This is a genomic window from Verrucomicrobium sp. BvORR034 (genome assembly GCF_000739635.1).
Lineage (GTDB): Bacteria > Verrucomicrobiota > Verrucomicrobiia > Verrucomicrobiales > Verrucomicrobiaceae > Verrucomicrobium.
The window spans coordinates 1-54,747 of sequence record NZ_BATQ01000127.1 but is presented as its reverse complement, the minus strand read 5'-3'; the positions used below and the strand labels follow the sequence as shown (position 1 = coordinate 54,747).

At 59.6% G+C, this 54,747-nt stretch carries 61 protein-coding genes and 1 tRNA gene; 24 read left to right on the top strand and 38 right to left on the bottom strand.

The annotated features are described in order from the left end of the window. Window positions 1–216: PEP-CTERM sorting domain-containing protein (locus tag BV034_RS35105; protein ID WP_265593291.1), on the top strand; the 216-nt coding region annotated here is incomplete at its 5' end. Here the strand turns inward: BV034_RS35105 and BV034_RS21320 are convergent. Continuing rightward, complete coding sequence (locus tag BV034_RS21320; RefSeq protein WP_050029002.1) at window positions 200–1,369, bottom strand: class I SAM-dependent rRNA methyltransferase; 1,170 nt, start codon at window positions 1,367–1,369, stop codon at window positions 200–202. The genes BV034_RS35105 and BV034_RS21320 overlap by 17 nt on opposite strands. Window positions 1,370–1,649: 280 nt before the next feature. Between BV034_RS21320 and BV034_RS21315 the strand changes: the two genes are divergently transcribed. From BV034_RS21315 to BV034_RS21295, 5 genes are all read left to right on the top strand, one after another. Further along, window positions 1,650–2,594: a hypothetical protein gene (locus tag BV034_RS21315; protein WP_265593290.1), complete on the top strand. Its 945-nt coding sequence runs from the start codon at window positions 1,650–1,652 to the stop codon at window positions 2,592–2,594. A 107-nt stretch (window positions 2,595–2,701) separates the two neighbouring features. Continuing rightward, window positions 2,702–3,376, top strand: coding sequence for a cysteine hydrolase (locus BV034_RS21310; protein WP_050029000.1), 675 nt, complete (start codon window positions 2,702–2,704; stop codon window positions 3,374–3,376). A gap of 66 nt (window positions 3,377–3,442) precedes the next feature. Continuing rightward, complete coding sequence (locus tag BV034_RS21305; protein WP_050028999.1) at window positions 3,443–5,041, top strand: hypothetical protein; 1,599 nt, start codon at window positions 3,443–3,445, stop codon at window positions 5,039–5,041. A gap of 360 nt (window positions 5,042–5,401) precedes the next feature. Then, entirely contained in the window at window positions 5,402–5,779 is a 378-nt protein-coding gene (locus tag BV034_RS21300; protein ID WP_265593289.1) for a cupin domain-containing protein, read from the top strand. A 471-nt stretch (window positions 5,780–6,250) separates the two neighbouring features. Further along, window positions 6,251–6,709 carry an RNA-binding protein gene (locus tag BV034_RS21295; RefSeq protein WP_050028998.1) on the top strand — a complete coding sequence of 153 codons (459 nt, stop codon included), beginning with the start codon at window positions 6,251–6,253 and terminating at the stop codon, window positions 6,707–6,709. 91 nt (window positions 6,710–6,800) lie between these two features. Here the strand turns inward: BV034_RS21295 and BV034_RS21290 are convergent, their stop codons facing one another. Next, complete coding sequence (locus BV034_RS21290; protein ID WP_050028997.1) at window positions 6,801–7,661, bottom strand: IclR family transcriptional regulator; 861 nt, start codon at window positions 7,659–7,661, stop codon at window positions 6,801–6,803. A 105-nt stretch (window positions 7,662–7,766) separates the two neighbouring features. On the opposite strand from BV034_RS21290, the gene BV034_RS21285 reads away from it, so the two are divergent. Next, a complete protein-coding gene (locus BV034_RS21285; RefSeq protein WP_050029005.1) occupies window positions 7,767–10,067 on the top strand; it encodes an FAD-dependent oxidoreductase in 2,301 nt (766 codons plus the stop codon). Between the two features lie 23 nt (window positions 10,068–10,090). Here BV034_RS21285 and BV034_RS21280 read toward each other — a convergent pair whose 3' ends face one another. After that, window positions 10,091–10,690 (bottom strand): DUF1080 domain-containing protein, encoded by a 600-nt coding sequence (locus tag BV034_RS21280; RefSeq protein WP_050028996.1) that lies wholly within the window; start codon window positions 10,688–10,690, stop codon window positions 10,091–10,093. A gap of 54 nt (window positions 10,691–10,744) precedes the next feature. Further along, window positions 10,745–12,598, bottom strand: a complete 1,854-nt coding sequence (glsA, locus tag BV034_RS21275) for a glutaminase A (protein WP_050028995.1) — start codon at window positions 12,596–12,598, stop codon at window positions 10,745–10,747. A gap of 212 nt (window positions 12,599–12,810) precedes the next feature. On the opposite strand from glsA, the gene BV034_RS21270 reads away from it, so the two are divergent. Continuing rightward, entirely contained in the window at window positions 12,811–13,635 is an 825-nt protein-coding gene (locus tag BV034_RS21270) for an ATP-binding cassette domain-containing protein (RefSeq protein ID WP_050028994.1), read from the top strand. Window positions 13,636–13,687: 52 nt separating this feature from the next. On the opposite strand, the gene BV034_RS21265 is transcribed toward BV034_RS21270, so the two are convergent. The 3 genes from BV034_RS21265 to BV034_RS21255 all read right to left on the bottom strand — a co-directional run bounded on the left by BV034_RS21265 (window position 13,688) and on the right by BV034_RS21255 (window position 17,021). Next, window positions 13,688–13,891, bottom strand: a complete 204-nt coding sequence (locus BV034_RS21265) for a hypothetical protein (protein WP_050028993.1) — start codon at window positions 13,889–13,891, stop codon at window positions 13,688–13,690. A 179-nt stretch (window positions 13,892–14,070) separates the two neighbouring features. Beyond that, window positions 14,071–15,069, bottom strand: a complete 999-nt coding sequence (locus BV034_RS21260) for a choice-of-anchor A family protein (protein ID WP_050028992.1) — start codon at window positions 15,067–15,069, stop codon at window positions 14,071–14,073. A 335-nt stretch (window positions 15,070–15,404) separates the two neighbouring features. Further along, a complete protein-coding gene (locus BV034_RS21255; RefSeq protein WP_050028991.1) occupies window positions 15,405–17,021 on the bottom strand; it encodes an MFS transporter in 1,617 nt (538 codons plus the stop codon). A 148-nt stretch (window positions 17,022–17,169) separates the two neighbouring features. Between BV034_RS21255 and BV034_RS21250 the strand changes: the two genes are divergently transcribed. The 7 genes from BV034_RS21250 (at window position 17,170) to BV034_RS21220 (ending at window position 26,774) form a co-directional block, all read left to right on the top strand. After that, the gene (locus BV034_RS21250; protein WP_265593288.1) at window positions 17,170–18,555 is read left to right on the top strand and encodes an FAD-linked oxidase C-terminal domain-containing protein; all 1,386 of its coding nucleotides are present in this window, start codon (window positions 17,170–17,172) and stop codon (window positions 18,553–18,555) included. A gap of 3 nt (window positions 18,556–18,558) precedes the next feature. Beyond that, window positions 18,559–19,926: a (Fe-S)-binding protein gene (locus BV034_RS21245; protein ID WP_050028990.1), complete on the top strand. Its 1,368-nt coding sequence runs from the start codon at window positions 18,559–18,561 to the stop codon at window positions 19,924–19,926. 379 nt (window positions 19,927–20,305) lie between these two features. After that, window positions 20,306–21,382, top strand: a complete 1,077-nt coding sequence (locus BV034_RS21240; protein ID WP_265593287.1) for a hypothetical protein — start codon at window positions 20,306–20,308, stop codon at window positions 21,380–21,382. A gap of 94 nt (window positions 21,383–21,476) precedes the next feature. Next, a complete protein-coding gene (locus BV034_RS21235; protein ID WP_050028988.1) occupies window positions 21,477–22,721 on the top strand; it encodes a DUF1343 domain-containing protein in 1,245 nt (414 codons plus the stop codon). A 131-nt stretch (window positions 22,722–22,852) separates the two neighbouring features. Beyond that, on the top strand, window positions 22,853–23,389 hold the full coding sequence (rsfS, locus tag BV034_RS21230) for a ribosome silencing factor (RefSeq protein ID WP_050028987.1): 537 nt from the start codon (window positions 22,853–22,855) through the stop codon (window positions 23,387–23,389). Between the two features lie 5 nt (window positions 23,390–23,394). Then, window positions 23,395–24,651, top strand: a complete 1,257-nt coding sequence (locus BV034_RS21225) for a competence/damage-inducible protein A (protein ID WP_050028986.1) — start codon at window positions 23,395–23,397, stop codon at window positions 24,649–24,651. A 134-nt stretch (window positions 24,652–24,785) separates the two neighbouring features. Next, window positions 24,786–26,774 (top strand): fibronectin type III domain-containing protein, encoded by a 1,989-nt coding sequence (locus tag BV034_RS21220; RefSeq protein WP_265593286.1) that lies wholly within the window; start codon window positions 24,786–24,788, stop codon window positions 26,772–26,774. Between the two features lie 21 nt (window positions 26,775–26,795). Here BV034_RS21220 and BV034_RS21215 read toward each other — a convergent pair whose 3' ends face one another. Next, complete coding sequence (locus BV034_RS21215; RefSeq protein ID WP_265593285.1) at window positions 26,796–27,977, bottom strand: prolyl oligopeptidase family serine peptidase; 1,182 nt, start codon at window positions 27,975–27,977, stop codon at window positions 26,796–26,798. 88 nt (window positions 27,978–28,065) lie between these two features. Between BV034_RS21215 and BV034_RS21210 the strand changes: the two genes are divergently transcribed. The 3 genes from BV034_RS21210 to BV034_RS21205 all read left to right on the top strand — a co-directional run bounded on the left by BV034_RS21210 (window position 28,066) and on the right by BV034_RS21205 (window position 29,588). Then, complete coding sequence (locus BV034_RS21210) at window positions 28,066–28,734, top strand: hypothetical protein (protein ID WP_050028984.1); 669 nt, start codon at window positions 28,066–28,068, stop codon at window positions 28,732–28,734. A 100-nt stretch (window positions 28,735–28,834) separates the two neighbouring features. After that, window positions 28,835–29,056, top strand: a complete 222-nt coding sequence (locus BV034_RS36305; protein ID WP_265593284.1) for a hypothetical protein — start codon at window positions 28,835–28,837, stop codon at window positions 29,054–29,056. 76 nt (window positions 29,057–29,132) lie between these two features. Further along, window positions 29,133–29,588 carry a hypothetical protein gene (locus BV034_RS21205; protein ID WP_050028983.1) on the top strand — a complete coding sequence of 152 codons (456 nt, stop codon included), beginning with the start codon at window positions 29,133–29,135 and terminating at the stop codon, window positions 29,586–29,588. 275 nt (window positions 29,589–29,863) lie between these two features. Here BV034_RS21205 and BV034_RS21200 read toward each other — a convergent pair whose 3' ends face one another. The 3 genes from BV034_RS21200 to BV034_RS21190 all read right to left on the bottom strand — a co-directional run bounded on the left by BV034_RS21200 (window position 29,864) and on the right by BV034_RS21190 (window position 31,141). Beyond that, the gene (locus BV034_RS21200; protein ID WP_050028982.1) at window positions 29,864–30,268 is read right to left on the bottom strand and encodes a hypothetical protein; all 405 of its coding nucleotides are present in this window, start codon (window positions 30,266–30,268) and stop codon (window positions 29,864–29,866) included. Window positions 30,269–30,357: 89 nt separating this feature from the next. Continuing rightward, a complete protein-coding gene (locus BV034_RS21195; RefSeq protein ID WP_265593283.1) occupies window positions 30,358–30,978 on the bottom strand; it encodes a hypothetical protein in 621 nt (206 codons plus the stop codon). A 96-nt stretch (window positions 30,979–31,074) separates the two neighbouring features. Next, a tRNA-OTHER gene (locus tag BV034_RS21190) sits at window positions 31,075–31,141 on the bottom strand. A 68-nt stretch (window positions 31,142–31,209) separates the two neighbouring features. Here BV034_RS21190 and BV034_RS21185 point away from each other — a divergent pair. Next, entirely contained in the window at window positions 31,210–32,514 is a 1,305-nt protein-coding gene (locus tag BV034_RS21185; RefSeq protein WP_050028980.1) for a site-specific integrase, read from the top strand. Between the two features lie 38 nt (window positions 32,515–32,552). Here BV034_RS21185 and BV034_RS21180 read toward each other — a convergent pair whose 3' ends face one another. The 7 genes from BV034_RS21180 to BV034_RS21150 form a co-directional block, all read right to left on the bottom strand. Further along, window positions 32,553–32,897 carry a hypothetical protein gene (locus BV034_RS21180; protein ID WP_050028979.1) on the bottom strand — a complete coding sequence of 115 codons (345 nt, stop codon included), beginning with the start codon at window positions 32,895–32,897 and terminating at the stop codon, window positions 32,553–32,555. A 107-nt stretch (window positions 32,898–33,004) separates the two neighbouring features. Continuing rightward, entirely contained in the window at window positions 33,005–33,562 is a 558-nt protein-coding gene (locus tag BV034_RS21175; protein ID WP_265593282.1) for a hypothetical protein, read from the bottom strand. 36 nt (window positions 33,563–33,598) lie between these two features. Beyond that, window positions 33,599–33,832 carry a hypothetical protein gene (locus BV034_RS21170; RefSeq protein WP_050028977.1) on the bottom strand — a complete coding sequence of 78 codons (234 nt, stop codon included), beginning with the start codon at window positions 33,830–33,832 and terminating at the stop codon, window positions 33,599–33,601. Continuing rightward, window positions 33,829–34,122, bottom strand: a complete 294-nt coding sequence (locus tag BV034_RS21165) for a hypothetical protein (protein WP_265593281.1) — start codon at window positions 34,120–34,122, stop codon at window positions 33,829–33,831. The genes BV034_RS21170 and BV034_RS21165 overlap by 4 nt, the downstream gene beginning before the upstream one ends. After that, entirely contained in the window at window positions 34,109–35,530 is a 1,422-nt protein-coding gene (locus BV034_RS21160) for a hypothetical protein (RefSeq protein WP_050028975.1), read from the bottom strand. The genes BV034_RS21165 and BV034_RS21160 overlap by 14 nt, the downstream gene beginning before the upstream one ends. Next, window positions 35,530–35,820, bottom strand: coding sequence for a hypothetical protein (locus tag BV034_RS21155; RefSeq protein WP_050028974.1), 291 nt, complete (start codon window positions 35,818–35,820; stop codon window positions 35,530–35,532). The genes BV034_RS21160 and BV034_RS21155 overlap by 1 nt, the downstream gene beginning before the upstream one ends. Before the next feature lie 21 nt (window positions 35,821–35,841). Further along, window positions 35,842–36,030 (bottom strand): hypothetical protein, encoded by a 189-nt coding sequence (locus tag BV034_RS21150; RefSeq protein ID WP_050028973.1) that lies wholly within the window; start codon window positions 36,028–36,030, stop codon window positions 35,842–35,844. Between the two features lie 78 nt (window positions 36,031–36,108). Between BV034_RS21150 and BV034_RS21145 the strand changes: the two genes are divergently transcribed. The 5 genes from BV034_RS21145 to BV034_RS21120 all read left to right on the top strand — a co-directional run bounded on the left by BV034_RS21145 (window position 36,109) and on the right by BV034_RS21120 (window position 42,095). Then, a complete protein-coding gene (locus tag BV034_RS21145; protein ID WP_050028972.1) occupies window positions 36,109–36,531 on the top strand; it encodes a hypothetical protein in 423 nt (140 codons plus the stop codon). 282 nt (window positions 36,532–36,813) lie between these two features. Beyond that, window positions 36,814–37,383, top strand: coding sequence for a hypothetical protein (locus BV034_RS21140; RefSeq protein ID WP_265593280.1), 570 nt, complete (start codon window positions 36,814–36,816; stop codon window positions 37,381–37,383). After that, a complete protein-coding gene (locus BV034_RS21135) occupies window positions 37,289–39,151 on the top strand; it encodes a phage terminase large subunit family protein (RefSeq protein WP_265593279.1) in 1,863 nt (620 codons plus the stop codon). The genes BV034_RS21140 and BV034_RS21135 overlap by 95 nt, the downstream gene beginning before the upstream one ends. A 45-nt stretch (window positions 39,152–39,196) precedes the next feature. Beyond that, window positions 39,197–39,907 carry an SOS response-associated peptidase gene (locus BV034_RS21130; protein ID WP_050028969.1) on the top strand — a complete coding sequence of 237 codons (711 nt, stop codon included), beginning with the start codon at window positions 39,197–39,199 and terminating at the stop codon, window positions 39,905–39,907. Window positions 39,908–40,340: 433 nt separating this feature from the next. Further along, entirely contained in the window at window positions 40,341–42,095 is a 1,755-nt protein-coding gene (locus BV034_RS21120) for a hypothetical protein (RefSeq protein WP_265593278.1), read from the top strand. A gap of 154 nt (window positions 42,096–42,249) precedes the next feature. Here the strand turns inward: BV034_RS21120 and BV034_RS21115 are convergent, their stop codons facing one another. From BV034_RS21115 to BV034_RS36300, 20 genes are all read right to left on the bottom strand, one after another. Beyond that, entirely contained in the window at window positions 42,250–42,735 is a 486-nt protein-coding gene (locus tag BV034_RS21115) for a hypothetical protein (RefSeq protein ID WP_050028966.1), read from the bottom strand. A 29-nt stretch (window positions 42,736–42,764) separates the two neighbouring features. Beyond that, the gene (locus BV034_RS21110) at window positions 42,765–43,040 is read right to left on the bottom strand and encodes a hypothetical protein (protein WP_050028965.1); all 276 of its coding nucleotides are present in this window, start codon (window positions 43,038–43,040) and stop codon (window positions 42,765–42,767) included. A gap of 86 nt (window positions 43,041–43,126) precedes the next feature. Then, window positions 43,127–44,323, bottom strand: coding sequence for a DNA polymerase III subunit beta (locus tag BV034_RS21105; RefSeq protein WP_050028964.1), 1,197 nt, complete (start codon window positions 44,321–44,323; stop codon window positions 43,127–43,129). 351 nt (window positions 44,324–44,674) lie between these two features. Next, window positions 44,675–45,649, bottom strand: coding sequence for a hypothetical protein (locus BV034_RS21100; RefSeq protein WP_265593277.1), 975 nt, complete (start codon window positions 45,647–45,649; stop codon window positions 44,675–44,677). Between the two features lie 190 nt (window positions 45,650–45,839). Further along, window positions 45,840–46,103: a hypothetical protein gene (locus BV034_RS21095; RefSeq protein WP_050028962.1), complete on the bottom strand. Its 264-nt coding sequence runs from the start codon at window positions 46,101–46,103 to the stop codon at window positions 45,840–45,842. 12 nt (window positions 46,104–46,115) lie between these two features. Continuing rightward, a complete protein-coding gene (locus BV034_RS21090; protein WP_050028961.1) occupies window positions 46,116–46,814 on the bottom strand; it encodes a hypothetical protein in 699 nt (232 codons plus the stop codon). Further along, window positions 46,811–47,170, bottom strand: a complete 360-nt coding sequence (locus BV034_RS21085; RefSeq protein ID WP_050028960.1) for a hypothetical protein — start codon at window positions 47,168–47,170, stop codon at window positions 46,811–46,813. The genes BV034_RS21090 and BV034_RS21085 overlap by 4 nt, the downstream gene beginning before the upstream one ends. Then, on the bottom strand, window positions 47,167–47,652 hold the full coding sequence (locus tag BV034_RS21080; protein WP_050028959.1) for a hypothetical protein: 486 nt from the start codon (window positions 47,650–47,652) through the stop codon (window positions 47,167–47,169). Before BV034_RS21080 ends, BV034_RS21085 begins: the two co-directional genes overlap by 4 nt. Window positions 47,653–47,673: 21 nt before the next feature. Then, window positions 47,674–48,285 (bottom strand): hypothetical protein, encoded by a 612-nt coding sequence (locus tag BV034_RS21075; protein ID WP_050028958.1) that lies wholly within the window; start codon window positions 48,283–48,285, stop codon window positions 47,674–47,676. Window positions 48,286–48,308: 23 nt separating this feature from the next. Beyond that, window positions 48,309–48,629 (bottom strand): hypothetical protein, encoded by a 321-nt coding sequence (locus tag BV034_RS21070; protein WP_265593276.1) that lies wholly within the window; start codon window positions 48,627–48,629, stop codon window positions 48,309–48,311. Beyond that, window positions 48,626–50,326 carry a ParB/RepB/Spo0J family partition protein gene (locus BV034_RS21065; RefSeq protein WP_050028956.1) on the bottom strand — a complete coding sequence of 567 codons (1,701 nt, stop codon included), beginning with the start codon at window positions 50,324–50,326 and terminating at the stop codon, window positions 48,626–48,628. Before BV034_RS21065 ends, BV034_RS21070 begins: the two co-directional genes overlap by 4 nt. 82 nt (window positions 50,327–50,408) lie before the next feature. Then, window positions 50,409–51,284: an N-6 DNA methylase gene (locus tag BV034_RS21060; RefSeq protein ID WP_050028955.1), complete on the bottom strand. Its 876-nt coding sequence runs from the start codon at window positions 51,282–51,284 to the stop codon at window positions 50,409–50,411. Window positions 51,285–51,404: 120 nt separating this feature from the next. Continuing rightward, window positions 51,405–51,944 carry a hypothetical protein gene (locus BV034_RS21055; RefSeq protein ID WP_050028954.1) on the bottom strand — a complete coding sequence of 180 codons (540 nt, stop codon included), beginning with the start codon at window positions 51,942–51,944 and terminating at the stop codon, window positions 51,405–51,407. A 188-nt stretch (window positions 51,945–52,132) separates the two neighbouring features. Beyond that, the gene (locus BV034_RS21050) at window positions 52,133–52,342 is read right to left on the bottom strand and encodes a hypothetical protein (RefSeq protein ID WP_050028953.1); all 210 of its coding nucleotides are present in this window, start codon (window positions 52,340–52,342) and stop codon (window positions 52,133–52,135) included. Between the two features lie 12 nt (window positions 52,343–52,354). Beyond that, on the bottom strand, window positions 52,355–52,621 hold the full coding sequence (locus tag BV034_RS21045) for a hypothetical protein (protein ID WP_050028952.1): 267 nt from the start codon (window positions 52,619–52,621) through the stop codon (window positions 52,355–52,357). Between the two features lie 31 nt (window positions 52,622–52,652). Further along, on the bottom strand, window positions 52,653–53,234 hold the full coding sequence (locus BV034_RS21040) for a hypothetical protein (protein ID WP_265593275.1): 582 nt from the start codon (window positions 53,232–53,234) through the stop codon (window positions 52,653–52,655). A 127-nt stretch (window positions 53,235–53,361) separates the two neighbouring features. Next, window positions 53,362–53,643 carry a hypothetical protein gene (locus BV034_RS21035; protein WP_050028950.1) on the bottom strand — a complete coding sequence of 94 codons (282 nt, stop codon included), beginning with the start codon at window positions 53,641–53,643 and terminating at the stop codon, window positions 53,362–53,364. Then, the gene (locus BV034_RS21030) at window positions 53,640–53,981 is read right to left on the bottom strand and encodes a hypothetical protein (RefSeq protein ID WP_050028949.1); all 342 of its coding nucleotides are present in this window, start codon (window positions 53,979–53,981) and stop codon (window positions 53,640–53,642) included. Before BV034_RS21030 ends, BV034_RS21035 begins: the two co-directional genes overlap by 4 nt. 106 nt (window positions 53,982–54,087) lie before the next feature. Beyond that, window positions 54,088–54,318, bottom strand: coding sequence for a hypothetical protein (locus tag BV034_RS21025; RefSeq protein WP_050028948.1), 231 nt, complete (start codon window positions 54,316–54,318; stop codon window positions 54,088–54,090). Window positions 54,319–54,427: 109 nt separating this feature from the next. Next, window positions 54,428–54,562, bottom strand: coding sequence for a hypothetical protein (locus tag BV034_RS36300; protein ID WP_265593274.1), 135 nt, complete (start codon window positions 54,560–54,562; stop codon window positions 54,428–54,430). Window positions 54,563–54,747: the final 185 nt, after the last annotated feature.

Here is a 54,747-nt window from a genome sequence, read left to right as displayed (position 1 = left end):
ATTGGCGGCACGGGAACGTCGTCTGCCGTCGATATCGCGATCGACAATCTGAGGTTTGACCAAGTGCCGGAGCCGTCGCGGGCGATGCTTCTGACGGCGGCCTTGATGATGAGCGTGATGCGCCGTCGAAAACGTGAGCGCGCCGGGGTGTGTTGTTTGCTACAATCCAACCCACCCCGCTGCGCCGTTCCAGAGGAGACTACCAGCCCCCCATAACCTCGAGGGTGTAGCCCCGGAGATACTCCGTTTCCGGAATGCCGGTGATGATGGGGTGGTCAGCGCGCTGGCTGTGCACATCCAGCAGACGCAGGGAGCGCTTGGCATCCACCGCTGCGGCATTGATCATGGCGCGGAAGTCGCCCGCTCCGACGTGGTGGGAGCAGCTGAAGGTGGAGAGGATGCCGCCGGGCTCCAACATCTGGAGGGCGCGAAGGTGGATCTCCTTGTAGCCACGCAGGGCATCATGGAGGGACTGCTTCGTCTTGGTAAAGCTCGGCGGATCCAGGATAATGAGATCGTAGGTGTTGCCGTTCTTTTCTGCCGTCTTGAGGAAGTCGAACACGTTCTCCGTGCGCGCCCCAAGAGCGACGCCAGCGGAGCGGGCGTTCTGCAGCGCCATGTTGACGGCGCTCTCGCTAATGTCCACGGCGACCACTTCAGAGGCGCCAGCGACGGCACAAGCCTGGGCAAAGCCGCCCTGGTTCGTGAAGCAGTCCAGGACGCGGCGTCCCTTGGCATAGCGGGCCACCTTTGTGTAGTTGTCGAGCTGATCGAGATAAAGGCCCGTTTTCTGACCTTCGTAAAGGTCCACCTGGAAGTGGAGCTTGCCCGTCTTGATGGAGAAAGGCTTGGGTGCCTGGCCGTGAAGAAGCGTCTTCTCCAGTTCCAGACCTTCCGCCTTGCGCACTGGGGCGTCGTTGCGGGCGATGATGCTCTTGGGCTTGAGGAGCTCCTTGAGCGCGTTCGCGATGAGGTCCTGGCGCATGGACATCGCCATGGTGAGGGTCTGCATCACCAAGTGATCGCCGTAGCGGTCCACGATCACGCCTGGCAGGCCGTCGGATTCGCTCCACACCAAACGGCAGAGCTCCTGGTCGATCGGGAGGGTTTTGCGGAAGGCAAGTGCGCGCTCGATGCGGCGCACGAAGAAGTCCTCGTCCAAGTCCTGGCGGCGGAAGGAAAAGCGCCGGGCTACAATCTGTGACTTGGGGTTGTAGATAGCGCTGCCCAGGGACCGTCCTTTGACGTCTCTGAGGGTGACCACATCCCCTGGTGCGGGATTTCCGATGGTTCCTTTGACATCACTAGCATAGACCCACTCGTGCCCGTGAAAGAGGCGGGAGCGGGGTTGGACGGTAAGAGCTGACATCCCCCATGGTGCAGGGGAACTGGCAATTGTCCAATGGTGATCGCAATCAGGTGGCATTTGTCCCGTGGGGTCCGGCAACGGGGGGAGGGCGGGGTGTTGCAAGTGTCGCTGACTGCAACAGGGAATGGTGTGTGGATTTGGGTTCAAGTTTATTCCATAAGTTTGTTACGTATTCAGGATGAGTGGGTTGAGTCTTGTGGAGCTGGGTTGGCATCCCCAGTGCTCAAACATGGCTCGCAGTCGTCCGCCAGTTGCGGACCTGCCAACAACAACACTCCCTATGAAAGCATCGACTCCCGTTTGTCTTCGTGCCCTGCTTGCGACCGCGTCGCTCGGGGCCTGTCTGGGGCTCTCCGCTCCTGCCATGGCTGGCGAACCGTCTGCCAAGGCACCCGTGGCAGCCATCACTCCTGCTCCCGAGGAGCCTTGGGTGCATGCCCTGTTCCAGCTCGACATCTCCGACCACTACATCACGCCTCGCGGCCTGAATGTGGAGAATGAGGGCGTCATCTTCCAGCCCCTGTTTCTGGTGTTCTGGAACCTTTACTCCGACAAGGATGCAGGGTTCCTCACGGATGTGACGCTGACCACCGGGGTGTGGAGTTCCATCCACACGCATGAGTCTGGAGCCGACCCAGGCTATTGGAATGAGTTCGATCCCATTCTGGGTCTGACCTTCAAGTTCGCTGGCGGGTTCACTTTGGACACCACCTTCACCTCCTTCGAGAGCATGGTGGATTCCTACCCGACCTCCACGCACTTCGAAGCCAAGCTGTCCTTCGATGACTCCAAGTACCTGGGCAAGTTTGCCCTGAATCCCTGGATCGCCTTCTGGCAGGAGCTGGATGAGAAAGCCACGGTCGTCTTTGACACCAGCACCTCTGATAGTTCCTTCTACTTCACGATCGGGATCAAGCCCTCGTTCAAGCTGAAGAACCTCACCTTTGAGTTCCCGACCTCCATCAACCTGGTGGGCGACGAGTTCTACCAGCAGATGGATGGCTCCCCAGGCGGCTCCGGGCTGGCAGTCTTCTCCACCGGTATGAAAGTGAGCGTACCGTTGACCTTTGTTCCCAAAGACCTGGGGTTTTGGACGGCTTATGCCGGGGTGAAATACTACCACCTGGATAACCAGGGCCTTCTGGATGGCAACAAGGTGCTCACTCCCAACGAGCATCGTGAGGACCTCGTCCAGTTCCACGGCGGCATCTCCATCTTCTTCTAAGCCGTCCCGGCGCGGCAAATGCTTGGCTTCATGGCGGGGAGGTCTCCGCTGTACCCGCCGTGGAGCCTCCTTCTCCATCTCATCCTCCCGGACCATCCATCCAGCCCATGAGCACCCCTTCAGCCAGCATTGACGCGGAACCTTACGCCTTCGAGCTCAAACCGGACCAGTGTGCCCTGCTCATCATCGACATGCAGCGGGATTTCCTTGAACCCGGGGGATTTGGCGAGATGCTGGGCAACGATGTCTCGCAGCTCCGCCGCACCATCGAGCCCAACAAGTCGCTCCTTGCCGCCTGGCGCGGAGCGGGGCTTCAGGTGCTGCACACGCGGGAGGGTCACCGTCCAGATCTGACGGATCTGCCTCCGGCCAAGAAGGTACGTGGCAAAAGTGAAAAGACCATCGGTGACCCGGGGCCCATGGGGCGGATCCTCGTGCGAGGCGAGCCGGGGCACGACATCATCGCTGAACTCTATCCTTTGCCGGATGAGCCCGTCATCGACAAGCCGGGGAAGGGGGCCTTCTTCGCCACCGACCTGCACGCCATCCTGCAGAACAAAGGCATCACCCAGCTGGTGGTGACCGGGGTCACCACGGAGGTCTGCGTGAACACCACGGTGCGTGAGGCCAATGACCGCGGCTACGAATGCCTGGTGCCGGAGGATTGTGTTGGCTCCTATTTCCCGGAGTTCCAGGAGATGGGGCTCAAGATGATCAAGGCCCAGGGCGGCATCTTCGGCTGGGTCACCAGCTCTCCCGCGATTGTGGCGGCCATTGCCTGACGGCTTCTCTGCCAGTTTCGACTCTCTCGATCAACAACGCATGAAACTCAAATAACAACTGCAGTCATGACCACTCCCTCCCTTAGCAAGCCCAAGATATGGGTTCCAGGTGACTGGAATGCCTTTTTCGGATTCGGGACCAACATCCTGGTCAACCTTCTCACCCTCACCGCACTGTTGCGCTATGTCTTGAAGATGCCTGATGACATTGTCTTCGGCCGCATTCTCCCCGCCACGGGGCTGATGCTCTGCCTGAGCACGGTGTACTATGCGTGGCTGGCCTACAAGCTGGCTCTCAAAACGGGGCGTTCTGACGTCTGTGCACTGCCGTCTGGCACCAGCGTGCCGCACATGTTTGTGGTCGTCTTTGTCATCATGCTGCCCATCTCCTTGAAGACGGGGGACCCGATCAAGGGCTGGGAGGCTGGCCTCACGTGGGTGTTTATCCAGAGCTTTGTGCTCATGATCGGTGGTTTCATCGCCCCGATCATTCGCAAGATCACCCCTCGTGCCGCCCTGCTCGGCACACTGGCCGGTGTGTCCATCAGCTTCATCTCCATGCGCCCGGCGGTGGAAATGTTCATGACGCCGATCATCGGTGTGGTCTGCTTTGCGATCATTCTGCTTAGCTGGTTCGGCGGAGTGCGCTACTTCAAGGGCATTCCGGCGGGGCTCATCGCCATCGCGGTGGGCAGCCTTATCGCCTGGGGATCGAATCTGTTTGGCGCCAACTATGGCGGCATGAGCCTGGACAAGCTCAGCCAGTCCTTCAGCAGCTTCGGCTTCTCCATCCCATTGCCGGCTTTCGGTCACATCTTCTCCGGGTTTGAGTTTCTGGGGGTCATCCTGGTCACGGCCATTCCCTTCGGCATCTACGACCTCGTGGAGGCGCTCGACAATGTGGAGAGCGCGGCGGTGGCAGGGGATGAGTTTCCCACTACCCGGGTGCTTACGGCAGACGGCGTCATCAGCCTCATCGGTTGCTGCCTGGGGAATCCCTTCATCAACGCGGTTTACATTGGCCATCCCGGCTGGAAATCGATGGGAGGGCGCATCGGCTACTCAGCCGCCACGGGTGTGGTTGTGATCCTGTTCTGTACCTTTGGGATTGTTTCCTTGATGTCTTCACTCATCCCGATCGTCGCCATCTCGCCGATCCTCCTGTACATCGGCATGCTGATTGGGGCCCAGGCTTTCCAGGAGACGCCCAAACGTCATGCTCCGGCCATCATCCTTGCACTCACACCGCATCTCGCGGCCTGGGGCAAGATGCTGATCGACAACAGCCTGGGCGCTGCCGGAACGAATGCGGCTGCTGTGGGACTGGACAAGCTCGGCCAGGTGGGCGTGCTCTACCATGGGCTGGAAGTGATGGGCGGCGGTGCCATCTTGAGCGGCGTCATTCTGCCCGCCATCGCGGTGTTCATCATTGACCGCAGCTTCGTGAAGGCGGGTGCCTTTGCAGTGACCGGTGGCGTACTCACCTTCTTTGGGTTGATGCACGGGGAGAAGATCGGCATCGCCGAGTCACCCGTCATGGCCCTCACTTATCTATTGGTCGCTGGAGTGCTCTTTGGCTGCGCCAAGTACGCCACGACCGAGCCTCTGCCCGCCGCCCACGGCGAGGAGGAAGAAGAACTTGGGGAGGCTGCCACCCCGGCTTGACCTTGTGTCACTCCGGTGGCGTGGCACCCGTCGCCCCGCTGCCCGGACGCTGCAGCCCCAAGGACTTGTGTGGCTGCAGCGCCGGGTACCGCTCCAGAAGATGAGCATTCATCTCACCTTGAAATTCTTTTCAGTCAGTCAGTCTAGTTAGTTTGGTTGTGTTGGGTAAGTGCCAATTGCCAGAAGGCGGTGCTGCATGACAGCCAGTTGCGGAGGTGAGCCCGCAGCAGGCCAGTGCAAATCCGCTTTCTGGCCTTTTCGTGACGATGTGTCCTGGAGTTGCAGTTTGGGACTCTGGAGACGAAAAGGAGGCAGAACCCGACCTAACCTTGCAGTGCCATTCAAACCCTCCCTGCACGCGTGATTCCCTCCGCTTCTCCTCCTCCTTTTCCTCTCGTCGAACTACCGGACCTGTTTAACATTGCCCAGCATCCTGAATCGGTGCCTTGGAAGCCCTTTCGCGATGGCGTGGAAATCTACCGTCTCTATGGAGACGGCATCACTGGACCCACGGCCGCGTTGCTGAGGTTTCGCAAGGCGGCCCATATTCCCGAGCATGTGCATGAAGGCTATGAGCACATTCTGGTGCTGGCCGGCAGCCAGTGGGATCATCAAGGGAAGATCGAAGCGGGCACGCTCCGGATCCATCCGCCGGGGACCAGCCACGAGGTGAGAAGCGATGCGGGCTGCATCGTCCTGGCCATCTATGAGAAGCCGGTCAGATTTCTGGGGGAGTAGTGGCTCTCCCTGTTCCTGTAGGGTGGGCGGGCCACAGTACGCCAACGACAAATCGGAGGAGGGTGGGGTGAGAAAACATTGCCTGCCCACTCTCCTTTTGCTTGTCTCACCCCTGCACCTACGGCTGACCTTTGATGTGGAAGCCCTGGTGCGCATGATGAACCAGGGTTTCAAGCTCGTGAAGCAGTGAGGGAGGGCGTAGTTTTTCTGAGGGTTGGATAATCAAAGCAGGAAGATTTCATGGGGTTTGGCCGCTATTTGAGCTTGGGGATGAACACTTTTCGCGGAATAGCAAAACTTCCTGTTTCCATTTTAGAGAACCTGTGATAGTCTTCTGCCTCTAGCGAGAACACCTGTCCAATTCAAGGCATGGCAGGTCATCAGGTGAGTCTTTGTATTCAGTGGTGATTTGAAACCCGACGGTCGGGAACAGTCGAAGATGCAGCAGTCGGTCCGAGCAGATGGTACAAGATGAATACGAAGATGTATGTTGGCAACCTGGCCTGGAGCGCCACGGAGCAAGATGTCCGTGAACTTTTCTCCCAGTACGGCAGCGTGACGGAAGTTAGCCTTCCCACGGATCGTGACACGGGCCGCCCACGTGGCTTTGCCTTTGTGGCAATGGACACGAAGGAGGCAATGGACGCCGCTATCAAGGGTCTCAACGGCCTTGAGTGGATGGGCCGTGCGCTGACCGTGAATGAGGCTCGCCCCCGTGAGGAGCGCCCCTCCTATTCCGGTGGTGGCGGTGGTGGTTACGGCGGCGGCGGTGGCGGTGGTGGTCGCAAAGGCGGCGGCGGCGGCTACGGCGGCGGCGGTGGTGGTGGTGGTTACGGCGGCGGCGGCGGTGGCCGTGGCGACCGTCGTAGCGGCGGCGGTGGTGGTGGTTACGGCGGCGGCGGCGGAAGCCGTGGCGGCGATCGCTGGTAATCACACCGGCAACTGTCCAGCACCAAGCTGAACACAAGATTTAGGGTGATGCCTCAAGGGGCATCACCCTTTTCTCTTTTTGGGGCAGGTTTCATGCGCAAGCAGCCGGGAAAGATCCTCCAAGCCGGCTGGTGAGTCTGGAGGCGTGTTCCTTGACTGCCTCCGCCGCCTGGAGGAGAGCCGTGGGCGAGAGCCGGTCCACAGGTCCGCTGATCCAGAGGGCGGCGACGGGATGACCGTGGTGATCGAATACGGGTGCTGCGGCGCACCGAAAGGACTCACTTTCTTCCCCCTGATCCAGGGCGTAGCCGACGGTCCGCACCTCTTGGAGGGCTCTGGCGTACTCTGTCTGGGTGGTGATCGTATGGGGGGTGAAACGCACAAAAGTCAGATGTGACTCCAGGCGGGCAAGGGACAATGGATCCAGAAACGCCAGCATGGCCTTTGCCGGTGCAGCAGAGTGGAGGGGAAAGGCATGACCCAACTCCACCACCACCTTCACGGGATGGAGGGAGGGGACCTGATCCAGGACGACGCCATGGCTGCCGGCCAAGGTGCCGATCAGGGCTGTTTCCCCGGTGGCATTGCGGAGAGATACCAGCACGGGATCCGAGACCTGTAGGAGCCGGTCCCCTCCGAGAGCGGTATGGCCGAGGGCCAGGATTTTGCGGCTGATCCGGTAGGACTTGCTTTCTTCATCCCTTTCCAGATAACCGCGGAGCGCCAGGGTGGAGGCGATCCTGAAGACGGTGTTTTTGGGAATCTTGAGCCCGTCTGTCAGCCCAGTAAGGGTCAACCCTTCAGGCTGCCTGGCCAGCAGTTCAATGAAGTCCAGGGTACGGTCAAGAATAGGAACCCGGTAGCGGGCGAGGGCTGTCAGAGATGGATCAATCTCCTGGAGGCTTTTGCCCGCAGACTGTGAATTTGCTTTCCGCTTCGGCCGGGTGCTCATGTTGTTTTATATCACAAACATGGTTTGAAATGACAAACGAAATGATAGAGCGGCGAAATTGGTGCTGTTTTGGTCAAGCTGTCCGAACCCGAAATCTATCCCGTCATGGCGTCACTCCGTTTGCATCCCTTCTTGGCCGTACTCGCCAGCGTCGCGACATGGGGCCCCCTGTGCGGCGCTGCCGATCTGGACGCTGATCTGCTCATTGTCGGCGGCAACGAATCTGCCTGTGCGGCCGCTGTGCAGGCCGCGAGGCTGGGGGTGAAGAAGGTGGTGCTGGTGAATGACATCGACTGGCTGGGTGGGCAGTTCAGTGCGGAGGGAGTGGGCTGTCTGGATGAGTGGACGATGGTGGAGGGCCGGCGGGTCAACTTCCCGCGCAGTGGTTTGTTTCTGGAGATGGTGCGTCGCATCCAGGCTCACAACAGCGCCAAGTACGGCAAGGCCACTCCTGGCAACGCATTCTGCGGGACAGACACGATTGAACCGGCCGCTGCTGCGGAGTTGTTTGAAGGACTGGTGAAACCCTACGTGCAGAGCGGAGTGCTGCGCATCGAGCGTGGCTGGGAACCCGTCAAAGTGCAGGTGCAGGATGGGGCGGTAGTAGGGGTGGAGTTTGGACCCGTTGCAGCGGGGCATGATCGATTGCGCATCACTGCGAAATTGACCCTGGATGCCAGCGATTGGGGGGATGTGATTCGACTAAGTGGGGCCAAGTACGGAGCTGGCCCTGATCTCAAATCCCGGTTTGGTGAGCCCAGTGCCCCCGAGGCGTTTGATGAGGCAGGATCACAAGAAATGAATCCGCTTTCCTGGTGTGTGGTGTTGCGGGAGACCGGGGGCAAGCCAGCGGTGGGGCCGAGACCTGCCTCGTATGATCCGCGTTCTTTTGCCGCTCTAGACAAACTGGCCCCGTGGGTGGACAGCGATATGAGCGCTGGCATGTACAGCCCCAGCGGCAACAGCCCCTACACTCACCGACGGCTGGTGGACCGCTGGCACAACGGCTTCGCACCAGGAACGGAGGCCACATTTCTGAACTATCCCGTGCAGGACTATCCGCTGTGCCAGCTGCCGCAGCGGGTGGTGGATGCTCTGGAGCGAAGCGAGGCCGGGGCATCGAGGAAAAACATCGTGGACCTCACCCCCGCTCAGAGGCGGATCATTTTCGACGATGCCCGGCAGCATGCCTTGGGGGTGCTGCACCATCTGCAGACGGCGGTGCATGACCGGGTGGGGGATTTCCCCCAGTCATTTCGCTACATGGCCCTGACCAACGAATTCGGCACAGCGGACCGGCTGCCGCCCAAACCCTACGTGCGTGAGGGATTGCGGCTGGAGGCCCTCAGCATGCTCAGGGAGCAGGACATCCGTACGAACGAGAAGGAGCCCAAGTGGGCACGCGTGCTGCCTACTGACGGAGTGTTCGGCTTCCAGTTCAACATCGACTTCCATCCCACCCGGCGAAAATACCTCACGGAGGATCGCAATGGCCCCTGGCAGTTTGTTCACACTCCGACCCGGGGCTGGCACACGGATACTGATCGTGCGTTGTTTCCTCTGCGTGGTCTGGTCCCGATCACCATGGATGGCTTGATCGGAGGCGGGAAAAACATCGGCGTGAGCAGTGTGGTGCAGTCAGCCCTGCGATTGCACGGACAGATGATGCATGTGGGCCAGGCGGGAGGGACGCTCGCGTGGCTTTGCCTTCGGGATGGGAAACAACCGCGGGCCGTGGCGGGAGACCTGGCAAGTGTGCGGGAGCTTCAGATGAAGCTTCTGCGCGGCTCCGGAGGACCGGGTGTGTTGATCTGGCCCTGGCACGATGTGGATCCGGATCAAGACTTCTTTGAGGCCGCCAACGCCTTGACGCTACGCGGCGTCTGGACACCAGAGGTGGAGAGTGTCTTTTTTCAGCCGGGAAAGATCCTGACGCGGCGTGAGCTCGCGAGAGCTCTGGCGAAGCTGCATCGTGCAAGTGTGGTTGCCAAGGCGTGGCCGTCCCGGGAGCAACCACTTTATCAGGATGTGGCGAAGGATGACGCGGATCGTTCTTTCATCGAGGCGATGGTCACCTGGGGCGACTTTCAGCCTACAGCGGAGAAGTTTCGTCCGGATGAAGTCGCCACGTCGGGCACCCTGCATGATTGGTTGACCCGGCTGGGGCTGCCAGTTTCCCGGGGATTGCTCGACAACAAGGGGCGGACTTTGCAGCGTGCCGAGGCGGTGCAGCATCTCTGGCGGGCATTGCAACTGCAGGGAGAGTCGTTTCCTGAATCCGGCGTCTGGTTGCGTCCAGGCGAAGATGCTGATGAAGATGGGCTGGGGAATCTGGAGGATGCGTTGCCGTTTGATCGCGACAACAACAATGTGCCGGACCGGCTCCAGCCGAAAGCATCATCGTAGCCGCGAGCAAAGGCTGGATAGAACTACAGCTCCTTCAGCTGAATGTGGCGGTATTCCATGGTGCCGCGATCGCCTTCAAGGCCGATGGGACCGGTGGGGGGCAGGGCCAGGGCGGCCTCGAGAACTTCACCATTGCAGGTGCAGTGGGCAACGCCGTCTTTCACGGTCACCACGATCTGATTCCAGTCCTGGGCCTTGTATTGCTTCAGCTCCTTGTAGGGGCCGGCCACCAGGTAATCACGGCACTGAAGCTGGGGCTTCCGCAGGAAGATGCCGCTATCGGCATTGACCGACGCGCGGAACTCCAGCTTGAGCACGAAGTCCTTGGGGAACTCCTTCACGGTGTAGATCTGCTGGACGAGCCGGGGCACGTCTTTGGGTGGGTTCACGGTAAGTACACCGCCGGCGGCAGAGTAGCGACCGTCGCCGGAGGCGGTTTTGCCGTCGAAGTTTTCGCCCTTTTTGGGGTCGTTCCATCCGCTCAGGTCCTTGCCGTTGAAGAGGCTGGCAAATCCCGGCTCGGGCTGCCAGGTGTCATCCGGGGCGGCAAAGGCGGGATTGATGAACGTGGTGACGATCGCCAGGGCGGCGGCAAGGTTGGGGAGGAACGCGGGCAGTTTCATGCGGCTCTCACAACGTGGAATCTGCCGGGTTTCGTGCGAGAATTTTTTTCTGGTTCAGTAGTCAAAAATACTGACCTCCCGGTTTGCTTTGCGCAGCTTGGTGGAGAGGTGTCGCGCCAGATTGCGCAGAAGCACGATCTTGATGTGGGGGTGTGTGTCCTCCAGCTTCTCGAAGGCTTCGATGGGCAGCAGGTCACATTCGACATCGGTGTCAGCCATGACCACGGCAGAGCGGGGAGACTCATCCAGGAGCGCCATCTCGCCGAAAGCCATGCCAGGGGAGAAGGTAGCCAGGCGCTTCTGCATGCCGCTGGCCAGCGTGACGGTGACACTCACTGTGCCGCGGGCGAGCACGAAGAGCTCCCGGGCGGCATCCCCTGCGTTGACGACGACGCTGCCCTTGCGGTACTGCTGCCTGACAAAAAGGCGGGAGACGATCGACACTTCATCAGGTTTCAGCCCTTCGAGCATGTCGTACTCAGAGTGCGTGGCGGAGGCTTCGACCGGATGGTTGGGCTGCAACTCTGCCAGCAGGTGGTTCTCGCACCACTCCAGGGCAGGATCGTTGTCGTCGAAGAAGTGGAACATCGTGGTCCAGTTCTCGCCAAGCTTGGCCTTCATGTAGCGCCGCAGCATGGGGGCGCGGAAGATGTGGGTGAAGATCAGCTTGATGCCGGATGAGGCCAGCTTCAGGAGCAACTGGTGGAAGAGGCGGCAGGTGCTTTCATTCACCACGAGAGTCCGCTTCAAGTCCAGGATGATGAAGCGCCGGTTGCCCAGGTCTTTCATCGCCTCCCGCACCACCACCTCGGCAGTCGAGAAGACCAGATTTCCCTGCAATTGCAGGACCAGGATGGAGCGGCCTGCCGTGCGCAGCAGGCTGGCTTCTTCCAGGGTACGAACCCGGCTGGAATTCACTTCGGATCCGTTGAACTCGAGTCGCACCACAGAGGAGCTGGTGTGTGGGGAGTTGAACAGGTGAAGGTCAAAGTGTCGTGAGAGATCGTCGCATACTTTGATGCCCCGGACGCTGTTGCCTCGCACGTCCAGGGGAGGCGAGTAAATACCGATCCCCAGCTGGCCGGGAAGCACTGCAACAATACCGCCTGCGACGCCGCTCTTTGCTGGCATGCCGACGCGATAGATCCACTCACCTGCGTAGTCATACATGCCGCAGGAGGCCATCACGCTGAGTACGCTTTCCACATACTCGCCCCGGATGGCGCGCCTTCCCGTCACGGGGTTCACGCCGTGATTTGCCAGCGTGGCGCCCATGATCGCCAGATCACGACATGTCACGGAAAGGGAGCACTGCTTGAAATAGAGATCGACCACGGGCAGGGGGTCCTCAGTCAGGATGTCGAAATTTCGCAGCATGTAGCCGATGGCCCGGTTGCGGTGCCCAGTGTCGCTCTCTGACTGATAGACGCTGGAGTCGAGCTCCACCTCCCGGCCTGCATAAAGGGAGAATGTGTCGAGAATCCGCTGCAGGCGAGTGTTCTGGGACTTGCCCGCGATCTGGCCTGCGGCAGCAATCGCGCCCGCGTTGATCATCGGATTGCGGGGCCGACCAGTACCTGGCTCTAGGCTGATGGCGTTGAAGGCCTCGCCTGTGGGTTCCACTCCAATCTTGGTAAACACCTCCGTGCGGGTCTTGTCCTCCAGGGCCATGCCGTAGACGAAGGGCTTGGAGATGGACTGGATGGTGAAATGGTGCTGGCTGTCGCCGACCTCGTAGATCTGCCCGTCAGCAGTTACCAGGCATATACCAAATAGGGAGGGATCGGCCTTGGCTAGTTCTGGGATGTAGGTGGCGACAGCGCCTTCATCGAGCGTCGCGTATTTGGCGTGCAGGAATCTGAGGTAGTCGAGTATCGGTGAGGACAGGGAGGAATCGGCAAGGTTCATTGATAGGCGTGTCAGGGAGAGCGTCTCCGGTGTCGCAGCAGGTGAGGGGGCGTCACAGATCGTGTTGACTCCGATACCCGTGGGCGGGGTTCGATGAGGATATTCTCGGGGCGTTGACCGGACGGGTGGTTCCGGCTATGGAGGTACTCCGGTCAAGCAGCAAGCATGCCACCGGGTTTACTTCATCATTCGCGAAAAAACCACCTCCTCTCATGCCTCCACAGGATTCATCCTCCGCGACTTCCAACCAAAATGCCACCATCGCCATCCAAGGGCTCCGCTACGTCCGGGACCGGGAGATTCTCAAAGGCATCGACTGGCGGGTGGAACCTGGGGATCACTGGGTCATCCTGGGACCCAATGGTTGTGGAAAGACCTCGCTGATCAATTGCCTGACCGGTTATGAGATGGCCACCGCAGGCGACATCTTTGTGGATGGCGCGGAATATGGCCGTACTGACTGGCGCGAGGTGCGCAAACGCGTGGGGCTGGTGACGAGCACGCTCACCTTCTACCTCGAACCGGGTGAGCCGGTGCTGGATGCGGTGGTGAGCGGGCGGGATGCGATGATCAATCTCGTGGGGGAGGTGGATCCGGCCCTTCGTCATGAGGCGCGTGATCTGCTCAACCGGATTGGCTGCGGTTACCTGGCGGATTCCCGCTGGGGCGTGCTTTCCCAAGGGGAGCGGCAAAAGATCTTGATCTGTCGCGCCCTCATGGCGCGGTACAAGGTGCTGATCCTGGATGAACCCTGCGCGGGGCTTGACCCTGTCGCGCGTGAGCGCTTCCTGCAATGGTTGCAGATCCTCGCCCGGGAAGAGGGGGCACCCTCCATGGTGCTGGTGACCCACCATGTGGAGGAGATCCTCCCTTGCTTCAGCCGGGTGCTGCTGTTGAAAGACGGGGCCGTGCTGCGTGCTGGCTCCAAGGAGGAGGTGATGTCTGCCAGCCTGCTGAGCCAGGCTTACGGCGCGCCGCTCCAGCTCATTCAGAATGGGGAGCGCTATGTTCTACAGGTGGTGCCCGAGGCGGTGTAACCGGCAATGCCATGCCCCGCAATTGGGGTAGCAGAGGGTGAGGCCGCTGTTCTCAGGAAACTCCGCGGAGGGCCTCAAAGGCGATGGCAGGAACGGGAGTCAGATTCTCACCTTCTGTCGAAGGACGTCCTGCCTGAGGGAGCGCCCCTCGCTCTAGCAGGGTGGCAAGTCTGGCTTCTAACGTCTGGAAATGGAGTCCCGGCAGAAGCTTGTCCGTGCCAGGCTTCTGAATTTTGAGAGCTGCCGTGGTGTCCATGGCATATATAAGAACATTATCAGTATAGAATCAAGAAAATGATCGCAAAATCTGTAACTAAAGCGAACTAAAAATCACATTTGATACCCTTAAGAGATCTGTAGTATCGCCAAAAAACAACCCCACCCACCTGATAAAAACAGGCGAGGTGGGGGTGAGGGAGTCTTGGAGAGGGGAAACTAGCGGCGCAGATTGGACCGGCGACGAGTGAGGATGATCAGTCCGGCCACGGCCAGGAGAAGGGCGCTACCAGGTTCGGGTACGGCTTGGGCGCGATAGCCTGCGTAGGAGTTGGCACTGCTGCTGCTTGGCAGATGGACTTCACCGGTCAGGTTCAGGTTGTTGGCGATCACTGCTCCGTCGATGTTGTTGGAGGTCGTGATCGTGGCATTCGGAGCGAGGATGCTGCCATTGAACTGATGGCTTCCGAGATTGATCGTGGTGGCTTCGTAGAAGTTCCAGACGATGTGGGCCTGCCAGTAGTCGCTGGTGAAGTCGCCCACCATGTTGCCAGCGTTCTGGATCCAGTTCACCGTGGTTCCGGATACGTTGATGACAATGTTGGTGGCACCGTTGGCGACGAGGCCAATTTGCTGGGAGAGGTTGCTGCCGAAGATGGCGTCTGCGCTGATGCTGAAGACGGCCAAGCCATCGCTGCCCGCCGTAGCGGTGAAGGTGACGGGGCCCGGTTGGCCATTGGTGGATGAGGTCACCACGCTGTCGGTGGCGAGGGATTTGAGGTTGGCGCTCTCGCTGAGGAAAGCCTGCTTGAGGGTGGACAAGTCAGTGGACTGGCTGATCTGGCTGCCGCCGCCATTGTAGTTGACGGTGCGGCCGTTGGTTCCACCCAAGTACAGACTGCCTTTGTTGAGCTGGAGCGGGTTGCCGCTGCTGATGTTTCCACCCACCACCAAGGTCTTGTCCGTCGTTGAGGTGCCGCTGGGCAGGCCGATGCCGAAGTTCGAGGAATTGCTGCCCGTCAGATTGCCGCCGACCAGGGTGCGTCCTTCGATCTCGCCCTGGATGTTCAGGTTGCCGAAGATGATCGCGTTGTAGTTTTCCCAAGTGTAGCTCTGAGCCTTGACTTGGCTGAAGCCGAAAGTCAGCAGGCTGGAAACGGCGAGAACAAGATATCGCGCTATACGGTTTGCAAAGCTGAGAGATGCTGGGGGTTGCATTCTCGAAAGTAATACTAAAACTCTCAAATGCAATAGCAAATATCACCAGAGAATCGCAAATACTAGAAACTGAGCCGATTGGAGGTGCAGATTTATTTACCAACGGGCTCATTTTCCATAGAATCATCGCAAAATCACGTTTTTGCGGCACGAATTCGCAAATATGAAACTCCCTCAATTGAGGGGCGGTCGGGGAGGCGTTGATTGACTCGCTGTCCCTCTCCCCCGGAACGCAGTCAGGCATGCCGACCGCGTGAGGTGACCTGCCTGGGAATGCCGTTTTGGTGAGGGGCGGCGCTCCAGGTAGGGAGGCGATGCTTTTCGCCCTCGGAGGGCTAGAGCTCCACCATCAGCAGATGCCGAACGCGTGGCGGATCGTCGCCCTGGTGAAACGCCACCACTGCGTCCTCAATGCGGCGATCCTCTACCGTGGCTCTTTGATGCTGGCGAAGGTGTTCTGCCCAGGAGCCGACGATAAACGTTTCTCGAAAAACGCGTGGATTGTTGAGATCCACAAAGAGGGAGCAACGAAACGCTCCATCGCGAAGGCGTATCTTGCGCAGGGCCCGCATCGCCTCGCGGAAGGCGGGCTCGTCTTCTTGGGAGAGTCGATATTCGATGGTGATCAAGACGGGGCCATCCTCTGGACCGGGAGTGGTGGTGAGAGTGTGCTCCGGCCAGTGGTTGGAGGGGGAGAGATCCAGCTTGTCCACGTGACTGATCGGCCACCATCTCTGGAGTGTGATGCTGATGAGGAGCCAGGCGGCTGCGCTGAGAAGGGCGACGGTGGCGCCCCAGTCAGAGAGGAGCCGGCCCCAGGCCAGGGCTCCCAAGGCGAAGGCTCCCTGAACGGCCACCAGATAGATGGCGGAACTACGGGCGCGAACCCAGTTGGGGAAGGCGCTCTGGGCGGCGACGCTAAAGGTATTGAGCGCGCTCATCCAGCCGGCGCCAGCGAGGGCCAGGGCTGCGCCCATGCTATAGCGATCCGGTACCACGGCGAGCAGGCAGGCTGCGAGTGCCGAGGAGAGTCCGGCGCCTGTGACCACCATGTCGAAGCTGAGGCGGGCGCGCAGTTTGGGGAGGAGAAACAGGGCCACCACAATGGCCCCCAGGCCGTAGCAGCTCATGAGCAGGCCGTAGTCCGACCCGCTCCACCCGCGTCGGTGAATTAATATAGGGAGCAGTGCCACCGGAGCCACTGCGGCGAAGACGTGCACTGCGCCGCGGAGCAGGACGGCCTGCATGGGGGCGGCGTGGCGGGCATAGCGGAGAGCGGCCACCATGGCACCCATCATCCGCTCTTGCTCGGTGGACCTTGGTGGAGAAGGGGGGCGTACCCGCCAGGCGGCAAGGATCACTGCGCCAAATGAGAGGGTGTTGAGGGCGAAGACAGGTCCTGGTCCGGCGGCGGCCACCAGCAAGCCGCCTGCCACAGGGCCCAGGGAGCGGGCAGTATTAAATCCCACGCTGCCCAAGGCCAGGGCGGCAGAAAGCTGGGGGCGACCCACCAGATCTGGAATCAGGGCCTGCCAGGCGGGCATGGTGAAGGCGGAGGCGACCCCCAGTTGAAAAGTCGCCAGCAGGAGCAGCGGGGCAGAGAGTTTACCCGCGAAGGCCAGGTAGGTCATGCCTGCAGCCGTGAGCAGGGCTCCAACTTGAGCCAGCAGGATGAGTTTGCGCCGGTCCACGAGGTCCGCGAGGGCTCCGGCGGGCAGGGCCAGCAGAAAAAGAGGCAGCCCCGTCATGGTCTGCATCAGAGCCACCAGCAGGGGAGAGGCGGAGATGGAGGTCATCGTCCAGATGGCCGCCGTGTCATTCATGGTCGTGCCGATGTTGGACACGATGTTGGCCAGCCAGAGGCCCCGGAACTGCCAGTCACGCAAGGGGGCCCAGGCGGAGACCCGCGTCGAGGCGGGGGGCGGGGAGGCGTGGGAGGCGCTGACGCTCATTGGGGTCTGTGCTGTCTAAAAGTCAAATTGGGCGGGAGAAGCCGCTTGTCCATGGAGCAAACAAAACAGGTCCCAAGACTTGTTACGCATTGTGGTCATTTGGTGACTCGGTCTTGACGTGGTAAATGCGTGTTTCAAACTGGATCGCTTGAACTCTGACGCCACTCCCTGGATCGCCGCACTCGTGAACCTCTTGGGAGGGGATGCGGTGCTGTCTTCCGATGAAGACCTCGTCCCCTACAGCTTTGATGGAACGGCTGCGCTCAAACAACGCCCGGCGTGTGTGGTGTTCCCCCGCAGCACAGAGGAGGTGGCGGCCTGCGTGAAGCTGGCCGGACAGCATGGGGTGCCGGTGGTGACCCGGGGCAGCGGCACCGGTCTCAGCGGTGGCAGTGTGCCTCTGACGGGTTGTCTGGTTCTGTGTCTCGTGAAGCTGGACCGCATTCTGGAGGTGGATCCCCGCAATCTTACGCTTCGGGCGCAATGTGGGGTGATCACCAAGGAGATTGATGACGCCGCTTCAGGACATGGTCTCTTTTATCCGCCCGACCCGGGTTCGATGAAAATCTCCACCATCGGGGGCAATGTGGCGGAGAACAGCGGGGGTCTGCGCGGGCTGAAGTATGGGGTGACGCGGGACTACGTCATGGGCATGACGGTGGTCCTGCCGGATGGGGAGATCGCGTGGCTGGGCAACAAGTGTGTGAAGGATGTGGCTGGCTACTCGCTCAAGGATCTCTTTATTGGGAGTGAAGGCACGCTGGGGATCATCGCGGAAGTGCTCCTCAAGCTCCTGCCCAAGCCGGCAGCACGGCGAACGATACTGGCCATGTATGACTCCATGGAGGCGGCCGCGGAGACGGTGAGCGCCATCATTGCGGCCCGGATCATTCCCTGCACCCTGGAGTTCCTGGACCGCATGACCCTGGGTTGTGTGGAAGACTATGCGAAGATCGGGCTGCCCACGGATGTGGAGGCGCTCCTGCTCATGGAGACGGACGGCCATCCTGCAGCGGTGGAGGATGAGGCGAATCGCATGATGGAGATCGCCCGCCAGAACGGAGCTCGTGAAGTGAAGATGGCTGCTGATGAGGCGGAAGGGGCCCGGCTGGCGGCAGCCCGGCGCAATGCCTTCTCCGCCCTGGCCCGTGTGAAGCCCACCACCATCTTGGAAGATGTGACCGTGCCCCGCAGTGAGCTGGCGGCGATGGTGAAGTTTATCAACGAGACGGCAGCGAAGCACCGGTTGCTGATCGGCACCTTCGGTCACATGGGGGACGGCAATCTGCATCCGACCTTCCTCACTAACGAGAAGGACGAGGAGGAGATGCATCGCGTGGAGCTGGCTCTGGGCGAGATCGTGGACAAGACAATCGCGATGGGCGGCACCATCACCGGTGAGCACGGGGTGGGGCTGGCGAAGAAGGGGTTCTTGAAACAACAGTTTGGCAAGGCCAGTTATGACCTGCTCAAGCTGGTGAAAAAGGCCCTGGACCCGGCCGGACTCCTGAACCCCGGTAAAATTTTTGACTGAGCCATGAGCACCGAACCTGGAAAAAAAGGGGTGGGGGCGACGTTGCTCAAGCAGCTGGACTACTCAGTGCTCCAGCAGTGCATGCACTGTGGTATGTGTCTGCCCACATGTCCCACCTACATGGAGACGAAACGGGAGCGGAACAGCCCGCGGGGGCGCATCGCCCTCATGCGGGCCATGGCGGACGGCGAGGCTCCCGTGACCAAGAGCTTTGCCGATGAAATGTACTACTGCCTGGGGTGTCTGGCCTGCCAGACCGCCTGCCCGGCAGGGGTGAACTATGTGGAGCTCTTTGAGACCTCGCGGGCCGAGGTGGAGCGCAGCGGGGTGCAGCCTCGTGGGCAGCGTGATTTCTGGCGCTGGCTTACCTTGGAGGTGCTCTTCATGCATCCGCGGCTGTTGAGGGCGGTTGGCCTGATGCTCCGGGTGTATCAGCAGACGGGCTTGCAGACCTTGGTCCGGAAGCTGGGGCTTCCGAAGCTGATGCCTGGCAAACTGGGCTCCCTGGAGCCGCAGACCCCCACGGTGGCGGAGGCATTTTCCGATGACCTCATTGATGCGGTGGAATCGCCTGCGGAAAAGCCCCGATATCGCGTGGCTTTGCTGACGGGTTGTGTGCAGGATCTGGTCTTCTCCCAGATCAATCGCGATACGGCGGACGTGCTGCTGGCGAACGGGTGCGAGGTGATCACTCCCCGCAACCAATACTGCTGTGGCTCCCTGCATGGGCACAACGGTGCGCCGGAGCTTGCTCGCGATTTGGCCCGACGCCAGCTCGACATGTTTGATGTCGATAGCCTGGATGCGATCATCACCAATGCGGGCGGATGCGGATCCCACCTGAAGCACTACGGGCATCTGCTTCATCATGACCCCGTGTATGGTCCCAGGGCGGCGGAGTGGGATCGCAAGGTGCGGGACATTCACGAATGGCTCGTGGAAATCGGTATTCGCAAACCGGCGTCTGCCCCTGCCACCGTGGACAGTACTCCGGTGGAGGTGACTTATCATGAGTCCTGTCACCTCTGTCACGGGCAGAAGATTACCAGCCAGCCGCGGGCGGTGTTGAACGCCATCCCCGGGTTGAAAGTGAAGGAGCTGCCGGAAAGCAACTGGTGCTGTGGCAGCGCCGGGATCTACAACATCACCCAGCCGGAACAGTCGGCCAAGCTCCTGGAGCGCAAGCTGAAGAACCTCGAAGCCACCGGGGCCGGCGTGGTTGCTACATCGAACCCAGGATGCCACATGCAGCTCGCCTTTGGGCTGCGGTCAAAGCCGGAGGCGAAATGCCATGAGGTGACGCAGCCGGTGAGCCTGCTGGCGGAGGCATATAGGAGGGAGAGGGAAGGGGGGGTAAGGGAAGAGGGATAAGGGGGGAAGGAGAGTTGAGACGCGGCCGCAGGGGCGGCGGCTGGTTGAGACGCTGCGCTGGTTGAGGTGAAGGGTGAACGTTGGCTGCTTTCGTCCCGGAGGGACGCTGGATCGTGTTTGCAGTCTGGCGTGGCTTGTCGTGACTGTGACAGGATTGACTTTACTATTCGGAAGGTCTTTTGGAGTATTAGGGCGACGTGGTGTTAAAATTCCGATGAATGCGCTGTTTTGTCCCTGGCGAGAATTTGCATGGGCTCTGCACTCCGTGGTGGGTGTGCTCGCCCTGTGTTGCTTCGCGACTCCGGCAGTGAGGGCTGATCAAGTGAGTCCGCCTTCTGCCTGGGTGGTCACCTCACAATTTGGAGACCATCTTTTCAAGATGGTTCCTGCCGAGGGACGTTTTGTGGGTGACAAGTATGTCATCACCAAAGAAGCGTTCGGAGTTGCCTATGAGGTGGATCAAAAAGGCGACTTCGTGGAGCGCTGGCGAACCAAAGGATGGTTTGCGCAACGTGGGTGGCTGAGCGAAGACGGTCGGTATTTTGTGCGGAAAGGGCCTTGGGCGAGCGACTATGAAGGCCGCACGGATCTGGCGGTGGCTTTCTATGACCGGGGCAAGCTGCTGAAGCAATACAGGGTGAAGGATCTTATCAAGAATCCAGAAGCACTTGTGCAAACCGCAAGTCACTACTTCTGGAGCCCCGAGGTGCAGACGGTGCCTGATGGTCTGGCCTCGAAGAGCTTTCATTTGGTGATGGCAGACAAGACCACCTACCAGTTCAACATTGCCACCGGCGAGATAACGGAGACGGGCCGTGATGCCGGGGCCAAGACGATGCTGGAGTTGGATGCGGAGAGGGGGAGGAACGCACTCGCCCGAGGCCAGAAGCTTTGGAGCGCCTTCCCCGCAAGGGTGGCAATGGAGAAGCTCTTTGAAGTCACACGTCCCTCAGCGGATCCGGAGATGAGCATGTCATCTGTGCACTTTGACGGGCCTGAATGGTGTGCATACCTTGAACCGAAGAAGGCTTTGGCCTTCCCTGTCCAGGTAAGGGCCGTCATTCCGGTGGTGAAGGGGGACGAACTGGCTTTTGAGATTTCGCCGGAAGAATTGCTTGGTGCCTTGGAAAGGTTGGTGGCTCACCCTTGGGTGAAAACGCGATGGGAGGAGGACGCGGAGACCCGGCCTTCGGGAATCCGTGTCCGTATCACGGGAGATCGTTTGCACTGGGACACCGAGGAGTTGCTGGGCTTGTTCAAGCTGTCGGGGAAGTATCCGTCCAAGAGCATTGATGTGAAAGCGCTGAGGCCTTGGTGTCAGGCGATTGTCGATGAGCCTGGGCAGAGGTACACATCTCTGTTCTTCAATGTGCAGACTGGTGATCTGATACTGCCTGATCGCTCGGTCCAGGGGGCGGCTCCGCTCTGTTTGGACAAGATGGGAGTGGAGAAGTGAGGCCGATAGAGGGAGACCAGCACTGGTGCTGCGGGTGTGAGAGTCGTCCCGCTGTCTTGCAATCGCTGGCTTTCGTCCTAAAGGGGATGACCCCATGCCTGCACTCAAGATTCTACTCAGCCTTCTTGTTGGACTCACGATAGCCGGTTGCACCCTTCCTCAGCAGCCTGCAGGACGTCCCGTAGGACCCGCAGCGGCCCCAAATGCTCCCTTCACGCTGGGGATCGATGTGCTGGCGAGCAATGGCTATGACCTGCTCCGAGGCAAGCGGGTGGGGCTGATCTGCAACCAGACGAGCATGACGGGCAACGGTACGATGACCCGGGTGGCATTGAAGCGCGCGGGGGTGAATCTGGTCGCGCTCTATGCGCCGGAGCACGGGGTGGATGGGACCATCAAGGCGGGGATCCATGTGCAGGATCGGAAGGATCCGGTGACGGGGTTGCCGGTGTACTCCCTCTATGGCGACACGCGCAAGCCAACCCCGCGCATGCTGGCACCGATCGATGTCTTGCTGTTCGATCTACAGGACATCGGGTCACGCAGTTATACCTATATCTCCACCATGGTGGTGGCCATGGAGGCGTGCGGGGAGAGCGGGAAGGAATTCATCGTGCTGGACCGGCCGAATCCGTTGGGCGGATGGCGCGTGGAGGGGCCGCCGGTGGAGCCGCAGTGGAAGTCCTTCGTGAGCCAGGTGAATGTGCCCTATGTGCATGGCATGACGACGGGGGAACTGGCGATGATGGTCGCCGGAGAGGGATGGATCACTCGTCGGCCTCGTCTGCGGGTGGTGAAGATGCGCGGTTACGACAGAAACATGCTGTGGCAGGACACGGGCCTGCGCTGGTACCGTACGTCCCCCAACATTCCGCACGCGGGATCACCCGTGTACTACGTGGCCACCGGGATGCTCGGCGGGGCGGCGGCGGTCGATGTGGGGATTGGCACGGAGAACCCCTTCGGCTATGCGGGAGGCCGCGGGGTGAATCCGCAGGTGTTTGCCGACTATTGCCGACGCCTCGGTTTTCCCGGTGTGGGGTATGAGCCGTACTCCCGAGAGGGCTTTGGCGGCGTGAGGCTGCGCATTGATCCCCGGACTCCAGCGAACGTCACGGCTCTGGATGTGTACTTGATCGCTGGCCTGCAGAACCAGACGCGTGGGGCGGTGCTGGGGCGGATGTCTGCTTCTCAGATCAACCTGTTCAACAAGGTGTACGGTAGCGACAGTCTCCGGCGGGATCTGATGCGGGGTGTTTCTCCGACCCGTATTGTCGGTTCCTGGAAGCGGTTCGAGGATGGGTTCCGGGCCAAACGGCAGCGTTATTTGATGTACTAAGGCGAGGGTCAAGGGGAGAGAGGTAAGGGAAAAGGAGAGAGAACTTTGAGTTGGTGGGTGGGGGTGGAAGTCGTTGGTGGGGCGCGGTTTGGGTTGCAACTGGGCACTAACTGGCTCACAATCCCTCGACCATGGCAAAAAAAGCTGTAAAAAAGGCAACGATCCTCACCTCTCAACGCTCCGATGAGGAGGAGATGGCCTTTGCGGCCGCCACGTTCGCCGATGACAAGAAGGCGGAAGACATCGTGATCATGGACGTGCAGGGAATCTCGCCTGTGGCGGATTACTTCGTGATCTGCACCGCGACCTCGATGCCGCACCTCAAGGCCATTCGCAACGAGGTGAAAGACCGTTTTTGGGTGGAGCACAATCGCAAGCCCATCGCCGTGGATGAGAAGATGGAAAGTCTCTGGATCATCCTGCACTACGGGGATGTGATGGTGCACGTCTTCCACAAGGAAAAACGCGACTTCTACGCCCTGGAAGAACTCTGGGGCGATGCGCCCCGGGTGGCCTGGCAGCCGGCTGTGCCAGCGGCCGCCGCTCCGGCGCCCAAGGCCAAGAAAGCGGCTGCGCCTGCCAAAAAGGCCGCCGCTCCTGCCAAGAAAGCTGCCGCCAAAAAAGCCCCTGTAAAGAAGGCTCCTGCCAAGAAAGCCGCGCGTAAGTAGTCGGCATGAGGTTGGAGCTCATCAACACGGGCACGGAACTGCTCATTGGCGATGTCGTCAACACCAACGCCGCCTGGCTGGGCCAGCGCTTGGTTGATCTGGGTGTGCTCGTGCAGCGCGCCACGATTGTGCCGGATGGCATGGCCATTGAGGACGCGCTCAATGATGCGGTGCGCCGTTCAGACGTCGTGATCATCACCGGAGGGCTGGGCCCGACTTCGGACGATGTCTCCAGAGAGGCAGCCGCTGGAGTGCTGGGGCTGACCCTTGAGACTGATCCGGAAGTGATGAAGGTGCTGGAGGCGATCTTTGCCCGCTCGGGCAAGGGGGTAAATGAGCACAATCAACGACAGGCCTTGGTGGTGAAAGGGGCTCATGTGCTGGCCAATCCTCATGGCACTGCTCCGGGATTGCATCTGCCCGCAAGTCTGGGTACTCCCAAAGGTCTGGACTGCACGCTGTTTCTTCTGCCTGGACCTCCCCGGGAACTGAAGCCGATGATGACGGAACTGGTGGAGCCCATCCTACGGGGCATGCTGCCAGGGGGCACGGACATGCAGTGCCGCTACTTCAAATTTACCGGGATTGGTGAATCGGATATTTCCATGGCACTCCAGGAGGGCCTGGAAGCCATTGGCGACCTGGAAATCGGGTATTGCCTGGGCAAGGGCGATGTGGATGTGCGGGTAAATGGACCCGCCAGGGCTCTTGAGCGTGCCGGAGTCTTCTGTCGGGAGAAACTGGGCGAGTTCCTGGTTTCTGATGACCGTCGCCTCGTGGAAGAGGTGGTGGTGGACCTGCTGAAGGAGCGCGGGGAGTGGCTCGCCACGGCGGAGAGCTGCACCGGCGGCTTCATCGCTCATCGCGTCACAAATGTGAGCGGTGCCTCCGCGGTACTGGGCCACGGCCTGGTGACCTATGCCAATGAGGCCAAGACCCAGCACTTGGGTGTGCCCGCAGAATTGATCAAGGAACATGGGGCAGTCAGTGAACCCGTAGCGGCCGCCATGGCGGAGGGATGCCTCCGCATCAGCGGCGCAGATCATGCCGTGGCGGTGACGGGAATCGCTGGACCCACCGGGGGAACCCCGGAGAAACCCACCGGCACGGTGTTTATCGCGCTTGCGTCCAAGGGCGCTCCTGTGGAGGTGCGGAAGCGCTGGTTTCGGGGTGAGCGGGAGCGATTTAAGATTCTCACCAGTCAGACGGCGCTCGACTTCGTCCGTCGGCGTCTGCAAGGGTATGCCTTGCCGAACGGCTGATTCTGATTCATGATGTCGGTCCGGATGATTATTTTTGCTGGCGTCCTCCTGGTGTGCCAGCCACCCTTATCCTGGCCCACATGATTTCTTTGTCCGTACTTCTGCCTTGGTCTCGCGCTGCCCGCATGGGTGGGATGCTGCTTGCCCTCACTGCTCTGACCTCTGGCATGGCCCTGGCGGATGTGAAACTAAGGGCGGGGGACGGCAAGCGCAGCAAGGACGACGTTTTCATTCCTGAGGCCCGTGATGTGTCGGCCAGCTTTGTGGCCGGGAATGCTGTTGATATTGAACTGATTGGGACCGTTGGAACCCTGAAGCAGGCCGACTTCGTGGTTCGTCAGCTTCCGGAGCATGGCACGCTGACCAACCTGCGCCCGCATCCACGCGAATCCAACAAGTCCCTCATCACCTACACCCATGCTGGGGAACAGGCGTCCCTGACGGATCGCTTTACCTACTCGGTGCGGGTGGATGGCGGCCCTTTCTCCGCGCCGGCCACGGTCACGCTGCGCGGACAGCGCATGGAGCCGATCCTTTCCATCGTCAAAATGCCGTCGTTTGGCAGGGTGTTTCTGGGCGGTGAGGCATCCGGCACTGTTTCCGTGCGGAATATGGGACGGGCACCCTATCGCATGAACATGGTGTGGAGCGAGGGCTGGTCTGGCCCGCCCACACTGGAGGTGAACCCGGGGGATACCGTGGATTTCCAACTGATCTTCAAGCCGGTGCGTCCGGGTGAGGTGCGGCATGAGATCGAACTTCAACCTGGTGTGAAGACCAGCAAGCTGACCCTGTTTGGTGAAGGGTTGCGCGCTCTGACGGTAAGCCCTGGATATCTGACCTTGGACTACAATCGCACCACGGGGGTGCGCTCAGGGATTCTGACCCTGGTCAATGGGCGCTCAGATCCGATGAAGGTGACCATCAAGTTCCCCATCCGGCTCCTAGCCCCGGCGACACTGGAGATTCCACCGCAGCAGAAGGCTGAGGTGCTGCTGCAACTGCCTGCCACCGATGTGCCCCAGTTTCTTGGCGAAGTGGTGGTGGAGGCAGACGGCGTGTCCGAGAAAGTTGCGGTGCAGTCCCGGCCCAAGCCAGCTGAGCTGAAGGTGGTTTCTCCAGAAAAGGGTACCTTGGACTTCGGACAGGTGACCCAGCGCAAGGCGACCAGCCGCGACATCATTCTGGCCAATACCGGTGGAGAACTGCTGGTGGTGGAAGTGCAGGCTCGCAATCCGTACGTGTCAGAGTTTTCTGGTCAGGCCCTGCGTCTGGAGCCCGGCCAACAGCGCAGCGTGAAGGTCTTCCTGAAGAGTGAGTCTCTGGGCAACGTCATCAGCGACCTGCGCATCATCGGGGGCGCATCGGAGTCGGTGGTCACCCTCAAATCGTACGTTCGTGAACTGGCCGCTCCTGACGCTGCTCCTGCGCCTCCCGTCGTGGCGGCCGCCCCTGCTGCTCCGGTGACTCCTTCAACCGGCGATTCGCAGCCTGACCCGGCACCGACGGCATCTCCCGTGGCAGTAACGCCCGCAGTTGCCCCTGTGGCAGTGGCCCCCAGTCCGGCCGCTACTCCCGTGCGTAGAAGCGCTCCCTCGGATACACCCCGCGCCCCGCTTAACAATGTGCAGAGTGCCTTGGCCGCGTATCTGGCGACGGAAGGCCTCCCGATGCCTTCCAGCTCTATCAACCCGCATCTGGACCGTGTGAACAGTGTGGAACTGGTGGATCGTGAAACTTCAAACTTCACCATCGCCTGGAAGAAGCCCGGTGTGGCTCCCGCGGGCTGGGCTCTGGAGACTGCCTCCATGTCCAAAGATGAGAGAAGCAACCTCTTCATCAAAACTTGGAACCGGGTGAACCATTGGAAGACGGTTTCCGGTGACAATGACAAGGTGGTCGTGAAGGTGCTGGCCCTGCGCCCCGCCTCCCAGTACGAGATGCGAGTGCGCGGTGTGGACCGCGATGGAAAATTCTCCGAACCGTCTCCGATCTTTGTGGTGACTACTCCGGAACCCTGGCGGGTGCCCGCCTGGGCGTGGCGTGGGATGCTCGTGAGCGCGTTGCTGGTCGTGATCTACATGCTGTGGCGTGCACGTCGCGGTGACTTCGAGTTCGCGTGAGGTGGTTGGTCCTCTAGTTCCTTACGAAGCGGGGCCGCTCTTTGCTTCCCGCAGCGTTTCGAAGAGCTTGTACGCCTGCTCACGGGCTTCATTGGGGAAGTCGTGGTCGCATTCTGGGTGGATCACCTGCAGGTGATCCGCTGCGTTGTGAAGGCGGTACACGTCGCGTGCGGCGGCAGCGACCCGATCCACGCTGTCCCATTTGAAATTGCTGTCCCGCATGGGAGCTGAAATGAGGACATGGCGTGGGGCCAGCACGGCGAGGAGTTCAGGGAAATCAAACGGCACATCCTGCGGCCGGCCCAGGTATTGGGCCATGCGGGGCATGTAGCGTTCTTGGGTCCAGCCCCGGAGGTCGCCATTCTTGTAGTCGCGGTAGGAGTCCAGACCACAGGAGCTGACCACAACCTGGATCCGTGGATCGAACACGGCGGTGTAAATGGAATTGTGCCCACCCAGTGAATGGCCCACGGCCCCGTAGCGTCCGCGACTTACATACGGAAGGCTGTCGAGCACATCCAGAGCCCGCATGTTGTCCCAGATCGCCTTCATGGTGCCACTTTCGTAGCCCAGAGCTTTGAGATCCGGAGTGTAGCTGGCCAGATGCGGATAGTTTGGAGCAATGGTGACAAAGCCACGGGCCGCGAGTTCGCTGGCGTACTGACGGTTGGCCTTGCCTCCCAGACCCACGACGACGCCATAACCCACCTGGTTGTCGGTGGGGTGGAGGCACAGTACCGCCGGGTAGGTGGATTGGCTTCCGGATTGCAGGGCCGTCTTGGGTACGCACAGATAGGCGGGGGTGCGGCTGCCAGGCTCAGACTGGTAGGTGATGCGCTGGCGGATGTAGTTTCCTTCATCCGACTGGTCCTCGATCCGCACGTCCAACGGACAGCGTTTGCTGGCATCCGGCAGCGGACCCATCACAGACTGGGCTGCTTTTAGAATCTCCAGTCGGCGAGGTTTCCATTCTGCTGGCGTGGTCGCTGGCCTGTTGCTGCCGTTGGGAGCGCGGACTTCCAGAGGCTTGAAGGGGTCCAGCCGCGCTGGGGTGCCGAGAGGGTTGTCTGCAGCGGCGTGGGCGTGGGCGACGAGGCTAGTGGCAGCGATGAGGGGGAGCAGTCGGAGCATCGTGGAAAATACGGCGGCAGGCTCCTGTTCCTTCTCAGAACCGGAAGGGCGGGCTGGGGCGATGTCGCGCAAAATTGCTGCTTCCTCAGAGGTTGTGCTTGGTGATAGCATGAGAAAGTTGTTTTTGGTGCCGGGTGTCTGAACTCTCAATTCTGCTGTCATGAAAGCGATTGCGGCCTCCATTATCCTCTTCGCATTGAGCCTCGGAACTGCTGAGGTGAAGGCAGATGGATACCCCTACAACTCCAGCACCCAGGAGGTGTTTGTGGGCACGGTGCGCATCCGACTTTCAGCCGCCCAGCAGCTGGAGATTGCCAAAAGCGGGGAATTGAAACCGGATGCAACACAGCGGACCTTCCTGCTGACGGTGTATCCCAACCTGCCAGAGCAGATCCAGGTGCTGTCGGCCACCTACAATGACAGCATCGAGGACATGGACGATAGCTTCGTGAACTGCTTCTGGGTGGCTCCTGCCGAAGTGGCCTTGACGTTGCCGCCCCGTGCGGAGAAGAAAGTGTGGAAGTTTGCCATGCCACCTGAGGGGATGAAGCCACCGCATCTGCGGCTGGGGGCAGATGGTGCGATCTATGAGAGTGGCAAGGAACTGGATCTCGCTGCGGCCTTGAAGCTGATTGAAACCACGCCCACTCTGGACGGAGACGCGGGTGGAGACCGCCTCGTGGTGATCACCCTTCCGCCGCCCTATCGCGTGAGTGCGGAGGATGCCGAGCATGAGTATGCCGCAGCGAACCGGAAAGTGGCAGAGATTTTTGCCAAGCTGGTAGAGCACAGCCAGACGCACAAGGTGACGTTGCAGCAGACTTGGTGAGATGGGGGTATTCTGGCGGGTCCAGAGTGAGTGAGTTTCCTGAGCGAAAAAAATGACTTCGCCACCCATCCAGTGAGTGGGGCAAATTCGAATCGCGGGCATGAAGTTGTACCAAGTTCTCCTAACTTCCGGCGGGTCAGGCCATGTGACCGCTGAGGGCTACACCCGCATTGGTGAGCTGATCATGTTTTTCCGCGGTCCGTCCAAGGGGTGGGTTGCTTCCTATCGTTCGGATCTGGTGGCAAGCATCCGCGATGTCTCGGTGTCTCCGGCGGCAGGTGGGACCGTCACTGAGGAACTCCTCGCGGCCCGGGCGAGTTGATTGACCGGACGACCCTGCCTTTGGATGTTTTTGCTCCACTTTTGCAACGGATTGACGCACACTGGGTTTCATGAGGATGCCTTTCTCGTCGCTTCGCCATTTGCCGCTGTCGGGTCCTGCTTGGAAGAAGATCTTCACCCTCGTTGCGTTGTCTGGCGCTGCGGTTGCGGGCATCAGTTGCACCTGCTGTGATTCCGGGGTGGCTTCAGGTCCGGGGCAGGTCCGTTACAACAGCTGGATCTCCTGTGATCCCGATCACCCAGAGACTCTGGTTTCTCGTGGCAAGGTACGCATGCGGGATCCAGAGTGGAAGTTGATTCCTCACCCGCGCGACTGGGACTCCACGGTGTATCGCACGTGGCTGCACTATGACGAGCCTCGTCTGGCTATTGATGACAAGGTGGTGGCGGGAGAGTATCGCAATGGTCGTGATTCGGCCAGATGCCCAGAAGGGCAGGGGGACATCACCGCCATTTACGGCGGGCCGAGCGGGTCTCCCACCAACCAGCGCTGGGGCAACTCGGGCAAGTAGTTGCGACCCATTGGGGTGAGGCCTGCGGACCCAAGAACCTGTTTGGATAAAAACATCCGGGTGTGGCAGGTTCAACTAAGGGAATGAGATAAAAGCGGCTTCGCCGAGCCTGAGAACTGCCCCCTCCGGGTTGGGGTCCTTTTGAGCCTGGACTGCGTTGCTCATCGGTTGTGAATCTCGATTCACGCCCTCTTCGCGCCTTGTCCAGACTCAAAATGCCTCGCAACACACCCAGCGTTTTTATCCAAACAGGTTCTACGGGGCTGTGAGCCAGCCTAGAGGTATTCCCGAAATCCCAGCGCGCGCAGCACGAGGTAATACGTAAGCGCTGGCAGAAACAACGAAACCAGCAGGATGGCGGTGACGATGAGATGCCCCCGGCTTATGAGGAGCAGCGGAATCGTGGCATAGCCCAGTAGTACGCTCAACAACACGAGCGGCTCCAACGACCAGTGCACCGATAGGCGCTGCTCCGCGAGATAGCTGGCAATGGATGCCACCGGGGCGAGGATGGTGAGGCCGAACAAGATGGCAACTACTCCCGACAACGCGAAGGAGGCGCCAATCAAAGGGACCTGACTGCTCGCCAGGGCATGGCCAATGCCGTCTAACCCTGTCACCACGTTCAGAAGCAAGGTCGAAGCGGTGAATCCGGCAATGTGCTTGAGGAGAAACTTCATCGAAACGGAAGGAGCATTTTGCCCAAGCTGTAGGCGAGTCGAAGAGCTGGCGCAACGGGAGGGTGGCCTGCTTGGATGAATACGGTGTGCTATGGTTTTGCCGCCCCACCCACTGGCGTCGGGTCGGGCGGAATGGGCGCGTGACAATCTGGATTCGCAATCCTGGCAAGTTTCATCAAGGAGCGAGTCACTTGATTGAACCCTGAAAGTCCCCGGTCCTGCCAGTTGCTCTCAGGTGTGTCCCGTCGGATGATTCGGTAGCTTCCTGCCTCGATGATCTCTACCAGGTACATGTAGGGGTGACCAATGGAGACTGGTTTGTCATCGTCCAACGCGGTGCGGAAGGCTGGCGAATCGATGCTGTTCACCAGAGCCAGACGCTCCGTCTCGCTGAGCGTGATCTTGCCAGACCGGGTGGGTTGGTTCCGAAAATTGAAATCATGCTCGGTCCATTCGAGCTTTGCGCCTTTTGACCGGGGTTGGACGACATGAAAAGCATAGACAAAACCCCGGCTGCTGAAGCACATCAAACGGATCGATTCATAGTCCGCGGACTGGGCCACTTTTGGGCGCAAGTCCTCCAGGAACATCAGCAACATATCGAGGCTCCATTCCGTCGCCCGGGAAAGAACTGGCCGGTCAGCTTCGGTGACTTGATAGGCCTGAGCGACGGGCCTGCTGGGGCCTGCGGCAGACAAGGCGGAAGTCATGGCCCACGCCATAGCGAGGAGGGTCGCTATCCGGTCTATGTGTCGATAAACCATTTGGCGAGAGAGGGGGGCGGCTTAGATTCCCGAAGAGGGGCTTGGTGGAGATAAGGGGATTCGAACCCCTGACCTTCTCATTGCGAATGAGAATAGCAAGTCGATATCCGTGGGGCGTCGCTCGTCAATTAAGTGAAAGACGTTGCACGAATCACAGAATTTGACCACATTGCACACATGAAAAGTGGTCATCTGGTCAAAGATGGTGGTCAAAAAGCAGGGCCACGGAAAAAACAGGCCAGAAGTGGTGCACAGAAGATCTCCGGCCTGACACAGATCAACGGCTGGTTCTACTATCGGCCCGCCCAAGTGAAGGGGATGCGGCCACGTAGAATTGCGCTGGACACCCAAGACTTCGATACTGCTGTTCAGTTGGCCCTCCAATACAAGCGGACCACCGACCAGGAATATCGTGCTGGCAGCATCGCGTTCGAAGCGAAGCGATTCTTGGCAGAGAAGAAGAGGAAAAATGCCAGTGAGTGGACCGTTGATTCCGATGAATCGGCCATCAAGCTGTTCTGTGAATTCGTCGGCGGAGAGACGATGATCAGTGGCATCTCGGCTGCTAAGATGGAGCAATGGCGCGACTTTCTGGCCAGGGAGGGCAAGGTGTCTAGGAAAAGACTTGTCGAGGGGGCTCCCAAACCCAAGGGGAAACCCCTCTCTGATCTCACTGTGAAGACCTATGTCACGAGGGTAGGGACGTTTTTCGAATGGCTCAAAGACCAAGGTGGGTTGGTGAAGAACGTCGTCCGCGAAGTCGAGGTCCCGAATAGCAAGAAGACGAGAGTCGAGCTCTTTTGCCAAAAAGCCGAGCGTGACGTCTTGTTCTCCTGCTGTGACCGGGAGGATATGGAAACGTTGCTCTGGCTGGGGTTCCATGCCGGGCTGCGCCTCAACGAAATTGTGCAGGCCAGACCGGAATGGATCCGTTTTTGGAAGGCGGGTGCCGAGTGGCACGGGGAGATTGTGGTCCAGGAGACAGACACGTTCAAACCCAAGGACAGGGAAGCTCGTTCGATTCCGATGAATTCGGAACTCCTGCGGTTCATGAAGAACCGCAAATGGGAGGGGAAGTACCTTCTCCATCCAGAGATCGAGCGTGGGAAGGATAAATATCGCTGGAATCCACGGCGCCCATTTAAGGCACTGGTGAAGAAGGCCGGGCTGTCCTGGGTGGGAGTTCATACATTGAGGCATACTTACGCGACGCATTTGGTGATGGGAGGGGTGCCTATTGCGGTTGTGGCGAGGTGGCTTGGAGACGATGTAAAGACGACCTATGAGACCTATGCTGGCTACGTGCCCAACCGGGCCCACACCGATGCGGGGCTCACTGTGACGTCCCCAGGCGACGATGCTGTCGCGCCGGAGAAGGTGCTCCGAATGATTGCTGAGCTGTTGACGAAGCAGCAAGGGGGTGGGGAGGCTGCCAAGCTTCTAGACGGCTTGATTGCCGGCGGGGGTGGCAACGGAATGTGAGATTGTTCCATGGGATCAGCAGCCAAATGACGGTTTAGTCATGGCAATTGGGTGGAGGTGTTGGCTTGCTGAGGCGGCACTCTGAACCGCGCTGAAATCGTGATGGCCGGTGGGCGACCGCTTGCCTGGGTCCACTCGCAGTTCGTGCAAAACAAGGCGAGCTCCTTTACCCAGTGTTCTGGCAGTGCTTGTGCAGTCAGATGCACTGCCACCGAAGGATGGGTTCCTTCGGGCAGCTCGATGGTGAATGAGTCATAGATTCGGTCCAACGGATCCTCCGGTGACCCTTTTGCTGGCGGTTCCGGCTTCACGCTGCCGGTCGCCCCGAACGCGGTGGTGAGGTCTTCTTCAGTCCACCCCTCGCCTCTAAGAGAGTGGCGCATTTCCCAGCAGGCTTTTTCGAGCCTGGCTAGACGAGCTTGTGGCGTTTCAAAAGGAGGGGTGGACATTGGAGGACGGGGTTGGTCGCAGTTGTTGATGAGGCGTTTCTCTAGGAGGCTTTGCGCTCTCTCTCCGCCAAATTAATGAATAGGGTGTGCTCAGTGAATGACTCCGGCACCTGCACCTCCGCCGCGACCAGGGCGATCACGGCATTTCTGGGCACCGTGACTGTGTTTATCGTGGCGAATTCCCGAGGTGGCCACTCGGAGGCGTGAAGAAAGGTTTCCAGGCCTTGGGCGTTGATAACGCGGCTGGTGGACTTCTTGTTTTCCAAGACTTTCAGTTGGGCGCCTCGTTCAATGACGATCAATGGGGAGGAACATTGAGACATGTACTCGAAGTCCTCGCTGAGAAAGATCTCAAGCTCCCGGGGGCCGGAGGGCAATGTGCTTAGAATATGTTTGAGTAAGTGCGTCTTGCCGCTCATTGGCGGCCCTGTGACTGCGAAAAGCGGAAACTTGTGGCAAGCTGCACGCTTTTCAGCTTTGGCCTCTGCCGCTTCAGTAACGCACTCAATGAGACGATAGATGTTTTTGCCGCTCTGCTCATCTTGCAGTTGGTAAGAGATCAAAAATGAGTCTTGGAAGGCGGGATGTGGTGCGTTCATTGATTCGTTTTGTCTTGTTTGGTGGGTGCTGGCTGCCTACTCGACGGGTTTTCCGGTCTCGATGTCGTAGCCGCCGTTGAGCTCAAGCTGGCGAAGGGCGCTGTCGATCGCCGAACGATGCCACAGTACGGTCTTGCCTTGCTTGCCCTTGTAGATGGGCTGCAGCTTGTAGTTCTCGACAAGCCACTCCCAAAAGACGCGCTTGCGCACGTATTCATGGGCTTCCAGGGTCGTAAGTGTGGCTGGCAGAAAGATAAGAGATGCATTCATGGCCAAAAGGGTTGTTTCATCCATTCGATAGCGGCCAGCCGATGCTTGGTGTCCCAACTGCCGCAGGCATCGAATAGGTCGAAGTTCCACTTGGATTCAGTGGCGTAGCCGGGATTCCAAACATTGGCGACGAAGAGCAATGCGTGCCTCTCTCCGCTGCTTGATGTGCCCCAGTGGCTCATGAACTCATCAACATTGAATTCGCCTGCCTTGCGGTACATCTCTGCCCGCCAAGCAATGCTCGGAAACGACTCAATGAGCCTGATGATTTGTAAGTCACTCTTGTGCATCTGCGGGGGTGATGAGGTTGCGGCGGAGCTCGTCGAAGTATGGCAGGATCAGGGTCCTCCAGCTGGCGATGAGTGCTTTCAGGTCCAGAGGGCTGATTTCTTCGAGCCTGGTTGGGACGTGATTCTTCTCCAAGATTGGCACCAGATCGGGCCACTTGATGTGGTCCAGGTGCATGAGGGCCTGCAGCTCGGCCTGTGGAGATATCTCAAGCTTCGCCACGTATTCGCGGGTGCGATCATGCCCCGAGCACTGCAACCTGCAGGTGCGTGGGTAGGGATGCTCTTGATCAGGCGGGAAGTGCCAGATGCGCCCGGTCTTTTCCGGCGCGTAGCGCTTTAGGAAATTACCAAACCTGCTTCTGGCGGCGCTGGTGAGGGTGAAGACCTTCTTCTGCGCTGGTCCCGAGCCTTCTGTTTCCTCTTTGCCATCAAGGAAGCGCTCCAAGATGCCATGTTCATGGCAGGTGGACACGATCTCTGCAAAGTTGAAGCCCATGGTTCGGTTGTCCAGATCGAGGCGATTGAGCAGCTCAAGGGCGAGTCGGCGCAGATCGGCGTCATCCGGAGAGCCGGAGACAGAGTCGTCTGGCCGCTTTTCAAACAAGTCTCCAAGGCCGGCGGCTTCCAAGATCCCTCCGACTGTGTGACTCCAGATCTCAAAGCCGCGCCGTACTCTCCCAGTGCATTTGGGGCGGCCCTGGCCCACCCAATGCAGGACCAACGACAACACGGCATCTTTGAGCTTGCGGCCGTTATCGATGATCCAGTTCTCTTCGATCGGCTCCTTAACCTCGCGGTCCTGGGCCTCTGCTTCCTCTACTGACAGGTCGCAAAGGAGGAAGCGACCCATGTTATCCGTGCTCAGCTGCAGGTTGTTGCCCGTGAGAACCACAGTGGTGCTGTGTTCCGCGGTGAATGACCGGTTTGTGCCTAGTACGCGACCAGCCCACACAGGCGCGGTCATGAAGCCTTCCAGGGCTTCAGAGGTGACAACTCCTTTGATGTTGTCGAAAATGATGTAGGGCGTGGCCTCAAGCGCGACGGCATCCAGCGCCTTGCGAATTTCTGCCTCATCTGATCGTTTGCGATCGTTGGTTGGCCATGTGCGGACCTGCGTCCAGCCGTAGATGGGGGCTACGGCCATCTTGGCCAGCAGGGTCTTGCCCGAGCGTGGTGCGTTGGCGTTGTTGGCGAAGCCCAGACGTGAGGCCCCCTTGGGAATGAGGCCGCCACAGGCCATGGACACCATGCAACCAATGTGCACACGGTACGAGCGTGGCCACAAATGCGGAGGGATACTGGCCGCGTTGCCATTGTGATCGGCGAGCAGTTTGCCTACGCGCCCTTCTGCAAAGGGGAACTCACTGTGAACCTCTGCCAGGTATTGGACGGCTTCAGGGTGGGTCATTACTTCTGGGTGGTGAATGCTGCTGGGATTCCCGTTCCGGAGAGTAGATCCTCAAGGCTCATGAGCGTCTTGGGCTCAATCCTGTCGATGATTGTGCCGATTTGTGAGGGTTTGCCCGGCTGGCACTTGTGCCATTTGCCGTCGGTTCCACGGTAGACTGCGTCACCACGCTTCAAGGGCTCTGCCGCAATGGCTGCCAAGGCGTCTTCAGCGGCCTTTATGTGCCGGTGTATCAACATGGCGGCAATGCCAGCGATACAGAAGATTCCTGCTAGAGAGGTGATCAGCATAGGTAGGAGGCGGGGTGGGGCTTAGCCTTGGGGGCTGGCGGCCTCTGCGAGGCGACGCTCGAACTCTTCTTCAAAGTCGAGGGCCGCCCGGGCCGTGGTGCGGTCAGCACCGGCGTCACGCATTGAGACGGCCAGGTCCAAGAACACCTTCATCAAGGCAACGTGGGCTGGCGTCCGCAGCGGGGTGGTTTGGATTTCTGCTAGGGCCATATACAGACATTTAGGAGAAATGCCTAAATCGGTCAAGAAAGATTTGCACTTTCGCCCAAATGTATAGAAATTACCTACATGCCCAAGACCCCCCATTCTCTCCAAGCGATCGTTGAGCACACCGGCAAGGCCATCACCAGTATTGCGAGAGAGGCGGACATTGACCCAGCGAGCTTGGCGAAGATTGGCCGGGGGGTAGGCCTGCTCACGACGGTCATGTTGGAGAAGCTCGTAGCTCAGGATTTCATTCCCGACCGAGACAAGCAGCAGCTGGTGCAGTCCTTCATCGAAGACCGATTGCCAGAGAATGCTAGGTCCTTGGTGCTGATAGCAAAACGTAGTCTCGATGGGGAGAGCGTGATCAGGGAAGAGGAAGACGCAGACGATTTCGACAGGGCGATCAAGCGCCTGAGTGACATGGGCAAGAACAACCCAGCGCTCGCCAGAGCCATCAGGAACATGGTGGCCGTGTATGAGGGCAAGTACGACGTGCAGCCCTGACCTTGATGGAGGCAGCGCGCCCCCGAATCCCGTTGTTGTTGAATGCGCGCTTAGAATTGAGAGGGGAAGTGGGGCACCACCACCGTGGTTAAAGGAATCTTTTTACCCCCAAAAGCGTTCACGTTGGTAATACCCGCTTTGTCGCGCGATGTCCGGTGTTTTTACTGAATGTCCCATGCTGATCGAGTTGGCAGAAGCAGCCGTTTAGGTGAGGTCGTGGAGGTGGGACAGGTCGCGGGACAAGTCGCAGGTTGACGCGCGGGGGACGGGGTGGATGGAGAATTGCCGATAGGTGACAGTGACACTCCGTCAGCGAGCCCGGGGTACGCGAAAAACCAGGCCGTACTGGCGGAGCTGATTGGTCGTGACCGCAAGACAATCCAGCGGTGGCTGAAGATTGAGGGTAACCCTGGCCATACGGCCGACGGGCGCTATCCCATTGAGGAATGGAAGGAGTGGATCGACAAGAGCGGCCGCCGCCACGGCAAGAAGGAGAAGGAAAACAAGCTCGACATCGAGACCAAGATCGCGGCTGGCAAGCTGGAGATGCAGGACATCGAGCTTGCCAAGATGCGCGGCGAGCTGCTCCACGTGGACGAGGTGGTCTCAGTCATGTCGGCCTTGTTTGGTGGTTTGGTCTCGAACCTGCGGACGTTGCGCCACAACATCGCTCCCCAGGTGGTAGGGGAAACTGTGCCGGAGGCGACCAAGCGCCTGGGCAACGCACACGACGGTTTGCTGCAGGATCTCTCCCTGGGTGATTGGGCTAAAAAAAAATATTCTGGTCGAGAGTCTCCAAGCAGCTCTCCGCCCTCCAGGCAAAGTCTCTCCCTTCGACTGGTGTGCCCGTAACATAGTCCTGCACAACGGAGACCGGTGGGATCCGGACCTGGAGTTCCTCCGGCAGCCGATGGACGACTTTGCCGACGAGGGTGTGCGCAACGTCACGTCGATGTGCTCTGCCCAGAGCTGCAAGACGGTGAAGAACATGGGCCTGCTGGGCTGGACGCTGGACGAAGATGCCGGGCCGGCGCTGTGGGTGACGAAGAGCACGCCCGAGGCCAAAAAGCTGGTGAAGGGCCGCCTCTGGCCCATGTACGACAACACTCCGCGGATTGCGGAGCGGCTGCCCAAGGAGAAGGGCAAGCGCAACCTCCTGGAGATGTACTTTCCGGGATCCTACCTGCATGTGGTGGGTGCGGAGAACGAAGCCTCCCTGCAGTCCACGCCGTACCGGTACCTCTTCCTGGATGAGGTGCGCCAGTGGAAGGATGGCGCCCTGGCGATGGTGCGCAAGCGCACCCGGTCCTTCCCGCACAACTACAAGCACCTCACCATTTCCTGTCCAGACATGGAGGGGGATGCGGTGCACCGCGCCTTCCTGCTGGGCAACCAGAACCACTGGCACGTGAAGTGTCGCAACCCGGAGTGTGATCATGAGTTCCGTCTGGAGTGGGGTGAGAAGGGCAAGCCTGGCGGCCTTAAATGGGAGTCCAATGAAACTACCTGCCCAGATGGCAAGTGGAACCTGGATGAGGTGGTGAAGACGCTGCACTTCGAGTGCGCAGCGTGCGGTCACACGTACCGAAACATCGGGCCGACCCAGTCTGATCGGAAATACTTCTGCCGAACCGGCCGCTGGATCCCAGCGAATCCGAATGCGGCGTCCGATACGAAGTCCTACCACTGGAACGCGTTGCTGCCGCACTTCACCAGCTGGGAGGACCAGGTGAAGGAGTTTTTGGCGGCCGTCACCGCGATGAAGTGGGGGGATTACTCCGACTACAAGGACCATTGGAACGAAACCCGGGGCTTGCCCTGGACAGACCGCCTGCGCCACCAGAAAGAAGAACGCTTCCTGCTGCAGCGGGTGCGCCCCTATGGCAGGCTGGACAAATGGGAGCTCGAGCAACGTCGTGTGATGACGATCGACGTCCAGGCTAAAGACGGACGCCATTACTGGGTGAACATCCGTGCCTGGGGGTACGGAGGGATCTCCCGGAAGCTCTTCTTTGGCAAGGTCCACTCCAAAGCGGCAATCCTGCAGCTTCGGGACGACTGGCATGTGGACGACTACAACATCGCGATCGACACCGCCTTTGCCACGGCGGAGGGCTATCAGATGGTGGTCGATTCAGGGTACAAGTGGAAGGCGATGAAGGGTGACGACGCCATGCACTTCCTCGTGGGGGAGGGAACCGCCCGCCGCAAGCAGATCTGGGATGTCTCGCCGGTGGATCCCGCCCTGGGAACGGCCAATGCCGGCAGAGTGCGGCCGATCCCGCTCTACCGGTTCTCTAAGCCCTCTACCCTGGACCGATTGTACATGATGATGTACGGGGAGCTTGGTGACTGGCAGCTGCATGAGGAGACCTCCGAAGAGTACAAGCTGCAGGTCACGGCCTGGGATCGCCGGTACCGTACCAACGGCAAGGGCGAGGAGATTGGCGAGTGGTACCAAAAGCGGACGGATGACCACGCGACCGACACGGAGCGTATGCAGATCGCCGTGGCCGACATCACCGGCCTGCTGAGCCCACCCAGGGCAGGGGAGCTGCAGCTGACCACCGAGGCCGACCCACCGCCATCAATGGGAAGGGACTATGAGCTGCGATATTAATTGTTCGATCTTTGCCTGGCTAGACTCGCGTGGTACAACCATTCCATGTGTGGACGATTCCGATACCGCGGCATCACGACTGAGGCTGATGAACTCAAGCACGTTCCGGGCTTGGAGATCCGGAAGATGTTCCCGCCCCGCTATAACATCGCGCCGACACAGTTCTCGCCCATCGTGCGAGCTACGAAAGATGGCGGGCACGAGGTCGAAGCGCTGCGCTGGGGACTGCTCCCATTCTGGGCGAAGGACCAGTCTTTTGCGAGCAAGGCCATCAACGCGCGCGCCGAGACGGTTCCTGAAAAGCCGGCCTTTCGGAGTGCGTTCAAAACTCGACGGTGCCTGGTGCTGAGCCACGGTTTCTATGAATGGGAGACCTTGCCTGATAAATCGAAGCAACCGTGGCTTTTCACGCTGCCAGGCGAGAGCCTGATGGTCTTCGCGGGCCTTTGGGAAAGTTGGACTTCCAAAGAAGCTCCGCCTGAAACTCCGCTCACGGAGACCTTTACCATTCTCACCACAAAAGCTACCACGCGAGGAGCCTGGATTCACGACCGATTCCCCGTGGTACTGGCCCCTGAGGACTGGGTTCACTGGATGGACGACAAGATCTCGCCCGAAGAACTGGCATGGCTTGTCGAAAAGGTGCAGACAGGGAGAGCGGCCACTGAAATGAATCAATGGCCTGTTACTCGCAAGATGAGCAACGCTCGGTATGAGGAACCAGATGCGGTGGTGCCACTAAACGATGTTCCCTAGTGAGCTTCAAGATAGAAGATCGTAATCGTCACACTATAGAGAGGGGGGCCGCTCTGCTTTTCGGACACCGACTCAGACTGGGTGATGCTTTTTACATCAATCGTTTCATCATTGTCTCGGAGGAACTCATTGACACGTTGCTCCAAGGTTTCGACGTTGTTTGAGCTGAAAATCTTTACCTTCATTCCAAACGCTGTAATGAATCGCAGTCAGTAGCAAATATATTCTTCGAATTCTGCTGTCTGTGACCCCGAGCCTTTATCGAAAACAGCTTTGGTAGAAGCAGGCGTCAAAGGTTGCGCTAGTTGAAAGTGCGTTCCCACGCTTTCCCGATTCTGGTCTCTGTCCGAAAATTACAGTGAATTGGCTGGACTTTTGGACGACGTGTATGCAAATAAGAGTCTACTGAAAACTAACAATGGAGCTATCCAATATGAAATCTTCCACACTTTTAATTGCTTTAGGTGTACAGTCCTTGATCGCCCTGGGAAACCTCGCATACGCCCAAATAGATGTTGATGGGGGTGCAAATGCCTTAATATCTGATGGTTTTTCGCACGATACCCGTCGGGCAGTCACCGTGCGCGTTTATCCTACAGTCAGTACGCACAATGAGATTCTAAAAGATACAGGCTCGGAGGCCAAAAGCCGATGGTGGAATAGAGATTACCAGTTTTATTTTACTCCACAGTTTTTACCCGTTTTCTCCCCAGCAAGTGTCCAAAGGTTAACTGAAGTAAGTAAAGCGCGGACGGTGGAAGAAGATGATATAACCCTCGATGTATCTTTTGAGCATTCGTACAGTGGTATTGGAAAAGATATATTGATGGGCAAGTATAAAGGCATGGATGAGTCCGCGATCAGCGAATCTGCGGTGTCTCTTCTAAAATTGACGTCCTATAGTATTGAAGTTGACCAGGAAATTCCGTGGCTGAAGGGCGTAAAAGTGATTGGTGGGGTATCGAAAATCGGAGGTGAGAGTCCCGCACAAGTGACGCTTGTGATCCCTGGAAAGTCATGGATCCGATTTCGAAAGGAGCTGGTCGATCATGGGCAAGGGGTGCCATTGACCATTAAATATGGGTACAAAGCAGGTAAGTTGAGTTCGAATATGATAGAGGTGACGGCTTTGGGGTTGGAGAAAGCATATGAGACACGGATGGCCAACACAGGAGGGAAGGAATTCGTGATAGAGAAAGACGTGAGGGAGTTGTTGCTGCAGTCTGTTTCGAATCAGGTTGTCCTTGAGTTTGTGGATCCGGGTATGGAAAATTCCATAGGAGAAGAGTCAAGGGCGCTGATGGCAGCTGCAGCAAAGAGGATGGAATCCGAGATTGGATTTAAGCAGAAGGAGATGCAAACGTTTGCTACCCAGATTTTGGGGGAAGGTGCGACTTTGGAACAAGGTCGCCCCATTACTGTTATGTGGGATATTGCTAAAACTGCTCTTGAGTCACAGACGCATAAGGCAGCTAATGAGACCATCAAATCTGTGCTCAAGAGCTCGAATGTCTCTGCCTCAGCTGCCGGAAGTTTTGCGGCGTCGATGTTCTCACTTGGAGGGTCGGCTGGAGGGGGTAGCAGTTCTTCCAGTGATGATTTCTTCAAGAGCCAAGAACAGCTTGATGAGTTCAAGGCGAAAGTGAGAATTGAGAAGGGGGAGGAGCCCCGTATATTTTTTCGCGGACTCAACATTGCGCGGAAAATTGATCTTTTTCAGGAGGCAAGCAGTAGATCAGTGATGATAAAAGTGAAGGCTGCGTACACGATCAGATCTGAGGACGCTCAGCGACGTCTGACGCTTAAAACTAGTCAGCTGGGTTTGGTGGACTGGGTGATGCCTCCTCAACCGATTCCGGTTAGCCTCACTGCAGAACAACTGAAGAAATTTGATGATTCGGCTATAGCTCTTGGACAAGGACTGAATAACATCTCAGGAAAGGTAGAGGTGAGCGGTGGAAATATTTCCATTTCCAATCCACTACTTCAGGTAAGGAGCAATCCGGGAACATGGGAATACAAAGCTATTGTAGTCTCAGAGCAGATATTCACAGGTGGGGATGCGGATGCAAAATTCGTTCTTTTTTTGAATCAGCAGACGAATGAAATGGGGGCTTCCATGTACTTGTTACTCACTCACAGCGTGTTCGGTGGGCGGCACACCCTGATTTTTGGCAAGCCCAAGTAGTCTGTTCGCCCTGATTACCCTTCACGGTCGGATGCCATTCGTCGGCAGCTGTGAAGGGTTTTTTTGCCGAATTCGTGGCCTGTGAAGATTTGGAGATCCGCGATGTTTCACTGGCGCGGGCGACTTGGACCGTTCCGGTAGTTTCCAATGACTCCTATGGCCTCTTTGGGTTATTTCCTTCAGGGCAGGTGCGGCGTGAAATGTCGATGATGTGCCGGAGATTGTAGACGTCAGGGATTGACTCCTCCGCGAACACCATCTGATGGGGGATGGCGAGCAGCCAGTTATGGGCGTGAATCTTGATGCGGCCGTGCTGGTTGAGCCAGGCGATGCGGGCCGTGTCTTCCGGATCCTGCCCCCAGCCTGGCAGCCACCCCTCCACCGCTGCGGGCAGTTCATCACTCTTGAGGTAGATAATGTCCCGGATGAGGAGCTGCCCCATGGTCCACTGGACATCTGCCTTCACTTTCGCGAGCGCGGCCAGGGCCTCGTCTCGCTCTTTGATGGCCTGATCTCTGAGAGACTCGGCGCGCTCGCGAGCAAGTTCAGCGGCGGCGATGATCCCGGTGGGATCGGGGGCAACGGTTTTGGCTTTGAGGGACCGGACTTCTTCAAGCAGGTCATCGATGGTGTTTGCCATAACGAACGGGGGTTCGTGGTTTAACGGAATCAGGCTTTGTGATCGTGATCTTCGGCCGGCGGGCCGCCCTCGGACAGCCAGCGCTGGTGGAGCTCGATATCTGCAGCGATTACCTCGCGGAAGCTGGGGGCGGTGACGTGGCTGGTCTCACACCCGACGATGCGGATGGACCAGCCTACGGGGTAGTCTTCATGGTCCTCATCCATGTTGTGGATGATCTCGGCGTGGGGGCACTCGGAGATGAGGCGCTGCAGGTGGTCGAGCAGCTCGGTATCCGACGGGAGGGTGATATTTGTACCGGCCATGGGAGAAGATTTTGAAAAAGTGAAGCCACCTCCCCTCGTCTTTGCAGAGGTCGGGGAGGTGGCTTTCGAACACCGTCAACTTTCGCTTAAGTGGCGGGCGGGAAAACGGGCGGGACCGAAGCGCGGTTGGCGAGAAGGCGGGTGGGATCCGGAAGGCCTTCGCCCTCGATGCGCATGGGCATGATGACGGTCAGGGCTGGGCCGCTCTCCAGCATGATGGGGCTGAGCTCATCCAGGAAGCGGAGGACGGGGCTGGTCAAAGACTGGATGGCCTGGGTGAAGTAGGCGCCGCAGAACGCCGACACGACGGCGGGCCCCTGATAGGCGGTGGTGCCGACGGCAATCCAATCCGTAAACGGCCGTTGGGGCGTGGGGCGGTAGCAGATGGCGAGGATGCCATCCCCCATCCGGAAGGCCAAGCGGGCATCCACGCTGCTCACATGGCGGAGCTGCTTGAGCAGAGTGTCCCGCTCCATCGTGAGGTGCGCCTCATGCGGCAGGCTGGACCAGGGGATGACCTGCTGGTACCGCGGGAAGACGCCCTCAATGGTTTTGCACGTGTAGAAGGCGTTGCCGGCGAGGCGGGCGTAGATTGAGCTGGCGTAGGGCACCTGTCCCTCCCCTGCAGGTGGTGTCTTGAACCAGATGGGACCTTCTTCCCCCATGTGATCGGCCAAGAAACTGGCGGCCGCTGTGGGGATGATGACGCTGCAGGGTAGAGCCACCGGGGACCGGCTGCAAAAGAGCCGACGGCCGTCGGTCGCAACGATGCGGTGGTCCTCATGGTCCAGGAACACGCCCATGAGCACGTGGCGGGTCGTGTCCTCGCTGACATGAGACAGGGCCTGGCGGAATGCCTCCAGGAGGGGCGCGCCGACCCAGAGGCCGTGCTCGTGGCCGCTGGTGTCGATGGCTGGGAAGTCGTGGTGGGGCAAACAGGGAGCGCTCTCATGCATGGGAACGCCCTGCGAGGACCACCGCAGCTCCAGCTGGCTGTCTGCCAGGGCCCAGGTGATGGAGGTGTCTTTGTCCGCCTCCCGGGCGACACGGAGCAGGAACTCCACCGGCAGGCTGGCGTGAAAACTGGGATCAGGATCGATCTGCGTGGGCTGCAGGGGAGCGATGAGGGCGGTCTCCAGATCGGTGGCGTAGGCAGTGATGCCGGATCCGTTGGCCTCCAGGCGCAAATGGGTGAGGACGGGCAGGCTGCTTTTGGGCAGCCCCAAGGGGCGCAGGAGGGCGGCGAGGCGCTTCAGTTCGGGCTGGGTGGTGGTGAAATTCATGGGTGGGACGGGGGTGGCTGAAGTGGGGGAAATGCGGGGCTAGCGGAGGTTGAGGCGGTCAGTGCCAAATTCCTCAGGAGATCTCGGCAAGAAAATTTCTCGGAGTCCTTCACAACAATCGACACTGACCTCTACAACCTCCCCGACCTCGAAGAGGCAGCATGAGGACCGTTGATTTTCAACGGTTGGTGCACGGATTAGGTTTTGGGGGAGGTGGTTTGAACACCTATGCAAACCGCGTGGAACGGGCCGTTTTTCCACGTGGAACATCTGGAAGGGGAGGTTTGGGGCGGTTTGGGCCGGGGACTTTCCCGCCGCAGACGGCGGGAAAGTCCCTCTGGACCTCCGGACCTATGCAGCGACCTGTGCAAGTTCGGCGAGGGTGGCCTCGACCTCCTCAGCGAGCTCCCGGAGCTGGGAGACCATCTCGGCCCGATCTTCCGCGGTGACGTGCGGGGAGAATTGCCGGGAGAGCGCCTGGAGCTGCTCGAAGTGCTCCTGCCACTCGGAGGCAGTGATGCCGATGTCCTCGTCTGAGACGTGGTCGTCGGTGTTGTCCACCTCGCTGTGATCGCCCAGCTGGTCGGAGACTTCCGTCAGCCCGGCGGTACCGGGGAAGGGGACGACGTTGGTCACCTCTGCCGGTAGCGCGGGGGCGGGAGCCGGCTCGGGAGTGCCTTCTGGAGCCGCTGGTGGGGCGCTGACGATGACGGGGGCAGGTGGGACGGGGATGGCCGGCGGGGGGGCCTGGGAGGCTTGGAGCTCCCGCGCGGCATCATTCATGGCCTGGGCATCCTTGGCCCGCTGCTCTGCTACGGCAAGGGCGGCGGCGTGCATCTCGCGGGTGGCGCCGTGGGCAAAGTAGGACTCGAGCTCCTGATCCCACTCGGGGAGCTTCAGAATGGCCTCAAACGTCTCCGGAGCCGGGCGGTGCTGCACCACCCGGGCGGAGCCGCGGTAAGTGGAGCCGTAGGCAAGCAGCACACACTGATCGAGCGTGAGGGCATCGTAGATCTCCTCCGTGAAGAGGACGGGCTTGACCTTCTTGCCGGTGCCGCCGGGGTGGATCTTGCGCTTGCCGTCAGCCAGGCTGAGGGCCAGCTGGGCGTACCGGGCATTGCCGAGGCTGGAGGGTTTGATGCCCGCCTCTTTGAGGAGTTTTTCGCCCTCGTCCCCCAGGGTGTGGAGTACCTTGCCCTGAACCAGGAAGCGGCCGCGGACTTCTTCATCGCACTGGACGTAGAGGGCAATGCGATGGTCTGGGGAGTAGCGGTTGATCGTCTCCAGGGAGGGGATGCTGAACGGGGTGGATGGCGGAAGAGACATGATGGTGGGTGGGTTGTGGGGTGCTTTTGCTTTGCGCATGAGAACGTGGGTCGATGGGGGTGGAAAACAGGAAGCCCGCGTGGCTGCAGGGCGCACGCGGGCTTCGGAACCGTTGGTGATGGATGGGTGGGTTATTTCATAGTGGGTACCTCCTTTGGTTCTTGGTGAGCAGGTCTATCGCCGCCTGTCATCAGCCAGGTGATGGCAAAAGTAAGGGTTCTTGGGAGGCGGGGAGAAAGCTGCGGGTCTCGGGCTCAACCAGCGCTTTCTGAGCGATCTTGGCATCCAGAAGCGTAAGGCCGGGCTTCAGCTTCTTGACGTTCTTCTCAGCGTTCTGCGAAGCCTCCTCCGAAGTGGCTCCGAAACAATGCCCGCTGAGAGTAATGGGCTTGCCGTCGGGAAGTACTCCTTTGAGTGTGAATTGCCAGAGGTAGCAAATGGATGTAGGGCTCATGGATTGGCAGAGTTAGACTGCAGCTTGCGGTGCCCAGGCGGGGTGTTGGTTGGCAAGTCTCCAGAATCCGGGCTCGTCCCCGCGCATGAGTAGCAGGTGACTGATGACGTCATCTGTCGGCACCAAGGAACCGCCGAATGAATCTTTGTAGTACCCGATGGAGTGAAGGCAAAGGGCGCACAACACCGTCTGGTCACCATCCCTTTCGCGAATGGCGAGTGTAGGTCGCAGCTTGCGAAATAGATAGCTTACTCCTGACCGGGGACTCGTCTCTACGAAACTACCGGTGAGGACGTAGAGGTTGAAGGCGTGAGGAGTCAACAACGACGCCAGCTTTTCCAGCGCGCGGTATTCAGCCTCCAGAGTCCACGCGACCGTGAGACCCATGGTGTTGATGGCGAACTGCAGCGAGGTCGGAGCAGGGATGATTAGGGCGGTTCTGCGGTCCTCTTTGTCCCGGAGGACGATGATGCATTTGCCGCCCCGGCGGCTGGTCCATGCATTGACCGGCCAGTATGACGGTTCACTTTGTGTGGTGTCTGGGGGTACATCCTCATCGCTGTTGTTGAAGACTTCGGCAAAGCGGTACTTGGGGTGAATGACCAGTCGGGTTCCTTGAAGAGGGAAAGGAATGCCGGCGTACTCGCCTGCCGCGCTGGCCACCACCTTCAAGTAGGCGTGGGCCTCTGCGTTGGTGGGGGATTCATTCATCCTCCCGCGCTCCTTCCCATGGCTGTGGCCCGCACCTGGTCCATCGGAACGGCACCACGCTTGGTCCCGGGTGGGCGCCCACGGCGGCGCTTGGGTGGCTCGGCTGCTGGCGTGGCTGCAGGATGCATGCTGCAGTCTCCTATGATGTAGCGCCCCTGAGTCGCGTCGAACGCTTCTACCTTGACGATCTTTCCGTCAGCTCCCTCGAGGAACAAGAGATAGCCTCTTTGGAGCATGTCGGTGATGGCATTCCGTGCCACCTCCACCTCCTCGCATTTGGCGGGGTCGAAGTTGATTTCGGCGTGGCCATGGCCTGTGTTCAGGACGTCAAGACCGGGCTTAAAGGGGGTCGTCATACGATCTTGATCTGGGCGGTGTAGATCTCGAGTTTGGTGGGATCACTGTGGGTGCGATACTCACAGTAGAGCCACAAAGCCTCGGTTTCGGGCTGGAACTGGCCGAAAGCATTGAGGTTCCGCTTCCACGGTCGGCCTCCCTCCGCTATGGGGCGGCGATAGCTGTCAGGTATTGAGGTGGAGTACTCTGGGAGATCTTTGAAAACCTTGGCAGTCATTTCCTTGACCTCCAAGCCGCTGACCCAATCGGGCCAGCCAGTGTAGTCGATCTTGGCAAACCCGAGGGCCTCGACGGGATCTGGGTAAGACTTCAGCGGCCTGATCGGTCGGGCGCCCAGCAGTGCCCGGTGCTGATCAGCCGCACAAGCTGAGGCAGCGAGGAAGGCTCGCGTAAGCTGCAGTTCGAAGGGTTCATTGCGGAACTGCGCCGGGCACCAGGCAGCAACGCGGGCTTTGAATTCTGAGGAATGAAAAGTGGGCATCTTAGTGGCAGTGGGATAGGGTTACCAACCGCTGAGCGAATCCGCATCGCTGGTGCGGGCCGGAGATTCCGAAGGGATGTCAGGTATCCAGACCATGGCGTAGGGGTGGCCGGCGACGGGCTTGAAACCGTGGCCCACTTCGTACCAGCGCATGAGCACCTCACGGCTCATGGGGAGTACTCCGAAAGGATTGACCTCGATGTAGAGGGGGAGTTTCTCTGGCAGGCAGTACTCCTTGGCCGCGTCCACCAGGATCGTGGAGAGGCCTTGCCCACGAACGAAATGGGGAACATAGAGACCGCACAGCTGGACCCACCCGGGCTCGATCCGGATGTGGCAGCGTGGTTCATCGCCGTAGGCATCCGGCTGGCACCGGCCCAACGTGAGTTCGAGGTAGTTATCTCCAACCTCTGGCAGGAGGGAGGTGGTCACCACTGGCGGCCACTTGAGCGTGGGCCTTTGGGGATCATGGACCAACGCGCTGAGGACCGCTTCTGCATCTTGGCAGGCTTCTTCGCGGAGCCGTGAAGGGAGTAAATCCAAGATGTTAGGAACATGCGCGGCGCCGAGGCGCTTGCTACGGGCATTGGCGATGGCAGCGGCTGCTATATTGATGAGGCGGGGATCATTCATAGGAAATTACAGTTGGGTGATGGTTATTCGACTTGTCCGTAACGGATCAGCTCCAGCCAGGCACGGAATCGCCAGGCGGGCATTGGTTCCTGGCCGGTCAGTGGCCGAGGGTGTTCGCACCACGACTTGACGAAGGTGATTTCTTCCGCTCTTTGCTCTTTCGGCAGGGTGGCGAGGTAGCTCTTCGCGTGAACGAAACGGTTGTGGTCTTTGCTGCCGTCCCACACATAGATCTCGCCATCTGCGATGGCGGTGGAGTGAGAGGCCATCGAGATCAGGCCGTCGGCAGGGCCTCCCACGAGCTTGACCTGCCTGACCTGAAGCTGCTGAACGGAGGGGTTCATGCGGCCGCGCCCTTTCCTTTCTTTGTGGCCACTTTCTTGGCAGCTTTTTTGGCGACCTTCTTCGTGGCTTTTTTGGCGGGGACCTTTGCGGCCGCCGCTTTGACTGCTGCAGGCTTCTGTGCGGTACCGTTGCCGGAGAGGGGCTGCAGTGTGTGGGTATCGGTGGGCCCCCAGCTCTTGGGCGGTGGCACGGCGAGGTCGGCCAGGCGTTTCTCCTCGGTGATGGGGAAGCTCAGGAGAGTCGAGATGCGTTCCATGTCTGGAACTACGTCGAGGATCTCGGTGGCGAGACGGAAGCCACGGATCTGATCGAGCAGCACCACCTTCAGACCGGACCAGAGGGCCTCGTGGCGGTTGGTGGTGGTCTTCTCGCTGCCACCTCCGGGAGCATAGAGAAGGTAGTTTCCGCCATCCAGCATCTTCCACCACCGCTGATTGCGCCGCTCCCAGAAATTCCGCCGCCAGGGGAGGCCATAGACTCCCACCAGCTGGTCGATGTCTCCGGTGCAGTCGGTGTGAGTGGCCTTCTCCAGTCTGGTGACGAGTTTCTCGTGGACGATCTTCCAGCGCTTGGACTGCAGGACCTTGACTTTGGCCTCCGCCTTTTCCTTGGGGCTGGCGAGTTTTTTGCCAGATGAGCCGCCTGCAGATTTGGGTTTGAGATAAACGACTGCCAGCCCTCCGTCCTCTTTGACTTGAATGGCCTTCTTTCCAGTGGCGAGTTCTTTTTGGCTGGCCTTGGAAGAAAAGATCTCGCTGTCGTAGACCCGGCTTGCCTTGACGCCTCCCACCTCGACCGAATTGTAATCGGTGGTGATGAGCGGCAGGCCCTCGCCGCCATCGAGCTCCTTCAGCCGTTTGGCATTGTACTTCTCCCGACGGGCAAAGAAGCAGGCCTGATTGGTGCAGTTCCCGCACTTCGATTTCTTGCCACCATCTTCAAACCCGAATAGCTCACTTTGAGCCGAAGAATCGTGCACGCATTTTGGACCGCAGCCTTTGACAAAGGTATCCGGATCATCGAGCCACGGAACATCCAGACTGCAGAGCACGCTCTTTTTGAGATGGGCGACCAGCTCTTTGAAGTTGTTGCAGTGGATGGTGTGCCAGCTTTTCACCAGCTTGGCTTGGGTGTCGGGAGCTAGGGCCGCGAGCTGCTCGATCATCTCCACGGTGAAATGGGAGTATTGGCCCATTTCCCACTCTTTCATCAGAAGTGGATGCAGCTTCAGCAGCTGCATACGGCGCCGGGCCCAGTGCTCGGGCTTGCCCAGGCGGGCGGAGATCAAGGCGGGAGTGGAGAGACCCTCGTCAAACAGGCGCTTCACCACGATGGCCTCCGCCTTGGGAGTGGGATTCTCCCGCTGGAAATTCTCCACCAGGATCAAGGTGTTGAACTGTTCGTCCGTCAGATCCCGAATGATGACCTTGTAGTGGGGCAGCCCTGCCGCCCCTGCAGCGACCCGACGGCGGCTGCCGGCAGCGAGCTCAATGTGGCCTGGTTTGCCCTTCAAGGGGCGACCGATGCCTGGGGTGGTCTGACCCAGTTCCTTGAGGCTTTTGACGAGGCCAGCTGTGGTGACCTCATCCACCGTAGGCTGGCGGGTGTTCAACTCACTGACGTGGACCTTGTCCAGGGGGTACTCGTGGATGACCTCCTGGGCGGTGGCGGTAGGCGGGATGTTGCGGCTGCTCATGGCATGTTTTGGGTGTGGGTGGTTTCGCTTAAGTGGGGGCTGTGACTGGGGAAAAACTGTCAATTAAGTGAGCCGTGGGAGTTCAAGGAAAGAGGCTGAACTCCGCCTGTCCGACGGGCGCAGGCTTGGTAGGTTTGGGGGTGGAAGCAACGGGACGCGGCACTGGCCTGCGGGCCGGTACCGCCAGTGGCTGAGCAGTGGAGAGCGTGAGGGTATTGGCCGCGATGCGGGCGGCTTCCTCTGCGGTCTCCCGCTCCTTTTGGGCTGCCTCTTGCTCTGCCAGTTCCTTGGCTGTGTAGCGGTAGGGGTGCAGAACGGCCACCAGGGTGGGCTCGGCACGATGCTGGGTGGCGCGCAAGGTGTCTCCATGGCGGACCACGGCGGGGACACCGCACAAGGTGAGCTGGATGTAGCAAGCCTTGAACATCCGGTGATCGATATCCGTGCAGTCCAGCCAGTAGTGCCAGGGGGCGAATCCGTTTTCCTTGAGCACCTCCGTTGCTGCGATGGCCATGGCTCCTGCACCGCACGCAGGCTCTGCAATTCGCAGGCGGTGCTCTGGATCCGGCCGACATTCGCCCAGCGTCATCTGGCACATCAAGTCGCAGACGGTCTTGGGCGTGAAGAACTGGCCGTTCCATTGGTTGAGGAGCTCCAGCTCCCCGGCGGCGCTGCCGATGAAGTCGTACCGATCCATCTCGAGGGCGTTGACCACGATGGCCAGGGCCTCCGACATCTTGGACGGGTTCTTGTACTGCCCAATGAGTTCGAGGTATCCCTGCTCCTTTGCGTCGTCCAGGGAGCCCGTGCGGACCTTGTGGGCGGCCTGGGAGAGGGAGAGGTAGGCGAGATTGAGCCAGTCTGAGAAAGACTCCCAGAGGGAGCGGCTGGAATCAGCCTCACGCAGGCACTTGGCGAACTCGTGGTGCGGTTTGCGGGAGAACCATGTGGATTTCATGGGGGCTAGAAATGATGCGGCCCACCGCCTGCTCGCGACAGACGGTGGGCCTGGTGTAGAACCTGCAGGATCCCAGCCAGGGCCTGCAGTGTGCCGCCTGGGCGACGGCAAAGGGTGAAGTCAGAAGCGGAAGTTCCGGGTAAGCCTCATCAAAGGCAGAACGGAGTAGAAGAAGAGCGCACCACCCAGGGCGCCTGCCCAGGCCTCAGCCGGGGATGCCATCAGGGGCACATGAAACAACACCAGGAGCAGCAGGCCGTCTGTGTGGTAGATCAGAGCGGTGGGCAGGCCAGGATTGCCAACGCGGCCGCGAACGGTGGGCAGGCCATGGGAGAATAGGGCATCTCCCAGGCGGGCACCGATCAGCAAGCCCAACCAGAAGGGGGCGGGCTGGATGGTGCTGTAGCGGAAGGCCATCCAAGAGGCGGTGAGCTGCAGGGCGAGCGCGGGGAGGACGATGAGGAGAAAGCCCTTTAGCCTGCCGAGCTCCGCCACCCACTGGTTGTCCGTGATGCGGCCGAAGTAATCCCACAGTCGTCCGTGGTACTCCTCCCGGGCATGCAGGATGGCGATGCCAGCACACCAAAGGATGGCGAGGGCGCTGGTGAAGGGGAGGGCGGTCACCAGAAAGACCGCCAGGAGGGTGATGATCAGTTTCATGCCCCTCTCGGGCTGTCACTTTTTGGGACGTGACTTGTGGGCCCCTGTGCCCTTCCGGTTTTTCTTGCGTTTCCGGGGGCAGTTGAGGCTGGAGGGGGAGCGTTTCCTCGAAATCAGAGCCAATTCGATTTCAGGTGTAGTGTTGATCGCTGGAGGAGTGAAGAAGAGGTGTGCCATGGCATTGTGATCTAGTTCTTGCCTATCTGGACGAACTCTTGCCAGTCCTGCCGGCCTTTGGTGATGCCGCGGTTGTAGGCCTCACGGATGGCTGCGTCCTGAATCTCCTCGCGCTCGATGCGTTCGCGGTCTGCCCGCAGCCAGGCGAGGACATACCCGCTGGCGAGGAAGCCCAGCAGTGGCAGGGCAAAGTGGATGATGAAGTCGAGTAGGGTGTTCATGTGTGGGAGGGGTCAATCCTCATCGTCATCCTCCGGATCGCTGTCGCCATCGAGCACGCCGGAGTCCCGCTGATGTTGCCGGTACGCCTTGCGGTGGGCTCCGGAGTACTCGCCGAGAGTCACGCCTGCCAATGTGGCGACGGTCTCGACCAGCTCCTGGACGGTGGCCAGGGCGTCTTCGTCGGGGTCAACTATTTCTGAGGTGAGTTCTTCAACAGAGTTCCAGAGTTTCTGGAGCTCGCGGCGGAGCTCCATGGAGGGTGCTTTGGGTGAGGCCATGGCCCTCGCAAAGTGTCAAGCTGGGGCGGGGTTATGCGTACCAGGAGCAGCTCTCCGGTTTGCCAGCCCACTTGTAACCGGCACCGTGCTCAAAGGTCACCCATCCCTCTGCATCGGCCCGATGGCGGCCATTTTGCTTGGCAAAGTAGCCCTCGGTAATTTCCTCGTCAGGTATCGGGATGGTGGTGCCTTGCATGGCCAATGCGCCGCTTGGCGTAGTCTGTTTGTCCACCCTGACCAGGTATACGAAGTTCGCGGTGATCTTGGTGACCTTGTAGAAGTCGATGTTGGTCTGATCGTAGCCCCACGAGTTGACCACAATATCTCCGACCTTGTAGCTGTGGGGCATTGATGCCCGGGCCTTGCGAGATTTGATGATGTCTTGGCGGCTGCTGATGCCTTCGAAGAACTCACGGATCTTTGCCTCCCGATTGGATTCAGAGGTGAACCGGAAATGCCAGGCACGTTTGGCGGACCTGCCGCGGTAGGCGATCGCGGCAGGCGCACCTTTGTTGAGGCTCGTGTAAGTATAGACGATGCCAAGGGACTCGCCCATCGGGTGCGGGACTGGGGTGGAGCCTTCGGGAATGAAGCGAGAGGGAGAGAGGGTCATGGAGTGCGCAAGGGAAGGGGCTGTGGCCGGTACTACGCGTATCAGCGCCTGGGCATGGCTCCGCCCGGGGGGGGGCAGTGAAGGGAGATGCGGAAGACGATCCGGGCGTCATGGCCCGGGAGGACGTTCAGTCGTCGGTGGTCTGACGAAGGGGCGGCAGTTGTTCCATGTAGAAATAGTACTTTTTCCCGTGCAGGCGGATGGCTGAAAGGGGAACGAGCTCACCGCATCCGATGCGGGCGATCGTATAGGTGTCCCGCAGTCTGCGATACCGTTTGTGGCACATGAGTTTTTTGATGGTCAGACCTACAGGGGCCGGCCGTTGCAGCTTGGTGACGGCAGTGGGTGGGGTCAGAAGCTCGATCACGCGCGCCCGGCTCCGACGGGTGAGGATGGTAAGCCGAGTCATGACGGTTGGGGCTCGGCTTGAGAAGTGGACAGCCAGCGTCGGGCACCGGAGCCATCCCACTTGGCAGGGGCATGTGTTTCGACATGGAACGCGTAGTCCACGGCCAGGTCGATGTTGTCATTGAACACGCAATGGACTTCGTGGTAGGTGCCGAACTCGTGGGTTTCCCCTTTGATGATGAGTCGTGCCCCCTCTGGTTCCTCACCGCAGTGCTCGCGGATCAAGTCTCGGAAACGTTTGCATTCTGCGATCGCAGCAGCTCGGTCATAGTCGGGCGCTCCGACCTGCTGACAGTCTTCATCGCAAGGGGTGGATCCAATGACGGTGTAGTCGTTCATGGCGAGGGATGTTGGTGGTTGTGTTGGGTGGAGGGTCCTACATGTAGGAGGGTGTGAACCCAGCTCCGCCTTCGGGGTTGGCGGTGCAGCCAGGTTGAGTGATGGATCAGGCGGCCTTGTAGGCGGCGGAGATGCCGGCGACCTGGATGGTCAGGCGGATTCGCGAGCCATTGGCGAACGCGAACGTGTGCGGCGCCACGCGGCGCGGTTTCTCAATATCGGAGGCGCGGCGCTGACGGAGGATGTTGCTCAGTCGGCCGCGCAATTCCGTATCGGAGCCTTCAGCGAGCACTTTCGGGTGGCTCGTGCTGGTGGTGGAAAGCAGGATCTGGTACATGGGGGTGGTGGTGTTTTTGATGCTGGTTCTAGGAAGTTTAGTGCCTACGTGTATCAGGGGTTGGGCATAGCTCCGCCATGGATGACGGGCGGGTTGGTTCAAAGGCCGGCTACTGAGCCGACTGCTTCAAGGCGAGGTGGAGGATATCTGCCTCCACCAGGGCGAGGTGCTGCTCAACGGCCGCTGCAAGACGTCCGCCCGGGCGTGCGTGCTGCAGGGCTTTCTGGGCGGCAGAACGATTCAACCGGAGTGCCGTTGTGGTTGCCGGTGGAGAAGCGGTGGGTCGAATAGTAGACCGAGCAGCCGCCGAGACCAAAGGTCACCAAGCGGGGCGGCAGGGTCTCACGATCGACTCTGATGGGAAGATCTTCAATAGTGGTCATGGCTGGGCATCAGGTTGGGGATTGGGATGGGGCCGCAGTTCGTAGG

Coding starts and splice junctions, on each gene's coding strand:
- BV034_RS21260 (WP_050028992.1), bottom strand. CDS start 15,069: ATGCAACCCCCAGCATCTCTCAGCTTTGCAAACCGTATAGCGCGATAT.
- BV034_RS21155 (WP_050028974.1), bottom strand. CDS start 35,820: ATGCTGATCACCTCTCTAGCAGGAATCTTCTGTATCGCTGGCATTGCC.
- BV034_RS21025 (WP_050028948.1), bottom strand. CDS start 54,318: ATGTACCAGATCCTGCTTTCCACCACCAGCACGAGCCACCCGAAAGTG.
- BV034_RS21150 (WP_050028973.1), bottom strand. CDS start 36,030: ATGGCCCTAGCAGAAATCCAAACCACCCCGCTGCGGACGCCAGCCCAC.
- BV034_RS21270 (WP_050028994.1), top strand. CDS start 12,811: ATGCCTCCACAGGATTCATCCTCCGCGACTTCCAACCAAAATGCCACC.
- BV034_RS21255 (WP_050028991.1), bottom strand. CDS start 17,021: ATGAGCGTCAGCGCCTCCCACGCCTCCCCGCCCCCCGCCTCGACGCGG.
- BV034_RS21315 (WP_265593290.1), top strand. CDS start 1,650: ATGAAAGCATCGACTCCCGTTTGTCTTCGTGCCCTGCTTGCGACCGCG.
- BV034_RS21095 (WP_050028962.1), bottom strand. CDS start 46,103: ATGAGCCCTACATCCATTTGCTACCTCTGGCAATTCACACTCAAAGGA.
- BV034_RS21240 (WP_265593287.1), top strand. CDS start 20,306: ATGGTTCCTGCCGAGGGACGTTTTGTGGGTGACAAGTATGTCATCACC.
- BV034_RS21105 (WP_050028964.1), bottom strand. CDS start 44,323: ATGAATTTCACCACCACCCAGCCCGAACTGAAGCGCCTCGCCGCCCTC.
- BV034_RS21180 (WP_050028979.1), bottom strand. CDS start 32,897: ATGCGCCACTCTCTTAGAGGCGAGGGGTGGACTGAAGAAGACCTCACC.
- BV034_RS21170 (WP_050028977.1), bottom strand. CDS start 33,832: ATGAATGCATCTCTTATCTTTCTGCCAGCCACACTTACGACCCTGGAA.
- BV034_RS21070 (WP_265593276.1), bottom strand. CDS start 48,629: ATGAACCCCTCCGTTCAGCAGCTTCAGGTCAGGCAGGTCAAGCTCGTG.
- BV034_RS21285 (WP_050029005.1), top strand. CDS start 7,767: ATGGCGTCACTCCGTTTGCATCCCTTCTTGGCCGTACTCGCCAGCGTC.
- BV034_RS21050 (WP_050028953.1), bottom strand. CDS start 52,342: ATGAACACCCTACTCGACTTCATCATCCACTTTGCCCTGCCACTGCTG.
- BV034_RS21265 (WP_050028993.1), bottom strand. CDS start 13,891: ATGGACACCACGGCAGCTCTCAAAATTCAGAAGCCTGGCACGGACAAG.
- BV034_RS21225 (WP_050028986.1), top strand. CDS start 23,395: ATGAGGTTGGAGCTCATCAACACGGGCACGGAACTGCTCATTGGCGAT.
- BV034_RS21200 (WP_050028982.1), bottom strand. CDS start 30,268: ATGAAGTTTCTCCTCAAGCACATTGCCGGATTCACCGCTTCGACCTTG.
- BV034_RS21165 (WP_265593281.1), bottom strand. CDS start 34,122: ATGCACAAGAGTGACTTACAAATCATCAGGCTCATTGAGTCGTTTCCG.
- BV034_RS21160 (WP_050028975.1), bottom strand. CDS start 35,530: ATGACCCACCCTGAAGCCGTCCAATACCTGGCAGAGGTTCACAGTGAG.
- BV034_RS21310 (WP_050029000.1), top strand. CDS start 2,702: ATGAGCACCCCTTCAGCCAGCATTGACGCGGAACCTTACGCCTTCGAG.
- BV034_RS21045 (WP_050028952.1), bottom strand. CDS start 52,621: ATGGCCTCACCCAAAGCACCCTCCATGGAGCTCCGCCGCGAGCTCCAG.
- BV034_RS36305 (WP_265593284.1), top strand. CDS start 28,835: ATGAAGTTGTACCAAGTTCTCCTAACTTCCGGCGGGTCAGGCCATGTG.
- BV034_RS21295 (WP_050028998.1), top strand. CDS start 6,251: ATGAATACGAAGATGTATGTTGGCAACCTGGCCTGGAGCGCCACGGAG.
- BV034_RS21320 (WP_050029002.1), bottom strand. CDS start 1,369: ATGTCAGCTCTTACCGTCCAACCCCGCTCCCGCCTCTTTCACGGGCAC.
- BV034_RS21100 (WP_265593277.1), bottom strand. CDS start 45,649: ATGTCTCTTCCGCCATCCACCCCGTTCAGCATCCCCTCCCTGGAGACG.
- BV034_RS21085 (WP_050028960.1), bottom strand. CDS start 47,170: ATGACGACCCCCTTTAAGCCCGGTCTTGACGTCCTGAACACAGGCCAT.
- BV034_RS21175 (WP_265593282.1), bottom strand. CDS start 33,562: ATGAACGCACCACATCCCGCCTTCCAAGACTCATTTTTGATCTCTTAC.
- BV034_RS21245 (WP_050028990.1), top strand. CDS start 18,559: ATGAGCACCGAACCTGGAAAAAAAGGGGTGGGGGCGACGTTGCTCAAG.
- rsfS (WP_050028987.1), top strand. CDS start 22,853: ATGGCAAAAAAAGCTGTAAAAAAGGCAACGATCCTCACCTCTCAACGC.
- BV034_RS21080 (WP_050028959.1), bottom strand. CDS start 47,652: ATGCCCACTTTTCATTCCTCAGAATTCAAAGCCCGCGTTGCTGCCTGG.
- BV034_RS21130 (WP_050028969.1), top strand. CDS start 39,197: ATGTGTGGACGATTCCGATACCGCGGCATCACGACTGAGGCTGATGAA.
- BV034_RS21220 (WP_265593286.1), top strand. CDS start 24,786: ATGCTGCTTGCCCTCACTGCTCTGACCTCTGGCATGGCCCTGGCGGAT.
- BV034_RS21060 (WP_050028955.1), bottom strand. CDS start 51,284: ATGAAATCCACATGGTTCTCCCGCAAACCGCACCACGAGTTCGCCAAG.
- BV034_RS21075 (WP_050028958.1), bottom strand. CDS start 48,285: ATGAATGATCCCCGCCTCATCAATATAGCAGCCGCTGCCATCGCCAAT.
- glsA (WP_050028995.1), bottom strand. CDS start 12,598: ATGAACCTTGCCGATTCCTCCCTGTCCTCACCGATACTCGACTACCTC.
- BV034_RS21110 (WP_050028965.1), bottom strand. CDS start 43,040: ATGGCCGGTACAAATATCACCCTCCCGTCGGATACCGAGCTGCTCGAC.
- BV034_RS21115 (WP_050028966.1), bottom strand. CDS start 42,735: ATGGCAAACACCATCGATGACCTGCTTGAAGAAGTCCGGTCCCTCAAA.
- BV034_RS21120 (WP_265593278.1), top strand. CDS start 40,341: ATGAAATCTTCCACACTTTTAATTGCTTTAGGTGTACAGTCCTTGATC.
- BV034_RS21055 (WP_050028954.1), bottom strand. CDS start 51,944: ATGAAACTGATCATCACCCTCCTGGCGGTCTTTCTGGTGACCGCCCTC.
- BV034_RS21090 (WP_050028961.1), bottom strand. CDS start 46,814: ATGAATGAATCCCCCACCAACGCAGAGGCCCACGCCTACTTGAAGGTG.
- BV034_RS21235 (WP_050028988.1), top strand. CDS start 21,477: ATGCCTGCACTCAAGATTCTACTCAGCCTTCTTGTTGGACTCACGATA.
- BV034_RS21290 (WP_050028997.1), bottom strand. CDS start 7,661: ATGAGCACCCGGCCGAAGCGGAAAGCAAATTCACAGTCTGCGGGCAAA.
- BV034_RS21030 (WP_050028949.1), bottom strand. CDS start 53,981: ATGAACGACTACACCGTCATTGGATCCACCCCTTGCGATGAAGACTGT.
- BV034_RS21145 (WP_050028972.1), top strand. CDS start 36,109: ATGCCCAAGACCCCCCATTCTCTCCAAGCGATCGTTGAGCACACCGGC.
- BV034_RS21040 (WP_265593275.1), bottom strand. CDS start 53,234: ATGACCCTCTCTCCCTCTCGCTTCATTCCCGAAGGCTCCACCCCAGTC.
- BV034_RS21305 (WP_050028999.1), top strand. CDS start 3,443: ATGACCACTCCCTCCCTTAGCAAGCCCAAGATATGGGTTCCAGGTGAC.
- BV034_RS21195 (WP_265593283.1), bottom strand. CDS start 30,978: ATGACTTCCGCCTTGTCTGCCGCAGGCCCCAGCAGGCCCGTCGCTCAG.
- BV034_RS21280 (WP_050028996.1), bottom strand. CDS start 10,690: ATGAAACTGCCCGCGTTCCTCCCCAACCTTGCCGCCGCCCTGGCGATC.
- BV034_RS21210 (WP_050028984.1), top strand. CDS start 28,066: ATGAAAGCGATTGCGGCCTCCATTATCCTCTTCGCATTGAGCCTCGGA.
- BV034_RS21205 (WP_050028983.1), top strand. CDS start 29,133: ATGCCTTTCTCGTCGCTTCGCCATTTGCCGCTGTCGGGTCCTGCTTGG.
- BV034_RS21185 (WP_050028980.1), top strand. CDS start 31,210: ATGAAAAGTGGTCATCTGGTCAAAGATGGTGGTCAAAAAGCAGGGCCA.
- BV034_RS21065 (WP_050028956.1), bottom strand. CDS start 50,326: ATGAGCAGCCGCAACATCCCGCCTACCGCCACCGCCCAGGAGGTCATC.
- BV034_RS21035 (WP_050028950.1), bottom strand. CDS start 53,643: ATGACTCGGCTTACCATCCTCACCCGTCGGAGCCGGGCGCGCGTGATC.